The sequence below is a fragment of the Burkholderia sp. Tr-862 genome, assembly GCF_011753085.1.
In the GTDB taxonomy this organism is placed as follows: Bacteria; Pseudomonadota; Gammaproteobacteria; order Burkholderiales; family Burkholderiaceae; genus Burkholderia; species Burkholderia ambifaria.
Genome location: NZ_VWWG01000040.1, coordinates 1 through 50300, shown reverse-complemented (window position 1 = coordinate 50300; position 50300 = coordinate 1). Strand labels below are relative to the sequence as shown.

The window sequence follows — 50300 nt, the reverse complement described above, 5'->3', positions numbered from 1 at the left end:
GATCGCCAGCGGCGCCGCGATGCGCACGCGCTCGACGCGCTGGCGCGGCTCGCCGCCGACGGGTTGCCGTCGAGCGCGTTCGATGCGGCGCTCGCCGTCTATGCGCGTGGCGCATTCGAGCAGATGGGACGCATGGAAGGCGTGATTTTCCCGGCCGCGCGGCGCTATCTGGTCGACGCCGACTGGAACGAACTGGATGCACCCCCGGCGAGCGGCGCAAGCGCGACGCCGCCGGGCGCGGACGAACCTGACGATGCGTGACACGCATCCGACTGAATACCTACGGAGAACAAGATGGCACATGCAGTGCGATTCCACGAAACCGGCGGCCCCGACGTGCTGCGCTGGGAAGAAGTCGACGTCGGCGATCCGGGCCCCGGCCAGGTGCGCCTGCGGCACGAGGCGGTCGGCCTGAACTTCGCCGACACGTATTTTCGCAGCGGCCTGTATCCGGTTGCGCTGCCGGCCGGCATCGGCGTCGAGGCGGCCGGCGTGGTCGAGGCCCTCGGTCCCGGCGTGACGAACGTCGCCGTGGGCGACCGCGTGACCTACACCGGCTTCCTGAACACGCTCGGCGCGTACAGCACCGAGCGGCTGATCGCGGCCGCGCCCCTCGTCAGGCTGCCGGCCGGCATCGCATGCGAAACGGCCGCGGCGATGACGATGCGCGGGCTCACGTCGGCCTACCTGCTGCGCCGCATTCATGCGTTCGCGCCGGGCGACACGATCCTGCTGCATGCGGCAGCGGGCGGCGTCGGGCTGATCGTGTCGCAGTGGGCGAAGCTGCTCGGGCTCACGGTGATCGGCACCGTGTCGAGCGAACACAAGGCGGCGGTCGCCCGGGCGCACGGCTGCGACCACACGATCGACTACAGCCGCGAGGATGTCGCGAAACGCGTGCGCGAACTGACCGGCGGCGCCGGCGTCGACGTCGTGTTCGACAGCGTCGGCAAGGACACCTTCGAAGGTTCGCTCGATTCGCTGAAGCGGCGCGGGCTGATGGTCTGCGTCGGCACCGCATCGGGCCCGATCCCGCCGTTCGATCCGCAGCGCCTCGCGATGAAGGGCTCGCTGTACCTGACGCGCCCGGCGCTGGCCGACTACATCGCCGATCCGGCCGAGAAGAACGACCTGGCCGGCGAACTGTTCGCGCACGTCGCGGCCGGCCGCATCCGGATCGGGATCAACCAGCGCTATGCGCTGCAGGACGCGGCGCAGGCGCACCGCGACCTCGAGTCGCGCAAGACGACCGGCTCGTCGGTATTCATCGTCTGAGGAGACGCGCATGCGAGTCGAACCCCTGACCTGTGCGATCGGCGCGGAACTGCTGGACGTGAGCCTCGCCGACGCCGTGCACGACGACGGCCTGTTCGCCGAAATCCGCACGCAGTTGCTGCGCCATCGCGTGCTGTTCCTGCGCAACCAGGACATCACGCGTGCCGAGCACGTCGCGTTCGCGCGCCGCTTCGGCGAACTCGAGGATCACCCGGTCGCTGGCAGCGATCCGGAGCATCCGGGACTCGTGCGGATCTACAAGTCGCCCGACCAGCCGAACGACCGCTACGAGAATGCGTGGCACAGCGATGCGAGCTGGCGCGTGGCGCCGCCGTTCGGCTGTGTGCTGCGCTGCATCGACGGTCCGCCGGTTGGCGGCGACACGATGTGGGCGAACATGGTGCTCGCGTACGAGAACCTGCCGGACCACGTGAAGCAGCAGATCGCGGACTTGCGCGCACGCCACAGCATCGAGGCGAGCTTCGGCGCGGCGATGCCGATCGACAAGCGCCTCGCGTTGAAGGCGCAGTATCCGGATGCCGAGCATCCGGTCGTGCGCACGCATCCCGAAACGGGCGAGAAGGTGCTGTACGTGAATGCGTTCACGACGCATTTCACCAACTTCCACACACCGGGGCGCGTGCGCGTCGGGCAGGACGCAAACCCCGGCGCCGGCCAGCTGCTGCACTACCTGATCAGCCAGGCGATGATCCCCGAATACCAGGTGCGCTGGCGCTGGAAGAAGAACAGCGTCGCGATCTGGGACAACCGCGCCACCCAGCATTACGCGGTGATGGACTACCCGCCGTGCGTGCGGCGGATGGAGCGCGCGGGCATCGTCGGCGACGTGCCGTTCTGAGCACGAGCGCACCGTAACCGATCCGCAACCGATACAACGCGCCGGGCTCGCCGCCCGGCACGGCGGGATACGCACGCCCGTACGCCCGAAACACAACGATTTCCACTGGAGGACGACATGCAATTTTTCGACGATTCGCTGCACCCGGAAAACCAGGACAAGGTTGTCATCACGGTCGCGCCGTACGGCCCCGAATGGATGCCCGCCGATTTTCCGGAAGACATTCCGGTGACGATGGACGAGCACGTGCAGAAGGCCGTCGACTGCTACAACGCGGGCGCGACGGTGCTGCACATGCATGTGCGCGAACTCGACGGCAAGGGCAGCAAGCGGCTGTCGAAGTTCAACGAGCTGCTCGGCCGGCTGCGCGAGGCCGTGCCCGACATGATCCTGCAGGTCGGCGGCTCGATTTCGTTCGCGCCGGAAGGCGAGGGCGCCGACGCGAAATGGCTGTCCGACGACACGCGCCACATGCTCGCCGAGCTGACGCCGAAGCCTGACCAGGTGACGGTCGCGATCAACACCGTGCAGATGAACATCACCGAGCTGATGAACCGCCAGGACATCGCCGGCACGTCGCTGAACGAACCCGCGCTGTGGGATGCGTACCGCGAGATGACGGTGCCGGCCGGCCCCGGCTGGGTCGACGAACACCTGCGCCGCCTGCAGGCGGCCGGCATCCAGCCGCATTTCCAGCTCACTGGCATGCATGCGCTCGAAACGCTCGAACGGATCATCCGCCGCGGCGTCTATCGCGGCCCGCTGAACGTCACGTGGGTCGGCATCGGCGGCGGCTTCGACGGCCCGAATCCGTATAACTTCATGGAATTCGTGCGGCGCTGCCCGGACGGCGCGTGCATCACGTTCGAATCGCTGATGAAGAACGTACTGCCGATCAACACGATCGCGATGGCGCTGGGCCTGCATCCGCGCTGCGGGATCGAGGACACGATCATCGATCAGAAGGGCAACCGGATGACGTCGGTGCAGCAGGTCGAGCAGTGCGTGCGGATTGCGCGCGAACTCGGCCGCGACATCGCGACCGGCAAGGAGGCGAAGGCGATCTACAAGATCGGCGTGCAGTACGACGGCGTCGACGAGACGCTCGCGCGGCTCGGGATGGCGCCGAACCGCCGGCCGGGCCAGGCGAGCGTGCCGCTGCGCGCGGCCTGACGCGCCGCGCATCCGGGTAGCGGCCTTGGTGGCCGCCGCCCGCCGATCGTTGTGGCGTGGCACCCACCCCTGCGCACGGCGCGGGGGCTGACTCCGGTCAACGGAGCGGGGCCACGCAAGCCGCGCCGGAGCACGACCCCACCGGTGCCGGAGGAGACACGCATGCTGATTCATCACGTCGAGCCGTCGCTGCAGGAGGCGGCCGCCACCGGCCGGCGCGCGCCGGCCTATGCCTGGCTCGTGTTCGGGCTGACCGTCGGCCTGCTGCTGTCGGACTACATGTCGCGGCAGGTGCTCAACGCCGTGTTTCCGCTGCTCAAGCACGCGTGGGGGCTGTCGGACACGCAGCTCGGCTCGCTGTCCGGCGTCGTCGCGCTGCTGGTCGGGCTGCTGACGTTTCCGTTGTCGGTGCTCGCCGACCGCTTCGGCCGCGTGCGCAGCATCGTGCTGATGGCCGCGCTGTGGAGCGTCGCGACGCTCGGCTGCGCGCTGTCCACCAATTACGCCGAAATGCTCGTGGCGCGCGGCCTCGTCGGGCTCGGCGAAGCCGCGTACGGCAGCGTCGGCGTTGCCCTGATCCTCAGCATCTTTCCGGCCCGCCTGCGCGCGACGCTGACCGGCGCGTTCATGGCCGGCGGCGCCTTCGGCTCGGTGTTCGGGATGGCGCTCGGCGGATTGGTCGGCGCGCATCTCGGCTGGCGCTGGTCGTTCGGCGTGATGGCCGCGCTCGGCATCGTGCTCCTCGTCGCGTACCGCGGCGTCGTCACCGAACGGCGGCTCGCGGCGTGCCGCGTGGAACCGTGCCGGCCCCATCCCGATGCGCCGCGCGACCTGCGCGGCAGCGTGCGCGTGCTGATGTCGGGGCTGTTCGCGTCGCGTTCGGTGATCTGCGCATATGTCGGCAGCGGGCTGCATCTGTTCGTGCCCGGCGCGCTGTTCGCGTGGCTGCCGAGCTACCTGAACCGCTATTACGCGATGGCGCCCGACCGCGCCGCCGTGCTCGCGGCCGGCTTCGTGCTGCTGTCGGGCGTCGGGATGGTTGGCTGCGGGATCGTCACCGATCGCGTCGGGCGTGCCGACGGCGCGCACAAATGGCTGACCGCGATCGCGTATTGCGTGCTGACGGGCGTGTGCCTCGCGATCGCGTTCCGGCTGCCGCCCGGTCCGCTGCAGCTTGCGCTGATCTGCGCGGGCATGCTGGTCGGCGCGGGGGCGTCCGGTGCCTCGGGCGCGATGGTCGCGAACCTGACGCCCGCCGCGATCCATGCGTCGGCGTTCGCGACGCTCACGCTCGCCAACAACCTGCTCGGCATGGCGCCGGGCCCGCTGCTGACGGGGTGGGTCGCCGATCGCGCCGGTCTCGTCGGCGCACTGCAATGGATTCCCGCCGTGCCGCTCGCGGCCGCCGTGCTGTTCGCGATCGGACGCGCGAGCTACTCGGCCGATATCGCGCGCGTCGAACGCGAACGACGCGCATCCCGTCTTTCCTGAACCTTTGAACCGAACCCTCCCGGAGGCTGCATGACCCTCGCGACCGCACCCACCATCCTGATCGTGCCCGGCTTGCGCGATCACGTCGAAGACCACTGGCAGACGCATCTGCAACGACGCCTGCCGAACGCGCGCGCCGTCGCGCCGCTCGAAGCCGACAAGCTGAGCCGCGCGGCGCGCGTCGCGGCGCTCGATGCGGCGCTGGCCGCGATCGACGGCCCCGTGATTCTCGTCGCGCACAGCGCGGGCGTGATGATCGTCGTGCATTGGGCGCTGCAGGCCACGCGTGCGATCCAGGGCGCGCTGCTCGCCGCGCCGGCCGATCTCGATACGCCGATGCCCGCAGGCTATCCGGCGCCCGATGCGATTGACTCGCATGGCTGGACGCCGGTGCCGACCCGGCCGCTGCCGTTTCCGAGCATCGTGGCCGCGAGCCGCAACGATCCGCTTGCGCGCTTCGAACGCGCCGAGGCGTTCGCGGCGGGGTGGGGCAGCAAGCTCGTCGATCTCGGCGACGTCGGGCACCTGAACCCGGCGTCGGGATATGGCGAGTGGCATGACGCGGAGCGGCTGATCGGGGAGGTGATCGCGCTCCGTGCGGCCTGAGCGGCCTGAGCGCGCTCAACGCATCGCAACACGGCGCGCAGGATTTCATGCCTGCGCGTCCGCGTGAACAGATTCCATGTCAGCGTCGATTGATATACGACGTCCTAACACGCCGCTTGTCCGTTGCACTGTCGCGCCGCGAAATCGGTCAATCAGCCAATCGTTGGTGAACGGAAGGTTTTTGTCAGGGAAAGTCCCGCCCCGCGCCGCTCGGTTTTTTGTTGACCGACATCGTATAACGCCGTCATGATTCCCCGAAAGAAAGGTCCCATCCACCGACCGAAGCGAGGAGACATGAACACCACCACGATCGCGCGCCGTGTCCGCCGGATCACCCTGGCGCTGGGCCTGACGCTGTCGGCCGCGGCCGCCGTCGCGGCCCCCGTGTCGCTGAATGTCGTCGACGTCGCGGGCAACCTGCAGCTCACGCGGGGTGCCATCGAGGCGTTCAGGGAGAAGAACCCGAATCTCGTGTCGAGCGTTACGTTCACGAACGCGCCCGCGCCGCAACTGCCGGGCAAGATCAAGGCCATGCAGGCGGCGGGGCGTTCCGACATCGACCTCGTGCTGACGGGCACCGATGCACTGGCCGCCGGCATCGAGCAGAACCTGTGGATGAAGCTGCTGCCCGACAACGCGGGCGCCTTCCCCGGCGTGCTCGACAAGTACGCGCCCGGTCCGCGCAAGATGCAGGATGTCGCGCAGGGCTTCGGCCTCGAAGTCACCTACATGCCGGCCGGCCCGCTGCTCGAATACAACCCGGCGAAAGTCAGCGATCCACCTAAGACGCCCGCCCAACTGCTCGCATGGTGCAAGGCGCATCCGAACAAGCTGATCTACGCGCGCCCGGCGAACTCGGGCCCCGGCCGCACGTTCCTGATGGGGCTGCCGTACGTGCTGGGCGACAAGAACCCGCAGGATCCGATCAACGGCTGGGACAAGACCTGGGCGTTCCTGAAGCAGCTCAACGACTGCGTCCCGTATTACCCGGGCGGCACGTCGGCCGTGATGAAGGAGCTCGGCGAGGGCACGCGCGACATGACCGTGACCGTCACCGGCTGGGACCTCAACCCGCGCGCGCTCGGCATCGTGCCGGCCGACTTCCGGATCCAGGCGTTCGACGACATGACGTGGGTCAACGACGCGCACTACATGGTGATCCCCAAGGGCGTGCCGAAGGAGAAGCTCGACGTGCTGTTCAAGCTGATGAACTTCCTGCTCGAACCGGCACAGCAGGCGATGACCTACGACGACGGCTACTTCTATCCGGGCCCGGCGGTGAAGGGCGTGACGCTCGAGATGGCGCCCGCGCACAGCCAGGAGGTGGTCAGGAAATTCGGCCGCCCCGAGTACGCGAAGCTGCTCGCGGATCGTCCGCACGTGCAGCCGCTCAACGCGCAGGCGATGGTCGCCGCGTTCCAGAAGTGGGACCGCGAGATCGGTTCGCAGAAGTCGAAATGACGCATGAACCCGCGGGCGCTGCGGCGCCCGCGCCGACGGAGTTCGCGTAATGAAGCACAGTTTCGAACGGTTGCGGCTCGACGGCGTGTGCCGCAGCTTCACGAATGCGCAGGGGGCGCAGGTCGCCGCACTGGACGGGCTCGATCTCGACATCCGGCGCGGCGAGTTCATCGCGCTGCTCGGCCCGTCGGGCTGCGGCAAGTCGACCGCGCTGAACTGCATCGCCGGGCTGCAGCCGCTCACGCGCGGCGGCATCTGGCTCGACGACACGCGCATCGACGTGCTGCCGCCCGAGCGCCGCGGCTTCGGGATGGTGTTCCAGAACTACGCGCTGTTTCCGCACATGTCGGTGCTCGACAACGTCGGCTTCGGACTGAAGATGCGCGGCGTGCCGAAGCAGGAAACGCGGCGGCGCGCGCAGCAGGCGCTCGAACTCGTGCAGCTCGTCGGCCACGAGGGCAAGCTGCCGGGGCAGCTGTCGGGCGGGCAGCAGCAGCGCGTCGCGATCGCGCGCGCGATCGTCATCGAGCCGCCGCTGGTACTGATGGACGAGCCGCTGTCGAACCTCGACACGAAGCTGCGCATCGAGATGCGCGCCGAGATCCGCCGCATCCATACGCAGCTCGAACGCGCGACGATCTACGTGACGCACGACCAGGACGAGGCGCTGTCGATGGCCGACCGGATCGTCGTGATGAAGGAGGGCGTCGTGCAGCAGGTCGCGTCGCCGAAGGACGTGTACACGCGCCCGCACAACCTGCACGTCGCGCGCTTCATGGGCTATCGCAACGTGCTGCCATGTACGCTCGAAGGGATGGCCGGCGACTACGTGAACGTCGCCGCCGCCGGCGTGCGCATCACCGGCGTGCCGATGGCCGGCTTCGACGACAAGGACGTCGTGGTCGCGCTGCGTCCCGACGACATCGAGCGTGCGGAAGCCGGCGCCGACAACGCGTTCGACGCGACCGTCGAAACGGTCGAGTACGGCGGCCGCGATTCGCTGATCCGTGCGATCACGCCGTTCGGCTCGATCTGGGCGCGGGTCGCCGGCGAATTCGTGGAAGGCGAGCGGCTGCGGCTGCGGGTGGCGCCGGCGCGCACGCTCGTCTATGCAGGAGACGCGCAATGAACGGCCGCCGCGCCGCATGCGCGGCAGCGCGCCGGCGGGAGGCCGCATGAGCACGCTCGCGACCGGCGGCACGCCGCGCGACGCGAAGGCGTGGCTCGTCACGCCCGCGCTCGCGTTCATCGTCGCGCTGTTCATCTATCCGTTCGCCTATGGCCTCGTGCTGTCGTTCCAGCCGATGAACGGCGGCGGCGCGCTCGCGAACTACGTGCAGTTCTTCACCGACACCGCGATGTGGCCGACCGTGCTCGTCACGCTGAAGCTCGCGGTGCCGGCCACGCTGATCAACGTCGGTATCTCGGTGCCGGTCGCGTTCGCGCTGCGCCGCAGCTCGCCGTACCAGAAGTTCGTCACCACGCTGCTCGTGATTCCGATCACGCTCGGCACGGTGCTCGTCGCCGACGGGATGCTCACGTACTTCGGCCCGAACGGCTGGTTCCCGCAGGCGCTGCAGGGGCTGCACCTGTACACCGACGAAGTGCGCCTCACGCACAACTACTGGGGCGTGCTGCTGTCGCTGATCGTGTCGGGCTTTCCGTTCGCGTTCCTGCTGATGCTGTCGTACATCAGCGGCATCGACCCGACGCTCGCGCGCGCCGCGGCCACGCTCGGCGCGAACCCGTGGCAGCAGTTCCGGCGGATCTACCTGCCGCTGCTCGTGCCGGGGCTCACGATGGCCGCGTGCCTGTCGTTCGTGCAGGCGTTTTCCGTGTTCCCGTCGGCCGTGCTGCTCGGCGCGCCGGCCGGGCCGACGCGCGTGATCTCGATCGCGGCCGCCGAAGCCGCGTTCGAGAGCTACGACTATTCGCTCGCGTCGGCGATCGCGATCGTGATGGGCTTCGTGCAGTTGCTGGTGGTCGCGTCGATGCTCGGCGCGCGCCGCTTCTTCTATGCGGGGCCGGTGACAGGGGGCAAGGGCTGATGGCGACCGACAATCATGCCGCGCCGGCCTGGCCGCCGAAGCAGGACGCGCCCGATGCCCGCCCCGTCAACGCGAGGACACCGCAGAAGATGAGAAGCAACCTCGCCGGCCGGGCATGGAAAGCCCTCGTGTGGGGGCTGATGGCGTTCTTCCTGCTGAACGTGATGCTGCTGATCGCGACCGTCGCGGTGAACTCGGTCGCGACGCGCTGGTTCGGCACGCCGCTGCCGCAGGGCTTCACGCTGCACTGGTACGCGAAGGCGTGGGAAGACTTCCAGCTCGCGAGCGTGCTGTGGGTGACGATCGAAGTGGTGGGCGCGGTCGTGCTGCTGTCGGTCGCGCTCGGCGTGCCGGCCGCCTATGCGCTCGCGCGCGTGCAGTTCCGCGGCAAGCGCTTCGCGCTGCTGGTGTTCCTGCTGCCGCTGATGGTGCCGCCCGTCACCTACGGGATCCCGATGGCGACCGTGATGTACAAGGTCGGGCTCGCCGGCACGCTGCCGGGCGTGATCCTCGCGAACCTCGTGCCGGCGCTGCCGTTCGTGATCCTCGTGATGACGCCGTTCATCGAGCAGATCGACCCGAATCTCGAGGCCGCCGCGCGCATCTTTGGCGCGAACACGTGGCGCTATTTCCGCTACGTGCTGCTGCCGCTGCTGGTGCCCGGCATGCTCGCGGCCGCGCTGCTCGTGCTCGTGCGCACGATCGGGATGTTCGAGCTGACCTTCTTCACCGCCGGCCCGAGCACGCAGACGCTCGTCGTCGCGCTGTATTACGCGGTGTTCTCGACCGGCGTGCGCGCGCCGCAGTCGATCGACGCGATGGCGATGATCTACATGGCCATCACGCTGGTGTGGGTCGTGATCGCGCTGCAGTTCGTGAGCCCGACGCAGCTCGTCAGCCGCGTGAAGCAGGAGCGGCAGTAAGCGCGAAGGAAAGCGGCGGGGGAGTGACGCGGGCGCGCCGTGCCGTGCGGGCCGTCCGTGCTTGCGCCAGCTTGCGTGCAATTCGTTACAAATGGATACCGCGAACGACGCGCCGACGTTGCAGACTACGCAGCGTACCGGCCCGGCGATGCGTTCACTGGCATCGCCGCATGCCGCCCGACGCTCACCCGACCCACGGAGTTCCATGAAGTTTCCCACGCTGCTGACGCTCGGCTGTGCCGCCACGCTGCTGGCCGCCTGCAACCTGCTCCACGACGGTCCCGGATCGAGCGACGTCGACGCCGCGGTGCGCCGCGCGCTCGAAGCGGAAAACCACGGCGGCCTGAACGCGCTGTTCGGCCAGCCGCTGCCCGTGTCGGCCGACGTGATTTCCGCGAAGCCCGACGGCGACTGCAGGAAGGTCCGCGAGCGCACCTACACGTGCGATGTCGTGGTCACGTGGCGCAACAACGATTACGCGCCGTCGCGAGCGAACCTGACCTTCGTGCAGGCCGCCGATGGGTCGTGGCAGACCTCGGGCGTCGACGCCGCCATCGCGACCGGCGCCGCCAAATCGCTGATCGACAAGATCGGCAAGGCATGGCCCGGCAACGCGGCCAGCGGCGCATCAGCGCCGCAGTAAGTCGTCCATCGCGCCTTCTGGCCTTCTGGCCTTCTATCGAATTTTCCGATTCTCCAGCACGACGGCCGCCGGCCCTCGTTCCAGCGGTTCGCGCACAGCTCGCTGCCCGGCCGGGCGGGCCTCGGCGCGGACCATCTCGGCATTCACCCGTCTCCGCTCAGAGCCGTCGACGCGGCGCAATCGCGCGGTCGGACTTGAACGGCGGCGGGAATCGACGAAGAAAAGAGGGTACGACCTGAGTGATGGACGGTATGCCGACATGAATATAGGGAAAACCCTTATTCTTCGTTATAATGTCGGCCTAGAAGAAAGGTCGAACCATGCCAGAACGTTTCCAACCCCTTGAAAAATTTGTGTTTTCCCTGGTCGTGATGTCCGCGGTCGTCTGCTCCGCCTTCCTGGCGTACGAGCGTCATCCCGAGATCAAGATCGCGCTGCACGAAGGCGAAGCGCTGATGCGCGAAAGCGCCAAGTATTCGGTCATCTGCTCGCCGTCCAAGGTCGATCCTTGCGTCGAGATGTCCGCTTACTGAAGCCTGCCCGTCCGCTGACGGCTCCCCGCTGATTCCCGCCGACGCGCGGCCGATGGCCGACACGCGCCGGCGGCGCGCATCGCGCACACGCGCGCACCGGTTCGGGCCGCGCGTCGTCTGAACACCGTCTCCCCGATTGTTCTATCCCGCTGCGGCGAGTTGTCTGCAACGCGTCGTCACGTTTTCCTGTCTTCATGTCCCCCGGAGTCGGGGCGTCGCCGCCGAGGTCAGGCGCGGCACACTGCCGCCTTCGTGCCTGCCGCGCTCAACCCGCCATCACCACATGCCGCGGCTCGCCGCGCGCAAACGCCGTGACGTTGTCGACGAGCTGGTCGGCCAGCGCCTGCATCGCCTCGTCGCTCGCCCACGCGACATGCGGCGTCAGGATGAACGCCGGATGCGACAGGATCGCGTGGAACGGATGCGCGTCCGGCAGCGGCTCCTGCGTGAGCACGTCGAAGCCCGCGCCCGCGATTTGCCCCGACTGCAGCGCGTCGACGAGCGCGCTTTCGTCCACGAGGCCGCCGCGCGCGGTATTGATCAGCAGCGGCCGGCGTGCCATCCGCGCGAAGGCGGCCGCGTCGATCAGGTTCCGCGTCGCCGGCGAGAGCGGGCAGTGCAGCGTGATCACGTCACTGTCGCGCAGCAGCGTGTCGAGCGGCACATGGTCGCCGCCCCGGGCGTCGTCGTGTGCGGCGAACAGCACGCGCATGCCGAGCGCGCGTGCGATGGCGGCCACCGCGCGGCCGAGCTCGCCGGCGCCGACGATGCCGAGCGTCGCGCCGGCCAGGTCGCGGATCGGATGATCGAAGAAGCAGAACTGTCCGCTGTCGAGCCAGCGTCCCGCGCGCACCGCGTCGCGATACGCGACGAGGCTGCGCCGCAGCGCGAAGATCAGCGCGAACGTATGCTCGGGCACCGTGCGCGCCGCATACCCGCGAATGTTGCTGACGACGATGCCGCGCGTCGCGCAGGCATCGAGATCGACGATGTCGGTGCCCGTCGCGGCGATCGCGATCATCCGCAACTGCGACGCATCGTCGAGCACCGCCGCGTCGAGCCGGACCTTGTTGGTCACGACGACGTCCGCGTCGGCGATACGCGCGGCCACTTCGTGCGCGGCCGTCCGTTCGAAGGTCTGGAGGTCGTGCGGAAACGGGAACGGCTTCAGCACGGTCCGCGGCGACAGCGTCGCGCGGTCCAGAAACACGATCTTCGCGGGAGAGGAGCTGGAAAACATGGTGGATCTCGCTGACGGGCGCCCGGCGGGCGCGCAACGGTAACGATTCTGCCCACGGCGCGCGTGATCGGGCTTGAGCATTGCGCGAGCGCGCTTTCCCGCGCGGAAAGGCAGCGCGGCGTTTTTCCGTTCTCCGCCGTGCATGCCTTTCCGTTCAGGAAAGGCTGGTTGAGCATCGATCGATTTTCGCCGGGCGCGAACGCCGTCATGATCGCCGTCATCGACAACACGATTTCATCGGAGACAGTCATGACGCGACCCCTGGACGGTATCCGCGTGCTGGAACTCGGCCAACTGATCGCCGGGCCGTTCGCGGGCCGGATGCTCGCCGAATTCGGCGCGGACGTGATCAAGGTCGAGCCGCCCGGCGTCGGCGACCCGCTGCGCAAATGGCGGCTGCTGCACGACGGCACGTCGGTCTGGTGGGCCGCGCAGTCGCGCAACAAGACGTCGCTCACGCTCGACCTGCGCACGCCCGAGGGGCAGGACGTCGTGCGCCGACTCGTCGCCGAGACCGACGTGCTGATCGAGAACTTCCGGCCCGGCACGCTCGAAGGCTGGGGGCTCGGCTGGGAGACGCTGTCCGCGATCAACCCGGGGCTCGTGATGCTGCGCGTGTCGGGCTTCGGGCAGACCGGCCCGTATCGCGACCGGCCCGGCTTCGGCGTAATCGCCGAGGCAATGGGCGGCCTGCGCCACCTGACCGGCGAACCGGGCCGCACGCCGGTGCGCGTCGGCGTATCGCTCGGCGATTCGCTGTCGGCGCTGCACGGCGTGATCGGCATCCTGCTCGCGCTGCGGCATCGCGAGCAGCAGGGCGGCAAAGGGCAGGTCGTCGACGTCGCGCTGTACGAATCCGTCTTCAACATGATGGAGAGCCTGCTGCCCGAATACTCGGCATTCGGCGCGGTACGCGAGGCGGCCGGCAGCAGCCTGCCCGGCATCGCGCCCACCAACGCGTACCGTTGCCGCGACGGCAAGTACGCACTGATCGCCGGCAACGGCGACAGCATCTTCCGGCGCCTGATGGAGCTGATCGGGCGTCCCGACCTCGGCCGCGACCCGGCGCTCGCGCACAACGACGGGCGCGTCGCGCAGGTCGCGCGCATCGACGCGGCGATCGGCGAATGGAGCGCGCTGCACGACCTCGACGACGTGCTCGCCGCGCTGAACGACGCACGCATCCCGTCCGGGCGCATCTACGACGTCGCGGACATCGCGGCCGATCCGCATTACCGCGCGCGCGACATGATCGTCGACGCCGCGCTGCCCGACGGCACGCCCGTGCTCGTGCCGGGCATCGTGCCGAAACTCGGCGCGACGCCGGGGCGCATCGAGCGTCCCGCACCCGCGCTCGGCGCCGATACCGACGCGGTACTCGAATCGATCGGCATCGATGCCACGACGCGCGACGCATGGCGCACGCGCGGCGTGATCTGAACCGGCCAGCGGAGCGACGACATGAACAAGCACCCCCAGCGACTCTATATCCACGAAGTCGCGACACGCGACGGTTTCCAGAATGAAGCGGCGTTCGTCGACACCGACGACAAGATCGCGCTCGTCGACGCATTGAGCGCGTGCGGTTACGCGAAGATCGAGGTCACGTCGTTCACGTCGCCGAAGGCGATCCCCGCGCTGCGCGACGCGGAGGCCGTGATGCACGGCATCGTGCGCGCGCCGGGCGTCGTCTATACGGTGCTCGTGCCGAACGTGCGCGGCGCGCAGCGCGCGCTGTCGTGCGGCGTCGACGAGGTGAACCTCGTGATGTCGATGAGCGAGAGCCACAACCGCGCGAACCTGCGGATGACCCGCGAGCAGTCGTTCGCCCAGCTGCGCGACGTGATCGACGCGGTGCGCGGCACTGGCGTCGCGATCAACGTGTCGCTGTCGACCGCGATGGGGTGTCCGATGGAAGGCGACGTGCGCGACGAAACCGTGCTCGCGTGGATGCAGCGCTTCGCGGATCTCGGCGTGCACGGCTTCACGCTGTGCGACACGACCGGCATGGCGTATCCGTCGCAGGTGCGCGAGCTGGCCGAACGCGCGCGCGAACGCTTCGGCGCGCTACAGCTCACGCTGCACTTTCACAACACGCGCGGGATGGCGCTCGCGAACACACTCGCCGCGCTCGACGCCGGCATCGACCGCTTCGACGCGTCGCTCGGCGGGCTCGGCGGCTGTCCGTACGCGCCGGGCGCGACCGGCAACGCATGCACCGAGGAGCTCGTGCACATGCTCGCGCTCGACGGCTACGATACCGGCATCGACCTCGCGGCCGTGCTCGCCGCCGCCGCACGGCTGCCTGCGCTGATCGGACATGACGTGCCGAGCCAGATCCTGAAGGCAGGCCGCCGCTCGGACCTGCATCCGCCGCCGCGCGCCGAAGCCGGTGACATGCCCGCGCAGCGGGCTTTCTCATGAACAGTCGTCAACAGGAGCGAATCACATGGCGCTGATTGACCACCTCGACCATCTCGTCCTGACTTGCGTCGATCCGGAGCGGACGAAGCATTTCTATACGGAAGTGCTGCAGATGCAGCTCGAAACCTTCGGCGCGGGGCGGCTCGCGTTCCGCTTCGGCAACCAGAAGATCAACCTGCACGTGCGCGGCGCGGAGTTCGAGCCGAAGGCGCACGTGCCGGTGCCCGGCGCGCTCGATCTGTGCTTCATCGCGTCGGTGCCGCTCGACGACGTGATCGCGCATCTGCAACGCGTCGAATGGCCGATCGTCGAAGGGCCCGTCGAACGCACCGGGGCGACGCAGAAAATCCGGTCGGTGTACGTGCGCGACCCGGACCTCAACCTGATCGAGATCTCCGAATTGATCTGAGCGGTGCTCGTCGTGCGCTTTGTCGTGCCGCTTTGTCGTACTGCTTGGTCGCGCCGGTCCGCCCGCTTGTTCGCGGGCCGGCAAGACGTGCCAGCCGCGCGGCAGTCCTCCGCCGAAAGTGGACACGTGCACGCCGCTGCCGCCGATTCCGGATAGCGGGCCCCCGTCACGCTGCGGATAATGGTGCAACGGCGCCGGCCCGTCCGGCGCCTTCGCCGCGGGCCCCGCGAATGTCCCGCGTCATCCGCCTATCCGCGTATTCGCCTATCCGACCGGACGCTTTCCGAATGACGATCCTCTATCGTGGCATGGACCGCGCGGCGCTCGACGCCGCCTACCTCAACACGAGAGCCATTGCCGATTTCCCGGCCGTGCTCGCATCGTGCCAGGCACGCAGCAGGGCGCTTTACGACGCGACGCCCGGGCAGCGCGACCTGCGTTACGGCGCGCGCCCCGCGCAGTGCTTCGACTGGCTGCGCTGCGGCCGGCCCGACGCGCCGCTGTTCGTGTTCATTCACGGCGGCTACTGGCAGCACTGCGCGAAAGAGGATTTCGCGTACGCGGCCGCCGGGCCGCTCGCGCGCGGCTTCGACGTCGTGCTCGCGGAATACACGCTTGCCCCGGCCGCATCGATGACCGACATCGTCGGCGAGATCGGCGCGTTGCTCGACTACCTCTCGACCGATCCCGACGGCATCGGCACCGCACGGCGGCCGATGCACCTGAGCGGTCATTCGGCGGGCGGCCACCTGACGGCCGTGCATCGCGCGCATCCGGCCGTCGTGTCGGCGCTCGCGATCAGCCCGCTCGTCGATCTCGAACCGATCTCGCTGTGCGTGCTCGACGACAGGCTGCAGCTCACCGCGCACGAAATCGCCGCGTACAGCCCGCTGCGTCATATCGGGCCCGGCGCGCCGACCGTCGTCGCGGTCGGCGTGGCCGAGTTGCCGGAGCTCGTGCGCCAGGCCCACGAATACGCGCACGCATGCGAGGCGGCCGGCGAGCGGATCGCGCGCGCCTGGCTGCCCGGCATGCAGCACTTCACGGTGCTCGACGATCTCGCGACACCCGACGGCGCGATGCTCGCCGCGTTGCAGGCGATCGCGCCGCGCTGAGCGCGCCGTATTGCACCGCATCGCACCAATTTGCACCGATTCGCGCCGCGCGCGGCCGGGCGTATGATCGGCATCGGGCCGGGCCGGCGTCGTTAATCCGCGCCGCATGGCTTTCCCCAGGACCCTCATCATGGTGAACCCGCTTCATTTCGATCTGCAGTCGCTGCGCGTGTTCGCGCTCGTCGCCGAGCACGGCAGCCTGACCAAGGCCGCCGAACATGGCCAGCTCACGCTGTCCGCGGTCAGCAAGCGGATCGCCGAGCTCGAGAGCGTGACCGGCAGCGCGCTGTTCGTGCGGCATGCGCGCGGCGTCGAGCTGACGCCGGCGGGCCGCGCGCTGCTCGACCATGCGGCGAAGGTCATCGAGCAGGTCAACCGGATGGCGCACGAGATGAGCGACTACGTCGCCGGCGTGCGCGGCCACATTCACGTGTGGACCAACACGTCGGCCATCGTCCAGTTCCTGCCGGCCGATCTCGCCGCCTTCCTCACCGACAACCCGGGCATCAAGGTCAGTCTCGAGGAGCGGCTGAGCCACGAGATCGTCGACGCGCTCGGGTCCGGCAAGGCCGATCTCGGCGTGTTCGCGGACAACGTGCCCGCACCCGGCATCGAACGGCGGCTGTACCGGCGCGATGAGCTCGTGCTGCTCGTGCCGCGCGGGCATCGCTTCGCCGCGCACGACAGCATCCGCTTCGCGGATACGCTCGATGAAGACTATGTCGGCCTGAGCGACGGCAGCTCGCTGCTCGCGCGGATGACCGACGCCGCGTTCGCGGCCGAGCGCTCGCTGAAGCTGCGCATCCAGGTATCGAATTTCGACGGCGTGAGCCGGATGATCGAGGCCGGGCTCGGGATCGGCGTGCTGCCGCGCGACGCGGTGACCGGCGAGCGCGCGGCGCGGCTCGGAGTCGTGAAGCTCGACGACGCGTGGGCGACGCGCACGCTCTGGGTCGGTGTGAAGGCCGGCACCGTGCTGACCACCGACATCGCGAAGCTGTTCGATTTCATGTCGGCACGCTGAATGAGCGGAACGCGCCGCACGCGCGCTGCCCGGGGCACGCATGCGCACGCCCCGGGCAGCGCGTCGCGTCATACCGGGTTGATGTCGTCCTGGCTGCGCCGCGTGGTCAGCGGCCCGAGCACGCGCAACGTGACAGCGACAATGCCGAGCGCGACCGAGATCACGCCGAACATCGCACCCGCGCCGTGTGCGACCAGCACCGGTAGCAGCACGAACGGCAGCGCGCCGCTGACGATGCGCGACAGTGCGTACGTGCTGCCGATTGCGGTCGAGCGTACGCGCGCCGGGAAAATCTCCGCCTGGTACACGTGATAGGCGTTGCTGAACACGTTCGACGCGCAGGTCGTCAGGAAACCGAAGCAGACGATCAACGCCGTATTGCCCGAATACGCGAAGCACAGCCCGAACGCGGCGATCGACAGGATCGATACGATCACGAGCGTGCGCCGCTCGATCCAGTTCAGCAGCGGGATCGACAGCAGCGAGCCAATCGGATAACCGATGAACGACAGCGCAATGAACAGCGTGCTGTCCGTCACGTCGAAACCGCGGCTCTTGACGACCGTGCCCGCGAGCGTGCCGAAGCCGTAATAGCCGAAGCCCTGGAACAGGTGGAACACCGCGAGCATCAGGTAGCGTGCGCCGTAGGGCCGGCGGCGCAGCAACGCGATGCGCTCGCCGAGACTCAGCGGCCGCTGCGGTTCGGCCGACGCCGCGAACTGCTCGGGCGCGCGCACGCCGGCGCTGTCCGCGAAGCGCCGCGCCGCGGCATGCGCCTCCGCCGTGCGGCCCTGCGCGAGCAGCCAGCGCGGGCTCTCCGGCAGCCGGTGCTGGATCAGCAGCACGTATACGGCACCGAGGCTGCCGATCGCGAGGATGATGCGCCAGCCGGCCACGCCCGCGACATGAAGCGGGTTCAGCCATAGCGCGAGGAAACCGACCAGCGGCACCGCGACATATGAAGTCGTATAGGCCCACGCGGCGAGCCGCCCGCGCTTTTCCTTCGGCAGGATTTCGGACAGGAAGCTGTCGGCGACCGGGTAGATCGCGCCGACACCGATGCCCGTCAGGAACCGGCATGCCACCAGCATGTCGGCATTCACCGAGAACGCGCCGATCAGCGAAAACGCGCTGTACCAGACGAGCGTCATCAGGAACGCCTTGCGCCGGCCGATGCGATCCGCGAGACTGCCGAGACACATCGCGCCGACGAACATCCCGATGAATGCCGATGCCAGCAGCAGCTTGAAATCGGCGCTTTGCCGGCTCAGCCCGTATTCGTTCTGCAACGCGGAACCGATCGTGCTGACGAGGAAGATCTCGTACATGTCGAAGAACAGCCCGATGCCAATCACCCAGACGACGAACCGGTGCAGCGCACCGACCGGCAAGTCGTCCATGAATTCGCCGAGCGTGATGCCGCGGGCGGGAAGGGCCGTCGCATCGGCGCCGGCCCGGGCCGCGGGCGGTACGGCGGACGCGGGTCCATCCGCGGTGCCGCCAAGGTCGAGGGATTGGCTGTTCATCGTGTCTCCTGATTATCGATTTGCCGTGGCGCGACGCCCGGCCGTTCGCGGCGGGCCCTGTGGGCCCGGTCGCACGACGCGACGCACGTGCCTGCAAGGCCCGTGAAAGGCCGGATGCGCGGGTGACGCCGATCGTCCGAAACATGGTGGGCGAATTTGCGCGGCGCGATAATTGCGGATGCCTCAAGCATCCTTTCCTGCGCAGAAAGGCTGCGGAACGCCCGCGGGACGGGCGTCGGACGGTGCGGCGGCCGCTGCGGGAACACGAGGGCAGGGAAAACCATGGGTGATGTGGCGCGTGTCTGGCGTTTCGTGATGCCGTAGCGCGCGGTTCGGTATTGGTCAGGTCGGTTGGCGTCGCACAACGCAGCCGCGGGCTGGGCTCCCCCCGCGTTCGCCATCGTCCGTCGATCGATGGAACGCATCGGGCGCGCACGTTGCCACTCATGGCGACGCGCAGGGATCGGAACGCCCGGCCGTCGCGGTCGCACCGGCATCGGCATCGGCATCGGCATGGACCTCGGCGTCGCCCCGTTCATCCCGGACCGTATCGAACGCAACAGCCTGCAACCTTGCCGCCAGGTCGGGCGCGATGCCGAGCTGCGCGGCCGCTTGCTCGCGCGGGCCGAAGGTGCGGACGTCGACGCCGGCAATCTGCTGGAACAACACGAGCGCGCTCAGGTAAGCGCCCGGCATGCCCGGATGCAGATAATCGGGCCGCGAGATCGGCGGGTCGTTCTGTGCATGCATGCCGTACCACAGCAGCGGCGCGCCGGACGGCTCATACGGGTCGGGATCGGCAACACCGGTCGCCCATGCGCGCTGCCATGCGCGGCCGACCGGCGCGACCGCGACGATCGACGGATCGGTGCGGCGCGCGCCATCAAAAGCATCGCGATACGCGGCGACGATCTCGGCGAGACGCTCGACGTAGCGGGCGTGAAAACCGTCGCTGCCCGGCTCGCCCGCGAGCGCTTTCGCGAGATCGGCGCGCGGCCAGGTTTCATACAGATAGACACTCGCTTGCGGCGCCGCCGCACGAATGCCGCGCGCCAGCTTCGCGACGCTCGCGCAGAAACCGGCCGGATCGCTCGCGCGGCTGTGCGTAAGCGCGACCGGCAGTGGCTTGGCGCTCAGTTCCTGCAGGACGACCGCATCCCACGCGGGCCGATCGATCACGTCCGATGCAACGCGGTCATGTTTCGCGAGACTCGTCGCCGACATCGCCTCGAGGTGCACGTCGTAGTCGAGCCCGGCTTCGACGGCAAGGCGCGCGAAGATACCCGGAATTCCGCCCCACGGGCCCGGCTCGCGTTCCGCGCGGGCATCGGTCCGCCCGAAGTTTTCGTCGACGACCTGCGCGGTACCGGCGACGCCCGGGCTGCCGGTGCGCATTGCGCCGTACGAACGCACGGGCGCGTAACGGCCGTGTGTGAGGCTGTCGCCGACGAACAGGATGCGCTGCGGGACGTGGGCCGCCGGCACGTCCGCGGCAAACGCGGCCGCCACCGGCCCGGCGACCAGCAACGCGGCGATGCACGTCAGCGCGCAACGCGTGACCAGGCAATGGAATGAGGGTACGGCAGGCATGTCGGTCATCTCGGGGTTCCGGAAGGACGCGTGGCCGCAGTATTTCACGAAGCGGCGCGACGGGGCATCTGCCGTTCGGCAGACTTGGAGGCGGTTTCCCGGTCCGCTATCCTGAGCGCTGGATTTCTGAAACGCCGGCCCGCCGGCCGCCCCGCGTGCCACCCGCGGCATGCTTCCCGTTTGCGTTCGCGCCGCCCACAGGAGACGCACGACATGATTCCCTCGACCGACAACCGGACGCTGTTGCGCACGCTCGGCATCCGCATCCCGATCATCCAGGCGCCGATGGCCGGCGTCAGCACGCCCGCGCTGGCGGCAGCCGTGTCGAACGCGGGCGGGCTCGGCTCGCTCGGCGTCGGTGCGACGAACGCCGACGGCGCGCGCAAGATGATCCGCGACACGCGCGCACTCACCGACCGGCCGTTCAACATCAACCTGTTCTGCCACCAGCCGGCCCGTGCCGACGCAGCCGTCGAGCGCGCGTGGCTCGACTGGCTCGCGCCCGCATTCCGCGCACACGGCGCGACGCCGCCGGCGTCGCTGTCGGAGATCTATACGAGCTTCGTCGCGGACGATGCGATGCTCGCGATGCTGGTCGAGGAAAAACCGGCCATCGTGAGCTTTCATTTCGGATTGCCGTCCGACGAGGCAATCGCGATGTTGAAGCGCGCGGGCGTCACGCTGTTCGCGACCGCGACGAATCCCGACGAAGCTCGGCAGATCGCCGCGGCCGGCGTCGATGCGATCGTCGCACAGGGCATCGAGGCCGGCGGGCACCGTGGCGTGTTCGACTCGACGGTGCACGACGATCGGCTCGGCACGTTCGCGCTCACGCGCCTGATCGTGCGCGAATGTGCGCTGCCGGTGATCGCCGCAGGCGGCATCATGGACGGCGACGGCATCGCCGCGGCGCTCGCGCTCGGCGCGCAGGCCGCGCAGCTCGGCACCGCCTTCGTCGCGTGCCCGGAAACATCGATCGACGACGGCTATCGCCGCGCGATCCTCGGCGATGCGGCGCGCCGCACGACGTTCACGAGCGCGATCTCCGGGCGGATCGCGCGCGGCCTCGCGAACCGGCTGACCGCGCTCGGCGACGATCCGCACGCACCGGCCACGCCGGCCTATCCGATCGCGTACGACGCCGGCAAGGCACTGCATGCGGCCGCGAAGGCAAAAGGCGAGTTCGGCTACGGCGCGCAGTGGGCGGGGCAGGCGGCGCCCCTCGTCCGGTCGCTGCCGGCGGCCGAGCTGTTCGCGACGCTCGAGCGCGAGACGCGAGCGGCCATCGCGCGGTTGCAGCACGTACTGGACTGATTCCCCGCGCCCGCGCCGCGCGCACCGGCGCTGGGCGAATGTGCCCCAATGCCACCGCAACGCGCGGTGCCGGGCACAAAATTGCAATGTTCTGTATCCGCACGCCGCGCGGATACAGCGCGATACAAAGCATGGGCCCGGGCCCGCTATAAAGCAGACATGACCTCCTGAGGAGCACGACATGTCTGCTACATGGTTCAACGGATCCTGCCATTGCGGCGCCGTGAAATTCGAAGTCCGGACGGCGCTTGCGCCGGCGGTCCGCTGCAACTGCAGCCTCTGCCGCCGCCGCGGCGCGCTGATGAGCCCGATGTTCGACGCAAGCGAACTGAAGATCGTCGCAGGCGAGGGCGCGCTGACGAGCTACCGGTTCAACACGCGCACGGCCCACCACTTTTTCTGCAGCCGGTGCGGCATCTATCCGTTCCACCAGACTCGCAAGGATCCCGCGTGCTGGCGCGTCAATCTCGGCTGCCTCGAGGGCGTCGATCCGTACGCGCTCGAAGCCACGGTCGCCAACGGTGCGAGCCTTTCCGTCGTGGAGGACGCATGAAACGCTGGCTGATGATCCTGCTGTTCGCCGCGGGCGGCCTCGCGACCGAAATCGCCCATCCGGTGCAGTGTTCACTGCTGTCGATCAGCCGGCAGCGGGTCGGCACCCGCCGGGGCCGGAACGACAGCCAGTACTGAACATACAAGCGCGGGCGGGCGCCGCGCGTATCGCATCCTGTTGATCGGAAACGATAATCATGCTTCCGATAAGATCGCACGCGATATATAATCGGTTCATCTGCGACACGATCCCGTGTCGAGGGAGGACGCTCATGAAACCGACCGAAGCACTATCGCCCGCTACGCCGAAACTGTCCGAGTTCCTGTGTTTTGCGATCTACTCGACGAACCTCGCGTTCGGCAAGGCATACAAGCCGATCCTCGAAGAGCTCGGCCTCACGTACACGCAATACATCACGATCATTGCGCTATGGGAGGAGGGCAACCAGACGGTCGGCCAACTCGGCGAAAAGCTGTTCCTCGAATCGAACACGCTGACGCCGATCCTGAAGAAACTCGAGGCGATGGGTTATCTGGAGCGGCACCGCGATCCGTCGGACGAGCGCCAGGTGCTCGTGAGCCTGACGAAAAGTGGCCGCCGCGTGCGCGAGAAGGGGCTCGACATGGACCTCGTCGAAGCCACCGGGTTGAAGCCCGACGAATTCGCGAAGATGCAGAAGGCGATCGTCACGCTGCGCGGCAACCTGATCGATTCGATCGACGAATAGACACGCGCCGGCGGCGCACCTGCCGCCGGCCATTGCCGCAATTTCCGCAATTTCCACACACATCCGGCGATCGCGGCCAACGCACCGCCGCGACCCGGCCGTTACGGACGGCTCTCCTCACGCTCCAGCACCAGCAAATGCATGTCGCGGCGCGTCACGAAGCCGAGTGCCCGATAGCGCTCGATCGCGACGTGATTCGACGTGAGCACGTGCAGGAATGGCGTCTCCGCCCGCGCGCGGATGGTCGCGATCAATGACCGGATCAGTCGGCCCGCGAGGCCCTGGCCCCGAAACGCGGCACCCACGCACACGGCGCTGATCTCCGCATGGCCGGCCGCTCTCAGCCGCTGACCGGTCATCGCGACGAGCCGGCCCTGCCTGCGCACACCGATATAGCCGCCGAATTCGATCGTGCGTGGGCCGAACGGGCCGGGTTCCGTCGCCGCGATCAGCGCGAGCATCTCAGGCACGTCGGCTTCGGTCAGCGGCACATGCTCCGAAGGATCGGCGTCGTCGAGCGTTCCCTGCCAGATCATCTGATGCAGCGTCGCGCGCCGGACCACCGAAAGACCGGCCGGCGTCGGGATCTCGTCCGGCGAGAACAGTGCCGCCGGCCCGTAGGCGTCGATCAGTCCGCGCAACGCGTCGAACGCGGCCGGGCTGCGGTCGGCCATGCCGGCAAATGGCGCGAGCGCCGGCGGAAACCGCCGCGCACGCGCGTCGCCGAGCGCAAAACGGTGCTGCTCGCCGGCGAGCGCATGCCACACGGCGTTGTCGAGCGGATGCGATCCGCCTTCTTCGTGTCCCGCCGTTGCTTCCCGCATCGCATGCTCCTTGATTGAACGCCGTCCGTCGCACAGCATAGACGCGATCGGTCACGCAGGTTGCAGACAAACAAAAAGCGCATGCGATTACATCGCATGCGCTTTATTTGACGGACGGTATCGCCGATTTCGTCGTGACGTTCAATGACCGAAATAGATCGATCGATCGGCCATGCGAATCGCGCTGCGACCGCCGGATTGCGTCGCGCCTTCGGCGTTGCTGCCATAACCGGCTGCCTGCGTGTCGGCCGCCGTCGCGCCGTTGTCGCGAACCCGCTTCAGCGCTGCCTGCAGGTTGTCCGGATAGTTCGGATCGTTCGGGCGATTCGGCAGATAGCCGGCCTGCTGGAGTGCGGCCAGCTCCGCCCGCACCTGCGCGCGCGTCACGGTGGTTTCGGTTGCGAAGGCCGGTGCGGCAACGGAAGCCGACACGGCGACGAGCAGGGCTGCAATCAGTTGAGTCTTCATCATTCACCTCGATAGAAAAGAGCGTATTCAGGGTTGTCCGGGCACGCCGGCAATCAATGTCGGTCGCGGTTTCGTTCAATGGCCGAAGTAGATCGAACGCTCGGCGACACGTGTGACGGCACGGCTGCCCGACTGCGTGACGGCGGCGGCGTCGCTGCCATAACCGGACGTCGCCGTATCGGCCGCGACGGTGTCGTTGGCGTGGATACGCGTCAGCGCGGCCTGCAGGTCGTCCGGATAGTGCGGATCGTTCGCGCGGCCCGGCACATAGCCGGCTTGCTGCAGCTGGACGAGCTCGGCACGCACTTGTGCACGCGTCACGACGGCTTCACTGGCAAAGGCCGGGGCGGCAACGGCGGCGGACACGGCAACGAGAAGGGCAGCAATCAGTTGGGTTTTCATCATTTACCTCGACAAGAATAGGGTGGGAGATTCGTGAAGGCGGCGCCCGGCCGCCCGATGCAATGCTCAGACGATGCGGATCTCGACATCGATGTTGCCGCGCGTCGCCTTCGAATACGGGCAGGTCTGATGCGCGGTATCGACGATGTGCTGCACGACGTCACGATCGAGCCCCGGCACGCTCACGTTCAGGCGAGCCTGCAGAAAGTACGCGTTGCCGCCCATGCCCAGGTCCACTTCGGTGTCCACCGCGAGATCGGCCGGCAGCGTCACCTTCGCCGCGCGCGCCGCAAGCTGCATCGCGCCGATGAAGCAGGCCGACCAGCCGGCCGCGAACAGTTGTTCCGGGTTGGTGCCGGTGCCGGCGCTGCCCGGCGACGACAGCTGGATGTCCAGGCGGCCGTCGGAACTGCGCGCCGCGCCGTCGCGGCCGCCGGAAGTCGTGTGCGTCTTGCCCGTGTACAGCACTTTTTCGATCTTGCTCATCATTCACTCCGTCAGGTTTGAAGGTTTTTTCAGATGCGATTCGATCGCATGCGATGCAGTTTCGTTGAGACGCCGCCTCACGTCAAGCGGATTCGATTAAATCGCGTGCGATATTTTGTATTTCAATGTATCTGGATCGTGTCGAGCCTTGCGGGACAAGGCCCTTCAGCGATCCACCCCTTATATTTAAAAGGCGATGAGGAAGGGAAATCTCACGGCGGGCAGGGCAGACGCCGGTCGGAATGGCCGTTGTCTCGGCGGCGGCGACGCGGTTACGCCGGACGGATTTCGGCGATCACGACCAGGATCACGGCCGCGTCGGCAGGCAACTGGCGCTGGGAAAAGGCCGAGCGAGCGTGTCCGGCCTTGTCGCGCAGCACCGCGGCGAACAGGTCGGAGGCACCGTCGATCACGGCCGGCTGCCCCCAGAAGCCGTCGGCCGACGCCACGTGCCCCTCGACCCGCACGATGTGATGCAGTCGATCGAACCCGCCCAGGTGCTTGCCGATCTGCGCGAGCACGTTCAGCGCCGCGAGCTGCGCCGCGTGCCGACCGTCATCGACGCTCAATTGTTCGCCGACGCGGCCCGTATAGGCCACCTTGCCGTCGGCGAGCGGCAGTTGCCCGGACACGAACAACAGGTTGCCGGCTTCGCTGACGGCCGTATAGCTGCCGAGCGGATGGGGCGGTTCGGGTAGCGTGAAGCCGAGTTCGGCCAGTTTCTGTTCGATCGTCATCGCGTTCTCCTTCGGGGATGATTGACGGGTCTGTCAGTCACTCTAGTGAGGCGGTCGGCGCCGGTAAATATCGTTCACGCAATTGATTTGGCACACGATGTAACGAATCGCGCGCGGCATCGAACGACGAGAACGCGTGCCGGCGAAGCTGGCCGGTGCCGCCCGCCGCGTTCGCCGGTTCGCTGGTTTGCCGCCGGGGATTCATGCACACTCGTTGCTTCGACGTCCCGCGACGCAAGCACCGGACACCGCTGGAGCCGCTTCATGCAACGAAAATTCGACGACCTCCTGCTCGGCAGCATCGAGCTGTTCTGCCTGGCAGCCGAACTCGGCAGCTTCACGCTCGCCGCGACGGCCGCGAGCGTCACGCCGGCCGCCGTCAGCCGGTCGGTCGCGCGGCTCGAGGAGCGTCTCGGCGTACGCCTGTTCGTCCGGACGACGCGACAAATCCGCCTGACCGATTCCGGACGGCGCTACTTCGAGCAATGCCGTGACGCGCTGTCTCAGCTCGTCGACGCCGAGCGCGAGGCAACGGGCCAGCAGGCCACGCCGGCGGGCGTGCTGCGCATCAGCATGCCGACGCCGTACGGACACTATCGGGTGCTGCCGCTGCTGCCCGCGTTTCGCGAGCGCTACCCGGACGTATGCGTCGAAACGCACCTGAGCAACCGCAACATCGACTTCGCCGAGGAGGGTTTCGATCTTGCGATCCGCGGCCGTGCACCGGCGGATTCGAGCCTGGTCGCGCGCAAGCTCGAGGACGCCGAACTCGTCGTCGTCGCGACGCCCGGCTACCTGAAGCGCGCCGGCGTGCCGCGAGCCGTCGACGATTTGCACGCGCACGAATGCATCCAGTTCGAGCTCCCGAGCAGCGGCCGGCCGATTCCGTGGCTGTTCAACGACGGCGCGGCAGAACTCGAAATCGCGACGACCGGCGGTTACGGCACGTCGGGCGACGTCCTCGCAGGCGTCACGCTCGCGCGCAGCGGTGCAGGCCTGTTCCAGACCTACCGCTTCATCGTCGAACGGGATCTGCGGGAGGGCACGCTCGCGGAGGTGCTGCACGGCCAGGGCGGGCGGTCGCGGCCGTTCATGCTGCTGTATCCGCATGCACGCTATCTGTCGTCGCGCGTGCGCGTCTTCGTCGACTTTCTCGTCGAACATCTGGAGCAGGCGCCCGGCAAGCGGGCGCGCTAGCCGCGTGCGGCCGGTGCGCAAACGGCGCGGCTGGGCGGGTAGCAGGCCGGCGCGTGTGACGCCTGCAAGGTCGCCCGACGTGCCGTCGCGGCCGGTCGTCGCGCCATCCGCGCCGGCCGTTCTCACTACTTTGCCGCTCAGTGCCCGGCGCTCTGGCCGCCGTCCACGTGCAGGATCTCGCCGGTGACGAACGGCGCGGAATCGAGATACAGGATCGCGCCGACGATGTCGCTCATCTCGCCCATCCGGCCGACCGGATGCAGCGCTGCGAGCGTTGCATGCGTGTCGGGCGCATGCATCGGCGAGTTGATGATGCCGGGCGACACCGCGTTCACGCGGATACCGGCCTTCGCATACTCGATCGCGAGCGACTTCGTCGCCGCATTGAGACCGCCTTTCGTCAGCGATGCGAGTACCGACGGCACGTTGCTGTTCGCGTGGTCGACGAGGCTCGTCGTGATGCTGACCACATGTCCGCCGCCGTGCCGCTGCATCGCCGCGATCGCGCGCTGCGTGACGTGGAAGAAGCCGTCCAGGTTCACGCGGGTGATGGCCGCATAGTCGTCCGCGGTGTATTGCGTGAACGGCTTCGCGATGAACACGCCGGCGTTGTTGACGAGCGTGTCGAGCCGACCGAAGCGCTCGATTGCGGTGTCGACCACGCGCCGCGCGACCGCCGGATCGCCGATGTCGCCCGCGACGGTGACGAGATCGGGATCGTTCGACGGCCCGATCGAACGGGACGTCGCGACCACCCGATGGCCTTGGGCGCGGAATGCGTTGACCGTTTCAGCACCGATGCCTTGCGATGCGCCGGTGACGATGATGACTTTGGACGTGCTCATGATATGCCTCGACAGGTGACTGGTTTTCGGCTTCAGTGCCGACCGGATCGATGAATCCGATGGACCAGACTCTAGGCGTGTCGGGCCGGAGTTCGAACACCCACCATGGAGCAACAGTCTTGCGTCGCGGGAACAAATGCGGGGAGGGTGTGGGGGCAGCAACGGCGATCGGTGCGGCGGCGGTGTTGGCGCAGGTGGATCGATGTGATGGTCAACGAGCCGGCAATCGGACGAGGACGCGCGTCGAATCGTCGTGAATGCGGGGGTTTGCGCGGTCAAATGCTGCGAACGCCGGGCGCCGGTTTGTTCGTAACACGGCAGGCACTTCGCCAATTTATCGATGCTATCCGGATAACTTTTCTTATCACAATAGCTCGATTAAAAAGACGAACTCACTCAATCCAGAATGCGTCTGACGTGGGGCTCCGGCCGCCGGGTGCGCCGACGGACAGCCGCGGCGACCGCGACGATCCGGGCTGACGCGGTCAGCCAGGCTTACGCAGTTCGCGAACCTCGGGGCAGCGCCAGTGACAAACCACCGCCCGGATCGGAATGCCGGCCATTCGGTAGTGACAGGGCAGCAGGGGGGATGACGATCACCGGCCCGGGTTCGCACGCATCGCCCGTCCCGGAACGCCACGATGGATATCACGCGCGCTCGTCCGTTCGTCCCCGATCGTAGAACATGGCAAACAGCTCGGATTGCGATCCGACGCCGAGCTTCGCGTAGATGTGCTTTTTGTGCGCACGCACGGTCTCGAACGAGATCGACAGCTTCTCCCCGATCGCGCGTGACGAGAATCCGCTCAACGACAGCATTGCGACTTCGATTTCGCGCGTCGTCAATGCGCCGCGCCCGTTCTTTCCGGTCAGCATGCCGAAGCGCGCATGCGGATCGGGCGCATCGATTTCCGCTGTGTGCGACGCGCCTTTGACCGCGAATGTTTCGAACCGCAAGCGCTGCTGCATCAGCGACAGCACCCATGGCGTGTACAGCGTGAGCAGTGCCATCTCGCGCTCGTCGTACTTGCTCGTCTTGCCGAGCGAGAAGCCGAGCGTGTGATCGCGATCGATCACGACGTTGAAATGCACTTCGTCGCCGACGATGTTCTTCTTGAAGTACCGCTCGTAGTACTCGGTCATCCGGAAGTTGTCCGGCGCGACGTCGGCAAGCGTGTAGAAGCCGGGCGCCTGCGTTTCGAACGCGGCGAGATAGAACGGATCGAGCTGATAGAGCGCGGCCAGATAGTCCTGAAACATCAGGTCGAGCTTGCCGTCCGGCATCGCCTGTTCGGCGAGCACGAGCGGGGCGGCGTCGCGCGCGAAACGCAGCGCGACCCAGTTGCCGACAGCGACGTGCCGTTCGAGCACCCGCGTGAGGCGCGCCCAGAAATGCGGGCCATCGAGGGCATCGATGGCCGAACCAATCTCCCGATGAAAAGCGAGATCTCGCCATTCGAAGTCCATCGTGTCCTCCGGTGAGGTAACCCTGGCGGGGAATTTCAGGTCAAAAATAATAACCCGATAATTTGCCTCACTTCGTCACGCAGCAGACCATGCAGCGCTTTGCTCGGCGCGTGTGGCTGAGACGTGCAACTGAAAGGCGATTGGAAGGAGATGACTTCATGCAGGTAGAACTCGCGCAACTGACGCTCGTCGACGGCGACGTCGTGCACAACACGCGCAAGGTGATCGATACGATCGAACACGTCGACAGCGCAGGCGGTACCCGGCTGATCGTGTTCCCCGAAACGACGCTGTCCGGCTTCCCGACGCGGGACACGGTCGCCGACGTCGCGCAGCCGCTCGATGGCCCCGCATTGTCCGCGGTACGCGACGCGGCACGGCAAAAAGGTGTTGCCGTGGCCGTGGGCCTCGCCGAGCGCGACGGCGGCCGGTTCTACAACACCACGGTGCTCGTCGACGAGCAGGGCGATATCGTGCTGCGCTATCGCAAGACGCATCTTTGGGCGTCGGATGTCGGCGTCTTCACACCGGGCGACCGCTTCGCGACCTGCAGCTGGAACGGTCTGACGGTCGGCCTGCTGATCTGCTACGACATCGAATTCCCCGAGACGGCACGCGCCGTCGGTGCGCTCGATGCCGATCTGGTGATCGTCACGAACGGCAACATGGACCCGTTCGGTCCGGTGCATCGCCGTGCGATCGCCGCGCGAGCGATGGAGAACCAGATGTTCGCGGTCATGGTGAACCGCTGCGGTTCCGGCGACGGCAACCTGACGTTCGCCGGCCTTTCCACGCTCGTCGATCCATTTGGCGACACGGTGATCGAGCTGGGCCGAGACGAGGCGGTCGTGCACGCGAGCGTCGATCCGACGCTTCTCGAAGCGAGTCGTGAGCACTACAGCTATCTGCACGATGCCCGTGTGGCGCTCGGTCTGTCGCCCGTCGAACAGGCTGGCGGGAACCGCGCGGTCACGATCGACCCGCGCCGTCACCGCGCCGAATAGCCGGAATCCACGGCCCATTGAACGCATGGGGCAGGGCGCAATGCCCTGCACTTGCTCGCCCGTCCCATTGAAATGCCGACCAGACGGCACACAGGCTTTCGTATTGGCCGCCGAGGCCCAGGAGACAACATGCAAGCGTCATCATCCCATGAACCCGCACGCCTGAAGCGCACACTCGGCCTGCCGTCCGTGCTGCTGTTCGGGCTCGCCTACATGGCACCGCTGATCGTCTACGGTACTTACGGCGTGCTGGCCAAGGCCAGCGACGACACGGCCGCGCTTGCCTATCTGCTCGCGCTGATCGCCATCGCCTTCACCGCGCTCAGCTACGGCAAGCTCGCGCGGCTCCATCCGACCGCGGGCTCGGCTTATACGTACACGCGCAAGACGTTCAACCCGCATCTGGGGTTCATGATCGGCTGGGCAACGCTGCTCGATTACTTCTTCCTGCCGATGGTGATCTGGCTGATCGGCGCGGCGTATCTGAACGCGGCATTTCCGCACGTGCCGACCTGGATCTGGATCGTGGCGTTCATCGTGTCGACGAGCGGCCTGAACATCGTCGGCATCGATCTGGCCGCGCGGTTCAACATCGTGCTGATGGTCGTGCAACTGGCGGTCGTCGCGATGTTCGTCGTGCTGTGCGTGCACTATGCGTCGGCTGCGGCGGGCGCGGGCGGTATTGCAATGGCGCAGCCGCTCTTCAAGCCGCACGTGCCGTTCGGCGCGACGATGGCAGGCGCCGCGATTGCCGCATATTCGTACCTCGGCTTCGACGCGGTCTCGACGCTGACTGAGGAGACGATCGATCCGAAAAAGAACATGCCGCGCGCGATTCTGCTGATTGCACTGATCGGTGGAGCGATCTTCGTGATCGCGGCGTACACGATGCAGCTCGCGCACCCGGGGGTCGAATTCAAGGATACGGATTCGGCCGCGTTCGAAGTGGCGAAGATGATCGGCGGCGATCTGTTCGTCACCGTCTTCCTCGCAGGCCTGATCCTCGCTCAGTTCGCGTCGGGCATCTCCGCGCAAGCGAGTGTCGGCCGGTTGCTCTATGCGATGGGCCGCGACGAAATCCTTCCGAAGCGCATCTTCGGTTTCATCCATCCGCGTTTCAAGACGCCCGCGATCAACATCGTGCTGGCCGGCAGCGTCGGATTGATTGCGCTGAAGCTGGATGTCGCCACCTCCACGTCGTTCATCAACTTCGGCGCGTTTCTTGCCTTTACAGCCGTCAATCTGTGCGTCATCCGCCTGTACCTCCGGGGGCATCAGGGCGAACACCGGATCGGCGTGGTCGGCGGACTCGTTTTTCCCGCGATCGGCGCGGTATCCGATATCTGGCTGCTCGTGAGCCTCGAGAAGGCTGCACTCGTGCTCGGCGTCGCGTGGTTCGTGCTCGGGCTGGTGTATCTGTGCTGGATTACGCGCCTGTTCCGCCAGGCACCGCCGGAAGTTGCGATTTGACCGGGCAGCGGAAGGATGGGCAGCGAGCATTCAAATCCGGCTAGGGACATCACACAAACCTTCGACGGTCGGTGCGGGCGCGGGAATCCACAATCCAGCGTTCGGTCCGTTGCAGCGATCGCAGCGTCCGGCGCCGGACACCCGGTGGCCGGTCAGCTTACGCGGCGCAAAAAAAATCCCGGATATCCATCCGGGCTGGGCATGTGTGACATGGGCCTTGGAACCATTTCTAGGGCCTGATCATGAACCCCGATTTAACTTCGATAATTCACCTTATGTCAAATTACAAATTCACCCGAAAACACCCCTGAAATCCCGGCCAGCCGCCGCCGCAATCCCGCCTCATCGGCCGCCCCCAGCCCCGTTTTCCAAGCACAAACCGATCTGGACAAAATCAATCGCCCACGATTCCCCGACGGCCGCCCACCAGACGCCGTCTCCAACCACCGCAAACCGCCCGCATCACGACGCTCAGGAAACCCACATCCCCTGCATCTTGTGCGAGAAATGCGCGCGCTCGGCCGTCTCCATCAGCGACAGGAATTCGTCCTGCGTCATGTGGATCAGCGCTTCGTGGTCGCCGGCCTCGAAATACACTTCCGGCTGCTGCGCGAGATGTTCCTCGAGGAACGTCTTCATCCCGTACGCCATGCATACCGGCGGCAACGCGCCCAGGTCGCAATCCTTGAACAGTTCGCGCAGTTCGATTTCCCTGGCGAGCACGAGATGGCGGCCGGTCTGGACCCAGAGGTCCGACAATCGCACCGCGTGCGATGTCGGCAGCACGGCGGCGACGTAGCCTTCGTCGTCCTCGAGCAGCACGGTTTTCGCGAGGCGATCGCCGGGGATATGCGCGGCGGCGGCCGTCTCCATGCTGGTATGGCTATACGGGTGGTACACGACTTCGTACCGCGATGACTTCTGGCGCAGGCAATCCTGCAGGGTGGCTGATACAGGCATGGCACACCTCGTCTGGGCGAATCGGGCGAACGAAGTTCGCTCCGGATTTGTTCAGCATAGGTCGCATTGCGGCCAATGGAAACGCCCTCGCGCGGCACCCCGTACGGACGGCCCGCACCCGGCTTCGGCCCCTTTTCCGATCACGCGACCGCCCTCGCCGGCATGTGAAATTTGGGCCCGGAATGCGCGTCCAGACGCTTGCCGAACCCACCTTGCCTGAAGACCAAACTTGCGATGCGCCGTGCGGCGCGATGACGCAAACTCATGCGACGGCGGATCGGCATTAGACCGTTAGTTGCATTTAAGAGACGGGTATCGAGATGCCAAAATCATCCCCGCCAGCCGCCAAGGTTCAGCCAGCCACGGGCCGGCAAGCCGCCGCAAACCGCCCCGACAAAGACCGGCTCGCGCCCTATACTGAGCCCAAGCGCCCGCCATCCCGCGGCGGCCGATTCCGGGAGCGACCATGCATTACCAGCTGATCTACGAACTCGTCGACGATTACCTGTCCCGGCGCGAGCAATACCGCGCCGAGCACCTCGCGCTCGCGAAGGCTGCAACCGAACGCGGCGAGCTCGTGCTCGCCGGCGCGTTGCAGGATCCGGCCGACCAGGCCGTGCTCGTGTTCGAAGGCGATTCGCCCGAAGCCGCCGAATCGTTCGCGCGCGCCGATCCGTATGTGCAGAACGGCCTCGTCAAGTCGTGGCGCGTGCGGCCGTGGCGCGTCGTGGTCGGCAAGCACGCACCGCACTAGGCATCGCGGCTACAGCCACCCCGCCCGCTTGAAGCGCCACCACAGCGCGAGATCGGCCGCGACCATCACCGCGATGCAGCCGTAGAAGCCGTACTTGAGGTGCAGTTCGGGCATGTTCGCGAAGTTCATCCCATAGATGCCGGCGATCATCGTCGGGATCGCGAACAGCGCGGCGAACGAGCCGAGCCGCTTGGTCACCTCGTTCTCGGCGAGCGAGATCATCCCGAGATTGACCTGGACCGCGGTCACGACCATCTCGCGGCGCCCTTCGATCGTCTTCACGATCCGCTGCAGGTGGTCGTACACGTCGCGGAAGTAATGCTCCATGCCGCTGCAGACCTGCGGAATGCGGCCGCCGGTGAGCTTCGCGAGCGGCTCGATCAGCGGCGCCGTGTGCTGGTGCAGCATCACGAGCCGGCGTTTCAGCGAATAGAGATCCTCGATGATCGCCCGCGACGACGCGAGCGTGGCCTTCGCGAAGATGCGATCCTCGAGTTCCTCGAGCTCGTTACCGAGCGTCTCGAGGATCGGGAAATAGCGGTCGACGACCTGGTCCATCAACGCATAGAACACGAACGCCGACCCCTCCTGCAGCAGATGCGGCTCGTGCTCGCAGCGCTTGCGCACCGCGCGGAAGTCCTGCTCGGTATGGTTGCGGATCGACAGCACGTAGTTCGGGCCGACGAACACGTTCAGCTCGCCGACATTGAATTCGCCGTCTCCATCGAGCTCGACCGTATGCAGCACCGCGAACAGCGAATCGCCGTACTCCTCGATTTTCGGGCGCTGATGCCCCTTGCGGGCATCCTCGAGTGCGAGTTCGTGCAGCGCGAACTCCTCGCCCATCAGGTCGATCTCTTCCGGTGTCGGATCCTTCAGGGCGACCCACACGAAACACTCGGGCTTCGACACGTAGTCGCTGATGGCATCGATATCGATGTCAGCCAGCTTGCGGCCGTCCTGGTATGCAGCACAATTGATCAGCATGGTGTCTCTAATATTGCGGTTTTCGCACCAGTTTACCGGTTTGGCGCGCGGGCGGCCCGCCTTGCGCGGTGCGCCGATATTGGTCATGATCGGACTGCCTGCGCCGCAGCACGCGCGGCACCGCTTCGGCAAACGCACGGCACGGCCGTGCGGCCCAACCATCAAGGAGACAGGCCCATGTGGTATTTCTCGTGGATACTCGGCATCGGCGTGGCGCTCGGCTTCGGCATCATCAACGCGATGTGGCTGGAAGCGGAAGTGTTCTCGCGCGACGACAAGCGCACCGGCGCGGCGCGCTCGGGCTCCGGGAGCCGGTATTCGTGACGCATCTGGTGTTCTTCTGCGGTCATGCCGGCACCGGCAAGACCACGCTCGCGAAGCGGCTGATCGGGCCGCTGATGCGCGCGACCGGCGAAGCCTTCTGCCTGCTCGACAAGGACACGCTCTACGGCCGCTACAGCTCGGCCGCGATGGGCGCCCTCACCTCCGATCCGAACGATCGCGACAGCCCGCTCTACCTGAAGCATCTGCGCGATCCCGAATATCAGGGCCTGCTCGACACGGCCCGCGAGAATCTCGCGCTCGGCATCGGCGCGCTCGTGGTCGGCCCGCTGTCGCGCGAAGTGCGTGACCGGCGCATCCTCGACCGCGCCTGGCTCGGCATCGGGCCCAACATCGCGCTGACGGTCGTCTGGGTGCATACGGCGGAAGACGTGGCGCACCAGCGGATCGTCGCGCGCGGCAACCCGAACGACGCGTACAAGCTCGCGCATTGGGACGAATACCGGCAACGCCGCTTCGTGCCGACCGGCCATGAATGCGACGGCATCGTGATGTTCGACAACACCGCGCCGTCCGACGCGGACATCGATGCGCTGCTGTACCGCATCGTGCCGCCCGCGCCGCAGGCAACGATGGTCCCGCCGCTGCCCGCCTGAGCGGCACGCACCCACCCCGTTCCTTCCCGCTCCATCCCGCTTCGGCCCGCCAAAAAAACAACGCCGGAAGCGCTGTTGCGCTCCCGGCGTTGCACGGCCCTCGTGCCGGAGATCCGTCAGGCGACTTCGTGCACGCGCTCCATCGTGCCGCCGTCGTACAGCTTGCCGAAGCGGTTCGACAGGAACGCCTTCAGCGACACCTTTTCCTGCGGAATGAAACCGCTCTGCGGCAGCTTCTTCTCGCGGAACAGATCCAGCACCGCGCACATCGCGCCGGCCGTCGTGATCTGGATCGCGCTCATGTGCATGCCGCACACGTCCTTCGCGAAAATCTTGCGCGTGAACACATCCTGCACGAGCTGGCCGTCCTTCACGCCCGTTACCGTCACGAACACGAGCACGACGTCCTGCTTGGTCGACGGCACTGCGCGGCGCATGATCGACTTCAGCGTGTCGCGGTCGCTCGCGAGGCGCAGGTCCTCGAGCAGGAACTGCACGAGTTCGCGGTGGCCCGGATAGCGCACCGACTTGTAATCGAGCGTCTCGACCTTGCCCGACAGCGTCTCGCACAGCGTGCCCAGGCCGCCCGACGTGTTGAACGCCTCGTATTCGGTGCCGTCGAGCGAGAAGTGCTCGAGGCCTTCGAGCGGCTGCACCCACTGCTTGCGGCCGTCGCGGATCGCTTCGCACGGCTGGCAGTATTCGTTGATCAGGCCGTCGACGCTCCACGTCAGGTTGTACTTCAGCGCGTTGGTCGGATACTCGGGCAGCGCGCCGACGCGCATCTTCACGTCGCGCACTTCACTGAAGCCGTTCACGAGCTCGTGTGCGGCGATGCCGATGAAGCCCGGTGCCAGGCCGCACTGCGGCATGAACGCACGGTCCGAACCGTCGGCCAGTTCGCGAATCGCGTGGGTGGCGCGCACGTCCTCGGTCAGGTCGAAGTAATGGACGCCGGCCGCCTTGGCCGCCGCGGCGACGTTGACCGCGAGGTAGTACGGCAGCGCATTGACGAGCGCATCGAAGCCCTTCACGGCTTCACGGATCGCATTGGCGTCGGCCGAATCGACGCGTTGCGTCGCGATGCCTTCACGCGACAGCTTGGCGAGCGCATCCGCATCACGGTCGAACGCGACGACCTCGTAGTCGCCCGTTTCACGCAGCATGTGAGCAATGGTGTGGCCGATCAGACCTGCGCCGACGATGGCGATTTTCATGCGCTTATCTCCTGAGGATGGGTTTGGTGTTGGTGTACGGCGTCGAGCCATGAACACAGTTTAGGGACGCGCAAAATCAGTTCCAAGACGAAGAATGATGCGAAACGACCTATAAATTCGACGAAATGACGATGCATTTCGTCACAACGACCAAATCGTCTAAAAATCGCATATATGACGTGCCGCAAACGGGCCGCCATCGATGCGTCTGGACGGACAGGAAGAAACGAGCAAAGCGGGACAGGCGCCAAGCGAAGAAATCGTTACGCGTGTGCGGGCCGGCATTCGACCCGGCGACGCTCGCGTGACGACGCGCGAGGCAACGCCCCGCCCTGCGGCGAACGCAAACGGCGGGGGTTCAACGGAAGGTAAAGGAGGAACAACCTGCGCGACGAATCGCGCCGCGGCGTCACGCGCGACGCCGCATGCGGCGCATCATCCGCCGATCGTGCCGCGATCGATCTTGCGCGACAGAATGATCGACGTCGTCGTGCGCTCGACGCCCTCGAGCGTGCCGATCTGGTCGAGCAGGTCGTTGAGCCGTTCCGGCGAATCGGCACGCAGCCACGCGACGTAGTCGTACTCGCCGCTCACCGCGCACAGCAGCTGCACTTCGGGCATCCGGTCGAGCTTGCGCAATACGTCCTTGCCGAACTTCGGCGTGAGGATGATGCCGACATACGCATAAATGCTCGCATCGAGCACGTCCTGCCCGAGCCGCACGCTGTACCCGGCGATCACGTTCGTGCGCTCGAGCCGCGCGATGCGCGCGACGACCGTCGTGCGGGCGACGTCGAGCTGCCGCGCGAGATCGGCAACGCTTGCGCGCGCATCCGCTTGCAGCAGTGCAACGAGCTGCCGGTCGAGGTCGTCGAGTTGGTCGAGGCGAGGTGGACGCATGAGGCTGGGCCGGCGGGCAGCGCGCCGGCGAAATGGAACGTGACGCGATGATAGCGCCGAACGCCGGTGCGCCCAAACGGCGTCGCACGCCTTCACGGACTCACGCGTTCGCACCGCTCTCGTCGCTCGCGTGCGACGCGCGGGGTGCCGACACAAACACAACCTAACGCCATCGACCGCCGCCCGTCCGCGATGTCCGTTTCCTTTCAATTTCGATTCGTTTCGGATGTAAGCAAGTGTCGCTTTCACTGCCGCGTGACACGCAACGTGCTACTAATAGCAGGCGACGCGAGATGCGTGCTCGCGGCACAGGCCGCGGCGCCCGCTCGCACGACACCACCCCGGAGAGCCAACCATGAAGAAAATCTCGCTCACCCTCGCGATGCTCGCCGTTGCAGCAGGCGCGTTCGCGCAAACGCCGCCGCAACCGCAGACGCCCGCCCCGGCGACGGCAGCGGCCGCGTCCGCGCCGAGCGCCGAACAGCGCGCGGCACGCCGCGAAGCGCGCATCGAGCAGCGCATCAAATACCTGCACGATCAGCTGAAGATCACGTCGGCGCAGGAGCCGCAATGGAAGACGTTCGCCGACACGATGCGCGAGAACGGTGAAACGATGGGTCACCTGTATCGCGCACGGATGGAAAGCCACAACGTGTCCGCGGTCGACGACATGAAGCAGTACGCGGAACTCGCGCAGGCGAACGCGGACGGCGCGAAGAAGCTCGCCGACGCATTCGCGCCGCTCTACCAGAGCTTCCCGGCCGAACAGAAGGCACTGGCCGACACGACGTTCCGCAGCTGGCTGCACCATGGCGGCGAACACCGCGGCACGGGCAAGGCCAAAAACAAGGAAGGCAAGGCAGCCGCCGCGCCGGCCGCAAGCGCGCCCGCGCAACCCTGACGTCCGCCTCGCCGGCGCCGCGTTGCCCGGACGGGTGAACGGCGTCGCGCATCTCGCGGGAATTCGGCGCGTCACACGGCGCGCCGAATTCGGGATAAGCTCCCGGCTTTTCCCGCACTTCCCCCCGCCATGCTCGAACTCAAGCACATCGATCTGCGTACCGACCCGCAGGCCCGTCACGTCGTCAAGGACGAAACCGTCACGGTCGCCTTCGCGGCTGCCGACGGCGAACTGATGAGCCTGGAAGGCCCGAACCGCTATGTCGCGGGCGACGCACTGATCACCGGCTCGACCGGCGACCGCTGGGTCGTGTCGCGCGCACGCTTCGACGCGAAGTACCTGCCCGCCGACCCGGCGCTCGCGCACGGCACGCCGGGCGCGTATCGGAACCGGCCGGCCGTCGTGCTCGCCCGCCGCATGGACGAGCCGTTCACGATCGCCCGCTCGGAAAACGGCGACACGCTGCGCGGCGTCGCCGGCGACTGGGTGATGCAGTATGCGCCCGGCGACTACGGTGTCGTGCAAGCGCAGCGTTTCGCGCAGGTCTACCGCGACGCATAACGCACCGCAGCAGCGCGACGCCGGCCTCGCGCCGGCGCGCGCTCACGTTCACGCGAAGTCTTCGTCGAGTTCGAGTTCCGCGTCACGCTCGACGGCCTCGCCGGCCGCGTGGCGCTCCTCGAGCGAGCCCAGCATCGCTTCCGTGTACGCATGCAGCACCGCATGGCTGCGGGCACGCTGCATCGGCTTAAGCGCCAGATAGCGCGCCAGCGCGGCCGGCACGATGCGGATATCGAGCGTCATCCGTTTCGGCGCGGAGCCGAAACGCATCGCAAGCCAGTGCACGGACAGGAACCGCCCGCGCTCGTCGCTGCTTTCGGCAAAGCGCGTCTGCTCCGGAAAGAGATCGCAGATCACGCGCGCGAGCGCGTCGAATTCCGCGCTCTGGCATTCGATCAGATAGTCGTCCATCTCGTCTCTCCCGTCAGGCAACCGTGCGCGACGGCCGGCACGCCTTCACCAGCACGACGACCAGGATCGCGGCCAGCACGAAATACCCGGCCTCGACCCAGGCGGGCGGCAGCACGCGCACCTGGTACAGCAGCGCCGGCGCCGCCGCGAGCGCATGCAGCACGATCGCGAGCGGCAACACGCCCGCGCGGCCGGCGCGCACGCCGCGCCAGACCAGCACCGACAGCGCGAGCTGCAGCACGAACGCCGCGCAGCGCTCGAGCAGCAACAGCAGGATCGACTGTGCCGACAGCGTTGCCAGCATCACGTGCAGCCGCACGACGGTATCGCCGGGCAAGTCCGCGAGCTGCGTCTCGAGCTGCCCGCGGCTCGCGAGCCACGCGAGATACGACCACTGGCCCCATACGAGCACACCGACGAACCAGGCTTCGGCACCGGCATGGCCGATCCCGTAGCCGATGCCGCGCCCGTCGCCCGCCGACGTGCCGTAGCGGCGGTTCAGGATCCGCATCCCGAGATAGCGGCCGACTTCCTCGAACACGGCGGTGGCGAGCGCGCTGTACGCGACGAACGCGAGCGGCTGCGTGAGCCAGCCGCCGGCGGGCGTCTGGCTCAGCACGAGGCCATGGAACGCGCGTTCGACGATCATCGCGAACAGCGTGAAGACGGCGACGCCGACGATCGTGTCGCGGCGGTTGAGCGCAAGCGGCTTGCGCAGGATACGGAAGAGAACGAACGGCAGTAGCGCGATGATCAGCGTGGCGGCGATCAGCACCGCCAGCGTGACGGGAGCGACAGTCATGAATTTCCTTGTTCGGGGCAGCGCACCTGGCGCGCTGCGTGCCCCGAATGATACTCAGCTTGCGGTCGACGCGCGCGCAATCAGCTCGCCGGGCAGCATCGCGACGCGCACGTCGCCGGCCGCGCCGTCGATACGCTCGTGCACGAATTCGACGGCCTTGTACCCGATCTCGTAGGTCGGCTGGCGGATCGTCGTGATGCCGATCAGTTCGGCCCACTCCGGATCGTCGATCGACAGCAGCGCGGCCTTTTCCTGCCACGCGGCGCCGAAACGCGCGCGCAGATGGCGCGCGATTGCGAGCGCGACCGGCGCGTTCGCCAGCAGCGCGAACGCGCGCCCGGGCGTGGCGCTGCCGTGCGCGGCGTGCATGCGCGGCAGGCTCGCGAGCTTCCAGCCGAACGCGATCGCGGCGACCGGCACGACGCAGAAGAACGCCCATCGCCAGCCGACCATGCCGCCGAGCAAACTGCCCAGCGGCGCGGCGACGACGGTGGCCAGCGCGTTGCCGCCGTTGACGATCGCCAGCGCGCGCGGAACCTGCCGGTCCGGCACGAGGCGCATCGCGGTGGCCGCCGACATCGACCAGAACCCGCCGATGGCGACGCCGATCAGCGCGCGCCCCGCGATGAACGCCAGATAGTTCGGCGCGAATGCGACGACCGTGCCGGACACGATCATCAGCAGCGTCAGCGACAGCAGGACCCGCTTGCGGTCGCGCCGCCCGGCCAGCGACGAGATGAACAGGCTCGTCAGCAGCGCGAACGCGCCCGACACGGAGATGGCCTGGCCGGCCTGCCCTTCGCTGATCCGCAGATCGTGCGCGATCGGCGTCAGCAGGCTGACCGGCATGAATTCGGACGCGACGAGCGCGAACGCGCCGAGCGCCATCGCGAGGACGGCGCCCCACGCGGCGGTGTGAACGGGCGCGGGCCCGCGATCGGAAGGGGAAACGGCTTGCATCGTTGAATCGGGAGGGGTGCGGATCGGTGGCGTCGGGGATGGGCGCGTCAGTCGCAATGCGCGACGGCCGTGCCGCGATCGGCCAACGACGTGCGGCCGTCGGCATCGCGCGCCGCCATCACGCGGGTGGACGCGGCCCGCGCATCGTCGACCCACGTGCGCGGATTGGCGTGCGCCGGATTGAAGCCGGCGGCTTGGTAGCGAATCATGTCCTCGCGCACCTGCTCGCGCGTCAGGCCCTGCGCATGGACGAGCAACGGACTGGAAACGGCAAGCGAGGCGACAAAAAGGCGAAGTAGGGATTTCACGAGACGGACTCCGGGATAAATGCGTGGACGGTTCCCGAGGCCGGCAGCGGCCGCGCGGGAGCCTGAACGCTTCGCAGTCTATCGGCCCGCGATCGATCGATTAAGTAGCGCGACGCGCTTGGACTTATAAGCTACACCGATGAATCGGCCGAGCGGGCGGCGGGCGGCGCGGGGCGGTGTCGGTGCTAGGATGGGCGTCCGTTTCGACAGGAGCCGCCCGACATGCCGCGCGAAAACCTCAACGATCTGCTCGTGTTTCTGGCGGTGGCGCGCGACCGGAGCTTCACGCGCGCGGCGGCGCGGCTCGGCGTGTCGCAATCGGCGCTGAGCCAGACGGTCCGCGATCTCGAGACGCGCCTCGGCGTGCGGCTGCTGACGCGCACGACGCGCAGCGTGTCGACGACCGAAGCGGGCGAGGAACTGTTTCAGGCCGTCGCGCCGCGCATCGACGAGATCGAGATGAAGCTCGCCGCGGTGGCCGATTTCCGGGACAAGCCGGCCGGCGTCGTGCGGATCACGGCCACCGAGCATCCGATCGACACGATCATCTGGCCGAAGCTCAGGCGGGTGCTGCCTGATTACCCCGACATTCGCATCGAGCTGTCGGTCGACTACGGGCTGTCGAACATCGTCGAGGAGCGCTACGACATCGGCGTGCGTTACGGCGACCAGGTCGCGAAGGACATGATCGCGGTGCGCATCAGCCCGGACATCCGGATGGTGATGGTCGCGTCGCCGGCCTATCTCGACGGCCGCAAGCCGCCCAAGACGCCGCAGGACCTGCTCGATCACGACTGCGTGACGCTGCGGCTCGCGACCGCGAAGGGCATCTATGCGTGGGAGCTGAAGAAGGGCAGGAACGAGATCCAGGCACGCGTGAGCGGCCGGATCACCTGCAATACGCAACCGCATCTGGTGCAGGCGGCGCTCGACGGATTCGGCATTGCGTTCGTCACCGAGGACATCGTGCTCGACCACGTGCGCAGCGGGCAACTGCGGATCGTGATGCCGGACTGGTGCCCGGTGTTTCCCGGCTATCACGCGTACTATCCGAGCCGCCGCCAGGCATCGCGCGCGTTCTCGATCGTGATCGACGCGTTGCGGCATCGGGCATAGCGGGATGGCAGGACGGCGGAGCCGGGCATCCCCCGGCTGGGTGGGCTTGCCCGGATCATGCACAATACGCGGCATCTGAGATGGGGAGACTGGCCCGTGGGAATCAACTTCGATTTGACCGACTTGCAGGCGTTTCGCGCGGTGGTGGAGCTGGGTAGCTTCCGGAAGGCCGCCGACGCGATCAGCATTTCGCAACCCGCGTTGAGTCGCCGGATCGACAAACTGGAGGAAGCGCTCGGCGTGCGCCTGTTCGAGCGCACCACGCGCAGCGTCACGCTGACCACCGTCGGGCGCGTATTCGCGCCGAGTGCCGAGCAACTGCTGGACGATCTCGACGTCGCGCTGCTCGGCATCCGCGACGTGTCATCGAGCCGCCTCGGCCATGTGACGATCGCGTGCGTGCCGTCGGTGGCCTACTACTTCTTGCCCAACGTGATCGCGAGCTATCATCGCCGCTTTCCGCGCATCCGGGTCAAGCTGCTGGATGCCGGCGCGAACGAGGTGCTGAGCGCAGTGATCAGCGGCGAGGCCGATTTCGGCGTGAGCTTCATGGGCAGCCAGGAACCCGAGATCGACTTCAAGCTGCTGCTGCAGGAGCGGTTCGTTGCCGCATGCCGGCGCGACCATCCGCTCGCGCGCAAGAAGCGCGTGACCTGGAACGAGCTTTACGAATACGAATATGTGTCGGTGGACAAGACTTCCGGCAACCGCCTGTTGCTCGACCAGGCGCTGACGACCGTCGCGCCGCGTGCGCCGAGCGTGTGCGAGACGCGCCACGTGACGACCCTGCTCGGGTTGATCGAAGCCGGGCTCGGCGTCGCCGCGGTGCCGTCGATGGCGATGCCCGGACACGACCATCCACTGCTCACGAGCGTGCCGCTCGTCGAACCGGTGGTCAAGCGCCGGGTAGGCATCGTGAAACGGCGCGGGCGCCCGCTGACGCCGGCCGCGGAGGAGTTTCACCGCGCCATCGTCGACGCCAAACGTGCCGGCGCCGGCGCCGCACGCAGCGACGGATCGACGTGACCAATACAAAATATCCGATGAATACGACCGGAACATCGAGGAAGACAGCATCGTGAGGTTGGCAAGACCGCTTCGTTCGCTCTACGTGCAGGTTCTGCTGGCGATGGTGCTCGGCGTGAGCGTCGGGCACTTCTGGCCGTCGGTGGGCGCGATGCTCAAGCCGCTCAGCGATGCGTTCGTCGGTCTCGTGCGGATGATGATCGCGCCGATCGTGTTCTGCACGATCGTCTCCGGCATCACGTCGCTGGCGAACGGCAAGGCCATCGGGCGCACGATCGTCCGCGCGCTGCTGCTGTTCTATCTGCTGACCGCCGTCGCGCTCGCCTTCGGGCTCGTCACCGCGTTCGTGCTGCGGCCCGGCGCCGGCATGCACGTCGACGTGCACCATCTCGACCCGCGCATCCTGGCGCAATATGCACCGCACGCGCAACCGAACGGGCTCGTCGAGTTCGCGTTGAGCGTGATCCCCGATACGATGCTCGGCGCATTCCAGAAGGGCGAGGTGCTGCCCGTGCTGCTGCTGTCGCTGCTGTTCGGCTTTTCGCTGAATGCGTATCCGCAGGCCGGTCGGCCCGTGCTGGCGCTGATCGACGGCGTCGCGCTGGTTGTCTTTCGCGTGCTCGCGATGGTCATGCGGCTCGCCCCGCTCGGCGCATTCGGCGCGATGGCGTTCACGGTGGGACGCTTCGGCATCGGCTCGGTGGGCTCGCTCGCGTGGCTGATGGTGTCGTTCTACGTGGCCTGCGTGCTGTTCGTCGCGCTGGTGCTGGCGCCGCTCGCACGGCTGCACGGCTTCGCGTTGTGGCGGCTGTTGCGCTACCTGCGCGAGGAACTGCTGATCGTCCTCGCGACGTCGTCCACGGAGCCGGTCTTGCCGCGACTGATCGTCAAGCTGGAGTCGCTGGGTTGCGACAAGGGCGTGGTCGGCCTCGTGCTGCCGGCCGGCTACTCGTTCAACCTGGACGGCACGGCGATCTACCTGACGCTCGCGGCCTTGTTCATCGCGCAGGCGTGCGACGTGCCGCTGTCCGCGCCGCAAATTGCCGCGATGCTGGCCGTGATGCTGTTGACGTCGAAGGGCGCGGCAGGCGTGTCCGGCAGCGGACTCGTCGCGCTCGTCGCGACGCTCGCCGTGATGCCCGATCTGCCCGTGGCCGGCGTCGCGCTTCTGGTGGGCATCGATCGCTTCATGTCGGAGGCGCGTGCGCTGACGAGCGTGATCAGCAACGCGTGTGCGGTGATCTTCGTCTCGTCGTGGGAAGGGGCGTGCGATCGCGCGCGTCTCGCACGGATGCTGAACGGGCCCGGGCCCGCGAGCCCGAATGGCGCCGATGATGCCGACGCCGATGCCGCGCGCGACGGGAAGACGGTCTGACGCACGCCTTCCCGTGGTGCGTGCTCAGTGTGCGGAGACGGGATCCAGTCCGGTCGATTTCACTTCCGACTGCACGTCGGGCGACGCGAGATAGTCGAGCAGCGCCTTCGCTTCCTTCGGATGTTGCGCGCCGACCGGGATGCCGGCGGCGAAACGCGTGACCGACTGCAGCGATTCGGGAATCTTGCCGACGAAGGTCGCGCCCTTGACGGGCAGCAGTTCGCTGACCTGCTGGAAGCCGATTTCGTAGTCGCCATTCGCGACCACGGACGCGACCGGGATCCGCGGGACCATCTTCGCCTTCGATTTCACCTGGTCCTCGATGCCGAGCTTCTTGAACAATTCCCGCTCGATGTAGACGCCGCTCGCGCTGTCCGAGTAGGCGATCGACTTCGCGTGCAGCAGAACCTGCTTCAGGCCGTCGGCCGAGCTGATGTCGGGTTTCGCCGCGCCGTCGCGCACGACCATGCCGATGCGCGAATCGGCCAGCTCGACGCGCGATCCGGGGATCACCTTGCCTTGCTTGATCAGATCGTCGAGCGCGTAGCCGACCATGATCACCGCGTCGGCAGGCTCGCCGCGCGCGAGCCGGTTCGGAATCGCTTCGGGCGACTTGCCCATCGACGGGCCGAGCGCGGTGGCGAGCGTGTTGCCCGTGCTGGACGCAAACTGCGGGCCGAGCAGCTTGTAGGCGGCGGTGAAGCCGCCCGAGCTCATCACGTGCAGGTCGGCGGCCTGCACGTGCGCGCTGACCGCGGTGGTGGAGACGAACGCGGTCGCGCACAGTTTCAGAAGCAGGTTTTTCATCGTCATGGTCATGGTCTGGATCGTACGGAGTCGGGGCAGGTCGTTCGGCACGAGGCGTCAGTGCGCCGGCGTGAGCGTCGCCGGGTGGCGGCGATAGAGCGCGAACGTTGCAAGCAGCGCGCACACCGCGGCGAGGCTCATCCAGTAGCCGGGCGCGGCCTTGTCGCCGGTCATGTGAATGAGCGCGGTCGAGACGGCGGGCGTGAAGCCGCCGAACACGGCCGTCGCGAGGCTGTAGGCGAGCGAGAAGCCTGCAACGCGCACCTCCACCGGCATCACTTCCGTGAGCGCGACGACCATCGCGCCGTTGTAGATCCCGTACATGAACGACAGCCACAGCAGCACGAGCAGCATGTTGACGAACGACGGCGCATGGGCGAGCAGCGACAGCGCGGGATAGGCGGTCGCGATCGCGAGCACCGTCATGCCGACGAGCAGCGGCCGGCGGCCGATGCGATCGGACAGCGCGCCGCCGATCGGCAGCCAGACGAAGTTCGACAGGCCGACGCACAGCGTCACGAGCAGGCTGTCGGCGGTGCTCAGGTGCAGGACGGTCTTGCCGAAGGTCGGCGCATAGACGGTGATCAGGTAGAAGCTCGTCGTGGTCATCGCGACCAGCATCATGCCGGCGAGCACGACGCGCCAGTTATGCATCAGCGTGGTGAAGACTTCCTTCATGCTCGGACGATGCCGGCGTGCCTTGAACTCCTGCGTTTCCTCCAGGTTGCGGCGCAGCATGAAGATGAACGGCACGATCATGCAGCCGACGAAGAACGGCACGCGCCAGCCCCACGCGGCGATCGCCGATGCGCTGAGCCACTGATTGAGCGCGAAGCCGAGGGCCGCCGCGACGACGATCGCGACCTGCTGGCTGGCGGACTGCCAGCTCGTGAAGAAGCCCTTGCGGCCAGGCGTGGCCATTTCGGCCAGATAGACCGACACGCCGCCCAGCTCGGCACCCGCCGAAAAGCCCTGCAGCAGGCGCCCGAGCAGCACGAGCGCGGGCGCGAGCAGGCCGATCGTCGCGTAGCCGGGCACGAACGCGATCAGGATGGTGCCGCTCGCCATGATCGCCAGCGTGACGATGAGGCCCTTGCGGCGGCCGACGTCGTCGATGTACGCGCCCAGCACGATCGCACCCAGCGGCCGCATCAGGAAGCCGGCGCCGAACACGGCGAACGTCATCATCAGGGACGCGAACTCGCTCGCGGCGGGAAAGAACACGGCCGCGATCTGGGTGGCGTAGAAGCCGAACAGGAAGAAGTCGAACTGCTCGAGGAAGTTGCCGGCCGTCACGCGGAATACCGCGGCGGCCTTCGAACGTCCGGTCGGAAGGCTGGGCGAGGGGTGCATCTGGGTGTCTCCAGGAAATCGGGAAAATGCGCGGGAGCGGTTGATTGTCGTTTTCGCCATGTTCGCTCGGAGACGGGGAAACGATAAGTGCGATTTTTGGAAGGATTGATGTTGTTTGGTTATCAATGGGAGACGGGGTCGGGCGGGCCGGGCCGGCAGCGGAATCCAGCGAAACAACCGAAAAATGCCGAAAAAAAGCCCCGCATTGCGCGGGGCCCGTCGGCTAATTCACCGGCAAATCGTGAACGGTTTCAATGCGTGCCGCGGGTGCGCGGATCGTTGAGGTCCTCGGTCGGATCGGTCAGCCCGAGCTCGTCGCCCGCGCTCCAGTACGGCGTGCTGCCGTAGTACTCGTGCAGCGGCTCGGCCCATTGCGGGTCGGCCATCGCCGGCCAGTGATCCTTGTCGAAGCCGGGTGCGTTCTTGATCCGCTCGGACGATACCGACAGCAAGAAGCACTTGCGTTCGGTATCGAGGGTGAGCGCGCTCCATGGAATCGCGAGCAGCTTGTCGCCGATGCCGAGCAGGCCGCCGCTCGAGAGCACCGCATACGCGATGCGGCCCGAGCGCACGTCGAGCATGATGTCCTTGATCTTGCCGACGTCGTCGCCATCGGTCGTATAGACCTTGTCGCCTTCCAGCGTGTCGGCCGCCATCACGTCGGGGCCGGGGCCCGCCGCCGTCGCGGCGCCCTTGCCGATGATGCGGGTCCGTCCTTGATCGGGAGTCTGCATGGTTGTCCTCCTGGCTGCATGGGGCGCGACCGTGCCCGGGATGGGCCCTGGGGGTCGCGCGGGTAGTCGGGCGAGGCGAGGATCGCCCCGTCACGTCCGCTTCGGTTGCGACACGCCTTCCAGCGTGTTCGCGACTTCGTCGCGCGCCGCGCCGGCCGTGCGCGTCGCGATGTCCGCGAGCGACAGCATGCCGACGAGGCGCTGGTCGTGATCGACGACCGGCAGGCGGCGCAACTGCGCGTCCGCCATGTAATGCTGGATCTCGTCCAGCGGATCGTCCTCGAAACACCATTCGATCGGGCCCGACGCCACTTCCTGAATCCGCGTTTCCGGCGGCTTGCCGGCCGAGATCGCGCGCACCGTGAGGTCGCGGTCCGTGACCATGCCGATCAGCCGGTTGTTGTCGCACACGGGCAGCGCGCCGATGTCGTAGCGCTCCATCAGTTGCGCGGCATGACGGATCGAGTCGGTCGGCGCGATATGCACGACGTCCTGCGACATGATTTCGTTCACGCGATGCATCAGGTCCTCCTTCCGGGTTGAAGCGGGGCCATTCGATTCAGCAAGCGGCGTGCCGCGACGCACGCGGCGGCCGCACCGTGTCGGCCGTCATTTGTCTCGACGTTTGGCCGGATCCTGCCATGGGCCGTCGTCGTGCGTGCCCGGCGGCGTGTCGGGTTCGATGCGCGTGACGCCGCCGGTCGCGGGCGGATCGCTCGCGGGGAACGTGTCCTCGAGCTGCTTGTCGATATGCCGCTCCGAGTGGCGCGTCTTCGTCTGATCCTGGTGCTTCAGCGGCGGCGACGTATCGGGTTGCTCGTGCGCCGGCGCGTCGCGGCCGGACCGGGTCGAATCCTTCATGGCAAGCCTCCGTGTCGGTGACGATGGTGCGCTGATCGCGCAACGGCTGTGCCCGCTGCATACACGCGGCACGCGACTTGCCGCTCCTATGGCCGACGACGACGCGCGGCGCAATACGCCGCACACACACGCACATCAAGCAGGAGGCACGATGACGAATCCCAAACAGCGGCCAGGGGTGCGCTATGAAGTCAACGTATGCGGCGGCGGGTTCGATTCGCTGAAGAGCCATTTCAGCACGTGGAAACACGAGACGCTGATCTACCGGCCCGATCGCCGGATGTTCGAAGGCAAGGCTGACGTGCGGCCGCTCGGCGACGAGACGTTCGGCTCGACCGAGCCGGCGCGCTTGGCGCTGCAGCGCGCGTGCGAGCCGGCCGATCCGTATGCGCTCGCCGCGCGGGTGCGCGACGACGGCCGCGAGCTGTGGCTCGTGATGGCCGCATACGAAGCGTAGCGACTCGCTTGAAAGAATTGCAGCGCGCGGTGTAGCGAAGGCACGACGCGCTGTCTGGCGGCATGCGCGGCGGCGCGGACGGCGCCGCACACGGACGGCCCGCGGACGGCCCGCGGACGGCAAGCGGACGGCAACCGGACGGCAACCGGACGGCAACCGGACGGCAACCGGACGGCACGCGGCTTGCGGCGTGCGTAGACCCTCGAGCGGCGCGCGCACGCGCGCCACCGGTCCGATCCCTTGAGGAGCGACACGATCGAATGCCCATGAACCGAAACCCCGCCCAGTCGTTGCACCGGCCCGAGCCGCCGCCGCCCGGCATCACGCCGGAGCCCGAGCCGCCCGAGCCGGACATCGTCCCGCCCGGCACGCCGCAACCATTTCAGGATCCGGAGGGCGACCCGCCTGTGCACCCGCCGCCGGAACGCGAGCCGCCCACCCGGGAGCCGCCGATTCACGCGCTGCCGACGGGCATACCGCCGGCGGCGTTCATTCCATCCACGGAGGGCCCACGATGAGCATCAGCGTGAAACCCGGCATGCTGCGCGACGTGGCCGAGACGCTCGGCCGCCATTTCGAGGCGCGCGCGATGCCGTTCCATGTCGAGGAGCAGCCGGCCGGCGCGCTGCATTTCGGCTTTCGCGTCGACGGCCACCAGGCGTCGCTGACCGTCACCTTCGACGCCGACGCGTTCGCGGCGCTCGAACAGGCCGGCACCGAGCGGCAACGCGGCGCACTGACGCGCGTCGCGGCCGAATTCGACACGATGATGGCGCGCCGCGCGCCGACCGCGTATGCGGGCGATTTCCATTTCAACCGGCTTTGAGCCGGGCCGCGATGGCCGGCCAGCGCCGCCCATTCCACGGAGGATTCCGATGAAGCCGATCCAGACGATACGCGTGGGCGCCTGTGCGTTCGCCGCCGCGTGCGTGCTGGGCGCCTGCACGCAACCGCAGGGCACCTATGGCACGCGCGGCGCACCGCCGGCGCCGCCGGGCGCTCGGGGCGCGTCGCCGACCACGACCATGCCCGACGCGA

At 67.3% G+C, this 50300-nt stretch carries 57 protein-coding genes and 1 pseudogene; 35 read left to right on the top strand and 23 right to left on the bottom strand.

Going from position 1 to position 50300, the window contains the following annotated elements:
* From F3J14_RS14580 to F3J14_RS14525, 12 genes and pseudogenes are all read left to right on the top strand, one after another.
* Positions 1-261 (top strand): annotated as a pseudogene (locus F3J14_RS14580) (universal stress protein); the annotation flags it as partial.
* Between the two features lie 33 nt (positions 262-294).
* Positions 295-1275: a quinone oxidoreductase gene (locus tag F3J14_RS14575; protein WP_166723592.1), complete on the top strand. Its 981-nt coding sequence runs from the start codon at positions 295-297 to the stop codon at positions 1273-1275.
* Between the two features lie 10 nt (positions 1276-1285).
* Positions 1286-2134 carry a TauD/TfdA family dioxygenase gene (locus F3J14_RS14570; protein WP_166723591.1) on the top strand — a complete coding sequence of 283 codons (849 nt, stop codon included), beginning with the start codon at positions 1286-1288 and terminating at the stop codon, positions 2132-2134.
* A 117-nt stretch (positions 2135-2251) separates the two neighbouring features.
* Positions 2252-3307 (top strand): 3-keto-5-aminohexanoate cleavage protein, encoded by a 1056-nt coding sequence (locus tag F3J14_RS14565; protein WP_166723590.1) that lies wholly within the window; start codon positions 2252-2254, stop codon positions 3305-3307.
* A 162-nt stretch (positions 3308-3469) separates the two neighbouring features.
* Positions 3470-4798 carry an MFS transporter gene (locus tag F3J14_RS14560; RefSeq protein ID WP_166723589.1) on the top strand — a complete coding sequence of 443 codons (1329 nt, stop codon included), beginning with the start codon at positions 3470-3472 and terminating at the stop codon, positions 4796-4798.
* 30 nt (positions 4799-4828) lie between these two features.
* The gene (locus tag F3J14_RS14555) at positions 4829-5404 is read left to right on the top strand and encodes an alpha/beta hydrolase (protein WP_166723588.1); all 576 of its coding nucleotides are present in this window, start codon (positions 4829-4831) and stop codon (positions 5402-5404) included.
* A gap of 294 nt (positions 5405-5698) precedes the next feature.
* Entirely contained in the window at positions 5699-6865 is a 1167-nt protein-coding gene (locus F3J14_RS14550) for an extracellular solute-binding protein (protein WP_166723587.1), read from the top strand.
* Between the two features lie 49 nt (positions 6866-6914).
* A complete protein-coding gene (locus F3J14_RS14545) occupies positions 6915-7994 on the top strand; it encodes an ABC transporter ATP-binding protein (protein ID WP_166723586.1) in 1080 nt (359 codons plus the stop codon).
* A 46-nt stretch (positions 7995-8040) separates the two neighbouring features.
* Positions 8041-8913 (top strand): sugar ABC transporter permease, encoded by an 873-nt coding sequence (locus tag F3J14_RS14540; RefSeq protein ID WP_166723585.1) that lies wholly within the window; start codon positions 8041-8043, stop codon positions 8911-8913.
* Positions 8913-9836 (top strand): ABC transporter permease, encoded by a 924-nt coding sequence (locus tag F3J14_RS14535; RefSeq protein ID WP_166723584.1) that lies wholly within the window; start codon positions 8913-8915, stop codon positions 9834-9836. The genes F3J14_RS14540 and F3J14_RS14535 overlap by 1 nt, the downstream gene beginning before the upstream one ends.
* Before the next feature lie 205 nt (positions 9837-10041).
* Positions 10042-10479, top strand: coding sequence for a hypothetical protein (locus F3J14_RS14530; protein ID WP_166723583.1), 438 nt, complete (start codon positions 10042-10044; stop codon positions 10477-10479).
* A gap of 320 nt (positions 10480-10799) precedes the next feature.
* The gene (locus F3J14_RS14525; protein ID WP_006753449.1) at positions 10800-11012 is read left to right on the top strand and encodes a hypothetical protein; all 213 of its coding nucleotides are present in this window, start codon (positions 10800-10802) and stop codon (positions 11010-11012) included.
* A 265-nt stretch (positions 11013-11277) separates the two neighbouring features.
* Here F3J14_RS14525 and F3J14_RS14520 read toward each other — a convergent pair whose 3' ends face one another.
* Entirely contained in the window at positions 11278-12252 is a 975-nt protein-coding gene (locus F3J14_RS14520) for a D-2-hydroxyacid dehydrogenase (RefSeq protein WP_166723582.1), read from the bottom strand.
* Positions 12253-12501: 249 nt separating this feature from the next.
* Between F3J14_RS14520 and F3J14_RS14515 the strand changes: the two genes are divergently transcribed.
* From F3J14_RS14515 to F3J14_RS14495, 5 genes are all read left to right on the top strand, one after another.
* On the top strand, positions 12502-13692 hold the full coding sequence (locus F3J14_RS14515; protein ID WP_166723581.1) for a CoA transferase: 1191 nt from the start codon (positions 12502-12504) through the stop codon (positions 13690-13692).
* 21 nt (positions 13693-13713) lie between these two features.
* Positions 13714-14676, top strand: a complete 963-nt coding sequence (locus tag F3J14_RS14510) for a hydroxymethylglutaryl-CoA lyase (protein ID WP_166723580.1) — start codon at positions 13714-13716, stop codon at positions 14674-14676.
* Between the two features lie 25 nt (positions 14677-14701).
* Positions 14702-15085 carry a VOC family protein gene (locus F3J14_RS14505; RefSeq protein WP_166723579.1) on the top strand — a complete coding sequence of 128 codons (384 nt, stop codon included), beginning with the start codon at positions 14702-14704 and terminating at the stop codon, positions 15083-15085.
* A 287-nt stretch (positions 15086-15372) separates the two neighbouring features.
* Complete coding sequence (locus tag F3J14_RS14500) at positions 15373-16200, top strand: alpha/beta hydrolase (protein ID WP_166723578.1); 828 nt, start codon at positions 15373-15375, stop codon at positions 16198-16200.
* Positions 16201-16330: 130 nt separating this feature from the next.
* Entirely contained in the window at positions 16331-17224 is an 894-nt protein-coding gene (locus tag F3J14_RS14495) for a LysR family transcriptional regulator (RefSeq protein WP_166723577.1), read from the top strand.
* 68 nt (positions 17225-17292) lie between these two features.
* On the opposite strand, the gene F3J14_RS14490 is transcribed toward F3J14_RS14495, so the two are convergent.
* Positions 17293-18750 carry an MFS transporter gene (locus F3J14_RS14490; protein ID WP_166723576.1) on the bottom strand — a complete coding sequence of 486 codons (1458 nt, stop codon included), beginning with the start codon at positions 18748-18750 and terminating at the stop codon, positions 17293-17295.
* Positions 18751-19194: 444 nt separating this feature from the next.
* Positions 19195-20349 carry a hypothetical protein gene (locus F3J14_RS14485; RefSeq protein WP_166723575.1) on the bottom strand — a complete coding sequence of 385 codons (1155 nt, stop codon included), beginning with the start codon at positions 20347-20349 and terminating at the stop codon, positions 19195-19197.
* A 204-nt stretch (positions 20350-20553) separates the two neighbouring features.
* Between F3J14_RS14485 and F3J14_RS14480 the strand changes: the two genes are divergently transcribed.
* The 4 genes from F3J14_RS14480 (at position 20554) to F3J14_RS14465 (ending at position 22934) form a co-directional block, all read left to right on the top strand.
* The gene (locus tag F3J14_RS14480) at positions 20554-21654 is read left to right on the top strand and encodes a nitronate monooxygenase (protein WP_166723574.1); all 1101 of its coding nucleotides are present in this window, start codon (positions 20554-20556) and stop codon (positions 21652-21654) included.
* Between the two features lie 181 nt (positions 21655-21835).
* Positions 21836-22207 carry a GFA family protein gene (locus tag F3J14_RS14475; protein ID WP_166723573.1) on the top strand — a complete coding sequence of 124 codons (372 nt, stop codon included), beginning with the start codon at positions 21836-21838 and terminating at the stop codon, positions 22205-22207.
* A complete protein-coding gene (locus F3J14_RS14470; RefSeq protein WP_166723572.1) occupies positions 22204-22344 on the top strand; it encodes a hypothetical protein in 141 nt (46 codons plus the stop codon). Before F3J14_RS14475 ends, F3J14_RS14470 begins: the two co-directional genes overlap by 4 nt.
* Positions 22345-22478: 134 nt before the next feature.
* Positions 22479-22934 (top strand): MarR family transcriptional regulator, encoded by a 456-nt coding sequence (locus F3J14_RS14465; protein ID WP_166723571.1) that lies wholly within the window; start codon positions 22479-22481, stop codon positions 22932-22934.
* Between the two features lie 101 nt (positions 22935-23035).
* On the opposite strand, the gene F3J14_RS14460 is transcribed toward F3J14_RS14465, so the two are convergent.
* From F3J14_RS14460 to F3J14_RS14440, 5 genes are all read right to left on the bottom strand, one after another.
* Positions 23036-23758, bottom strand: coding sequence for a GNAT family N-acetyltransferase (locus F3J14_RS14460; RefSeq protein ID WP_166723570.1), 723 nt, complete (start codon positions 23756-23758; stop codon positions 23036-23038).
* A 141-nt stretch (positions 23759-23899) separates the two neighbouring features.
* Entirely contained in the window at positions 23900-24229 is a 330-nt protein-coding gene (locus tag F3J14_RS14455) for a DUF4148 domain-containing protein (protein WP_166723569.1), read from the bottom strand.
* Positions 24230-24301: 72 nt separating this feature from the next.
* On the bottom strand, positions 24302-24628 hold the full coding sequence (locus F3J14_RS14450; protein ID WP_166723568.1) for a DUF4148 domain-containing protein: 327 nt from the start codon (positions 24626-24628) through the stop codon (positions 24302-24304).
* 66 nt (positions 24629-24694) lie between these two features.
* On the bottom strand, positions 24695-25114 hold the full coding sequence (locus F3J14_RS14445; RefSeq protein WP_006754192.1) for an organic hydroperoxide resistance protein: 420 nt from the start codon (positions 25112-25114) through the stop codon (positions 24695-24697).
* A gap of 272 nt (positions 25115-25386) precedes the next feature.
* Positions 25387-25851: a RidA family protein gene (locus F3J14_RS14440; protein ID WP_166723567.1), complete on the bottom strand. Its 465-nt coding sequence runs from the start codon at positions 25849-25851 to the stop codon at positions 25387-25389.
* A 264-nt stretch (positions 25852-26115) separates the two neighbouring features.
* Here F3J14_RS14440 and F3J14_RS14435 point away from each other — a divergent pair, with 264 nt between their 5' ends.
* Positions 26116-27048: a LysR family transcriptional regulator gene (locus tag F3J14_RS14435; RefSeq protein WP_166723566.1), complete on the top strand. Its 933-nt coding sequence runs from the start codon at positions 26116-26118 to the stop codon at positions 27046-27048.
* A gap of 137 nt (positions 27049-27185) precedes the next feature.
* On the opposite strand, the gene F3J14_RS14430 is transcribed toward F3J14_RS14435, so the two are convergent.
* Together F3J14_RS14430 and F3J14_RS14425 are read right to left on the bottom strand one after the other, a co-directional pair.
* Complete coding sequence (locus F3J14_RS14430; RefSeq protein WP_166723565.1) at positions 27186-27893, bottom strand: SDR family oxidoreductase; 708 nt, start codon at positions 27891-27893, stop codon at positions 27186-27188.
* A 648-nt stretch (positions 27894-28541) separates the two neighbouring features.
* Positions 28542-29360: a helix-turn-helix transcriptional regulator gene (locus tag F3J14_RS14425; protein ID WP_166723564.1), complete on the bottom strand. Its 819-nt coding sequence runs from the start codon at positions 29358-29360 to the stop codon at positions 28542-28544.
* A gap of 158 nt (positions 29361-29518) precedes the next feature.
* On the opposite strand from F3J14_RS14425, the gene F3J14_RS14420 reads away from it, so the two are divergent.
* Both F3J14_RS14420 and F3J14_RS14415 read left to right on the top strand, forming a co-directional pair.
* Positions 29519-30364 carry a carbon-nitrogen hydrolase family protein gene (locus F3J14_RS14420; protein WP_166723563.1) on the top strand — a complete coding sequence of 282 codons (846 nt, stop codon included), beginning with the start codon at positions 29519-29521 and terminating at the stop codon, positions 30362-30364.
* Between the two features lie 129 nt (positions 30365-30493).
* Positions 30494-31834 carry an APC family permease gene (locus tag F3J14_RS14415; RefSeq protein WP_166723562.1) on the top strand — a complete coding sequence of 447 codons (1341 nt, stop codon included), beginning with the start codon at positions 30494-30496 and terminating at the stop codon, positions 31832-31834.
* Positions 31835-32305: 471 nt separating this feature from the next.
* On the opposite strand, the gene F3J14_RS14410 is transcribed toward F3J14_RS14415, so the two are convergent.
* Entirely contained in the window at positions 32306-32794 is a 489-nt protein-coding gene (locus F3J14_RS14410; RefSeq protein WP_166723561.1) for a YbaK/EbsC family protein, read from the bottom strand.
* Positions 32795-33260: 466 nt separating this feature from the next.
* On the opposite strand from F3J14_RS14410, the gene F3J14_RS14405 reads away from it, so the two are divergent.
* On the top strand, positions 33261-33548 hold the full coding sequence (locus tag F3J14_RS14405; protein ID WP_006759492.1) for a YciI-like protein: 288 nt from the start codon (positions 33261-33263) through the stop codon (positions 33546-33548).
* Positions 33549-33557: 9 nt separating this feature from the next.
* On the opposite strand, the gene corA is transcribed toward F3J14_RS14405, so the two are convergent.
* A complete protein-coding gene (corA, locus tag F3J14_RS14400; protein ID WP_166723560.1) occupies positions 33558-34535 on the bottom strand; it encodes a magnesium/cobalt transporter CorA in 978 nt (325 codons plus the stop codon).
* 177 nt (positions 34536-34712) lie between these two features.
* Between corA and cydX the strand changes: the two genes are divergently transcribed.
* Positions 34713-34859 carry a cytochrome bd-I oxidase subunit CydX gene (cydX, locus tag F3J14_RS14395; RefSeq protein WP_166723559.1) on the top strand — a complete coding sequence of 49 codons (147 nt, stop codon included), beginning with the start codon at positions 34713-34715 and terminating at the stop codon, positions 34857-34859.
* Positions 34856-35473 carry an ATP-binding protein gene (locus tag F3J14_RS14390; protein WP_166723558.1) on the top strand — a complete coding sequence of 206 codons (618 nt, stop codon included), beginning with the start codon at positions 34856-34858 and terminating at the stop codon, positions 35471-35473. The genes cydX and F3J14_RS14390 overlap by 4 nt, the downstream gene beginning before the upstream one ends.
* Before the next feature lie 116 nt (positions 35474-35589).
* Here F3J14_RS14390 and F3J14_RS14385 read toward each other — a convergent pair whose 3' ends face one another.
* Positions 35590-36690: a saccharopine dehydrogenase C-terminal domain-containing protein gene (locus tag F3J14_RS14385; protein ID WP_166723557.1), complete on the bottom strand. Its 1101-nt coding sequence runs from the start codon at positions 36688-36690 to the stop codon at positions 35590-35592.
* Between the two features lie 435 nt (positions 36691-37125).
* Positions 37126-37590, bottom strand: coding sequence for an Lrp/AsnC family transcriptional regulator (locus tag F3J14_RS14380; protein ID WP_006481526.1), 465 nt, complete (start codon positions 37588-37590; stop codon positions 37126-37128).
* 355 nt (positions 37591-37945) lie between these two features.
* Between F3J14_RS14380 and F3J14_RS14375 the strand changes: the two genes are divergently transcribed.
* Complete coding sequence (locus F3J14_RS14375) at positions 37946-38491, top strand: Spy/CpxP family protein refolding chaperone (protein WP_166723556.1); 546 nt, start codon at positions 37946-37948, stop codon at positions 38489-38491.
* Positions 38492-38620: 129 nt separating this feature from the next.
* Positions 38621-39052, top strand: coding sequence for a PGDYG domain-containing protein (locus F3J14_RS14370; RefSeq protein ID WP_011656930.1), 432 nt, complete (start codon positions 38621-38623; stop codon positions 39050-39052).
* Positions 39053-39100: 48 nt separating this feature from the next.
* Here the strand turns inward: F3J14_RS14370 and F3J14_RS14365 are convergent, their stop codons facing one another.
* From F3J14_RS14365 to F3J14_RS14350, 4 genes are read right to left on the bottom strand one after another with little or no spacing between them, the layout of a single operon-like run.
* On the bottom strand, positions 39101-39463 hold the full coding sequence (locus tag F3J14_RS14365; RefSeq protein ID WP_166723555.1) for a DUF3022 domain-containing protein: 363 nt from the start codon (positions 39461-39463) through the stop codon (positions 39101-39103).
* A 13-nt stretch (positions 39464-39476) separates the two neighbouring features.
* On the bottom strand, positions 39477-40265 hold the full coding sequence (locus F3J14_RS14360; protein ID WP_166723554.1) for a YhfC family glutamic-type intramembrane protease: 789 nt from the start codon (positions 40263-40265) through the stop codon (positions 39477-39479).
* Between the two features lie 54 nt (positions 40266-40319).
* A complete protein-coding gene (locus F3J14_RS35425; protein ID WP_247682219.1) occupies positions 40320-41225 on the bottom strand; it encodes an MFS transporter in 906 nt (301 codons plus the stop codon).
* Between the two features lie 47 nt (positions 41226-41272).
* A complete protein-coding gene (locus tag F3J14_RS14350; protein WP_166723553.1) occupies positions 41273-41533 on the bottom strand; it encodes a DUF4148 domain-containing protein in 261 nt (86 codons plus the stop codon).
* 222 nt (positions 41534-41755) lie between these two features.
* On the opposite strand from F3J14_RS14350, the gene F3J14_RS14345 reads away from it, so the two are divergent.
* The 3 genes from F3J14_RS14345 to dctA all read left to right on the top strand — a co-directional run bounded on the left by F3J14_RS14345 (position 41756) and on the right by dctA (position 45050).
* Positions 41756-42649 (top strand): LysR family transcriptional regulator, encoded by an 894-nt coding sequence (locus F3J14_RS14345; protein ID WP_166723552.1) that lies wholly within the window; start codon positions 41756-41758, stop codon positions 42647-42649.
* A gap of 96 nt (positions 42650-42745) precedes the next feature.
* A complete protein-coding gene (locus F3J14_RS14340) occupies positions 42746-43675 on the top strand; it encodes a LysR family transcriptional regulator (RefSeq protein ID WP_166723551.1) in 930 nt (309 codons plus the stop codon).
* Between the two features lie 52 nt (positions 43676-43727).
* Complete coding sequence (gene dctA, locus F3J14_RS14335) at positions 43728-45050, top strand: C4-dicarboxylate transporter DctA (protein WP_166723550.1); 1323 nt, start codon at positions 43728-43730, stop codon at positions 45048-45050.
* A 24-nt stretch (positions 45051-45074) separates the two neighbouring features.
* Here the strand turns inward: dctA and F3J14_RS14330 are convergent, their stop codons facing one another.
* The 5 genes from F3J14_RS14330 to F3J14_RS14310 all read right to left on the bottom strand — a co-directional run bounded on the left by F3J14_RS14330 (position 45075) and on the right by F3J14_RS14310 (position 48805).
* Complete coding sequence (locus F3J14_RS14330) at positions 45075-45857, bottom strand: substrate-binding domain-containing protein (protein WP_166723549.1); 783 nt, start codon at positions 45855-45857, stop codon at positions 45075-45077.
* A gap of 57 nt (positions 45858-45914) precedes the next feature.
* Complete coding sequence (locus tag F3J14_RS14325) at positions 45915-47210, bottom strand: MFS transporter (RefSeq protein WP_166723548.1); 1296 nt, start codon at positions 47208-47210, stop codon at positions 45915-45917.
* Between the two features lie 251 nt (positions 47211-47461).
* Positions 47462-47944, bottom strand: coding sequence for a PRC-barrel domain-containing protein (locus F3J14_RS14320; RefSeq protein ID WP_006753979.1), 483 nt, complete (start codon positions 47942-47944; stop codon positions 47462-47464).
* Positions 47945-48034: 90 nt separating this feature from the next.
* Positions 48035-48466, bottom strand: coding sequence for a CBS domain-containing protein (locus F3J14_RS14315; protein WP_166723547.1), 432 nt, complete (start codon positions 48464-48466; stop codon positions 48035-48037).
* 87 nt (positions 48467-48553) lie between these two features.
* Entirely contained in the window at positions 48554-48805 is a 252-nt protein-coding gene (locus F3J14_RS14310) for a hypothetical protein (RefSeq protein ID WP_006753981.1), read from the bottom strand.
* Positions 48806-48956: 151 nt separating this feature from the next.
* Here F3J14_RS14310 and F3J14_RS14305 point away from each other — a divergent pair, with 151 nt between their 5' ends.
* The 3 genes from F3J14_RS14305 to F3J14_RS14295 all read left to right on the top strand — a co-directional run bounded on the left by F3J14_RS14305 (position 48957) and on the right by F3J14_RS14295 (position 50088).
* The gene (locus F3J14_RS14305) at positions 48957-49262 is read left to right on the top strand and encodes a hypothetical protein (RefSeq protein WP_166723546.1); all 306 of its coding nucleotides are present in this window, start codon (positions 48957-48959) and stop codon (positions 49260-49262) included.
* Positions 49263-49522: 260 nt separating this feature from the next.
* On the top strand, positions 49523-49780 hold the full coding sequence (locus F3J14_RS35685) for a hypothetical protein (protein ID WP_166723545.1): 258 nt from the start codon (positions 49523-49525) through the stop codon (positions 49778-49780).
* Positions 49777-50088 carry a hypothetical protein gene (locus F3J14_RS14295; protein ID WP_166723544.1) on the top strand — a complete coding sequence of 104 codons (312 nt, stop codon included), beginning with the start codon at positions 49777-49779 and terminating at the stop codon, positions 50086-50088. Before F3J14_RS35685 ends, F3J14_RS14295 begins: the two co-directional genes overlap by 4 nt.
* The last annotated feature ends 212 nt before the right edge of the window (positions 50089-50300 follow it).

Excerpts from the sequence above, each read along its gene's own strand:
- F3J14_RS14510 (WP_166723580.1), top strand. The coding sequence starts at position 13,714 with ATGAACAAGCACCCCCAGCGACTCTATATCCACGAAGTCGCGACACGC.
- F3J14_RS14535 (WP_166723584.1), top strand. The coding sequence starts at position 8,913 with ATGGCGACCGACAATCATGCCGCGCCGGCCTGGCCGCCGAAGCAGGAC.
- F3J14_RS14360 (WP_166723554.1), bottom strand. The coding sequence starts at position 40,265 with ATGACTGTCGCTCCCGTCACGCTGGCGGTGCTGATCGCCGCCACGCTG.
- F3J14_RS14370 (WP_011656930.1), top strand. The coding sequence starts at position 38,621 with ATGCTCGAACTCAAGCACATCGATCTGCGTACCGACCCGCAGGCCCGT.
- F3J14_RS14475 (WP_166723573.1), top strand. The coding sequence starts at position 21,836 with ATGTCTGCTACATGGTTCAACGGATCCTGCCATTGCGGCGCCGTGAAA.
- F3J14_RS14320 (WP_006753979.1), bottom strand. The coding sequence starts at position 47,944 with ATGCAGACTCCCGATCAAGGACGGACCCGCATCATCGGCAAGGGCGCC.
- F3J14_RS14385 (WP_166723557.1), bottom strand. The coding sequence starts at position 36,690 with ATGAAAATCGCCATCGTCGGCGCAGGTCTGATCGGCCACACCATTGCT.
- F3J14_RS14490 (WP_166723576.1), bottom strand. The coding sequence starts at position 18,750 with ATGAACAGCCAATCCCTCGACCTTGGCGGCACCGCGGATGGACCCGCG.
- F3J14_RS14545 (WP_166723586.1), top strand. The coding sequence starts at position 6,915 with ATGAAGCACAGTTTCGAACGGTTGCGGCTCGACGGCGTGTGCCGCAGC.
- F3J14_RS14410 (WP_166723561.1), bottom strand. The coding sequence starts at position 32,794 with ATGCCTGTATCAGCCACCCTGCAGGATTGCCTGCGCCAGAAGTCATCG.
- F3J14_RS14330 (WP_166723549.1), bottom strand. The coding sequence starts at position 45,857 with ATGAAAAACCTGCTTCTGAAACTGTGCGCGACCGCGTTCGTCTCCACC.
- F3J14_RS14405 (WP_006759492.1), top strand. The coding sequence starts at position 33,261 with ATGCATTACCAGCTGATCTACGAACTCGTCGACGATTACCTGTCCCGG.
- F3J14_RS14530 (WP_166723583.1), top strand. The coding sequence starts at position 10,042 with ATGAAGTTTCCCACGCTGCTGACGCTCGGCTGTGCCGCCACGCTGCTG.
- F3J14_RS14575 (WP_166723592.1), top strand. The coding sequence starts at position 295 with ATGGCACATGCAGTGCGATTCCACGAAACCGGCGGCCCCGACGTGCTG.
- F3J14_RS14380 (WP_006481526.1), bottom strand. The coding sequence starts at position 37,590 with ATGCGTCCACCTCGCCTCGACCAACTCGACGACCTCGACCGGCAGCTC.
- F3J14_RS14560 (WP_166723589.1), top strand. The coding sequence starts at position 3,470 with ATGCTGATTCATCACGTCGAGCCGTCGCTGCAGGAGGCGGCCGCCACC.
- F3J14_RS14555 (WP_166723588.1), top strand. The coding sequence starts at position 4,829 with ATGACCCTCGCGACCGCACCCACCATCCTGATCGTGCCCGGCTTGCGC.
- F3J14_RS14495 (WP_166723577.1), top strand. The coding sequence starts at position 16,331 with ATGGTGAACCCGCTTCATTTCGATCTGCAGTCGCTGCGCGTGTTCGCG.
- F3J14_RS35425 (WP_247682219.1), bottom strand. The coding sequence starts at position 41,225 with ATGCAAGCCGTTTCCCCTTCCGATCGCGGGCCCGCGCCCGTTCACACC.
- F3J14_RS14295 (WP_166723544.1), top strand. The coding sequence starts at position 49,777 with ATGAGCATCAGCGTGAAACCCGGCATGCTGCGCGACGTGGCCGAGACG.
- F3J14_RS14310 (WP_006753981.1), bottom strand. The coding sequence starts at position 48,805 with ATGAAGGATTCGACCCGGTCCGGCCGCGACGCGCCGGCGCACGAGCAA.
- F3J14_RS14565 (WP_166723590.1), top strand. The coding sequence starts at position 2,252 with ATGCAATTTTTCGACGATTCGCTGCACCCGGAAAACCAGGACAAGGTT.
- F3J14_RS14420 (WP_166723563.1), top strand. The coding sequence starts at position 29,519 with ATGCAGGTAGAACTCGCGCAACTGACGCTCGTCGACGGCGACGTCGTG.
- F3J14_RS14520 (WP_166723582.1), bottom strand. The coding sequence starts at position 12,252 with ATGTTTTCCAGCTCCTCTCCCGCGAAGATCGTGTTTCTGGACCGCGCG.
- corA (WP_166723560.1), bottom strand. The coding sequence starts at position 34,535 with ATGCTGATCAATTGTGCTGCATACCAGGACGGCCGCAAGCTGGCTGAC.
- F3J14_RS14485 (WP_166723575.1), bottom strand. The coding sequence starts at position 20,349 with ATGACCGACATGCCTGCCGTACCCTCATTCCATTGCCTGGTCACGCGT.
- F3J14_RS14430 (WP_166723565.1), bottom strand. The coding sequence starts at position 27,893 with ATGAGCACGTCCAAAGTCATCATCGTCACCGGCGCATCGCAAGGCATC.
- F3J14_RS14465 (WP_166723571.1), top strand. The coding sequence starts at position 22,479 with ATGAAACCGACCGAAGCACTATCGCCCGCTACGCCGAAACTGTCCGAG.
- F3J14_RS14435 (WP_166723566.1), top strand. The coding sequence starts at position 26,116 with ATGCAACGAAAATTCGACGACCTCCTGCTCGGCAGCATCGAGCTGTTC.
- F3J14_RS35685 (WP_166723545.1), top strand. The coding sequence starts at position 49,523 with ATGCCCATGAACCGAAACCCCGCCCAGTCGTTGCACCGGCCCGAGCCG.
- F3J14_RS14480 (WP_166723574.1), top strand. The coding sequence starts at position 20,554 with ATGATTCCCTCGACCGACAACCGGACGCTGTTGCGCACGCTCGGCATC.
- F3J14_RS14455 (WP_166723569.1), bottom strand. The coding sequence starts at position 24,229 with ATGATGAAGACTCAACTGATTGCAGCCCTGCTCGTCGCCGTGTCGGCT.
- F3J14_RS14365 (WP_166723555.1), bottom strand. The coding sequence starts at position 39,463 with ATGGACGACTATCTGATCGAATGCCAGAGCGCGGAATTCGACGCGCTC.
- F3J14_RS14460 (WP_166723570.1), bottom strand. The coding sequence starts at position 23,758 with ATGCGGGAAGCAACGGCGGGACACGAAGAAGGCGGATCGCATCCGCTC.
- F3J14_RS14570 (WP_166723591.1), top strand. The coding sequence starts at position 1,286 with ATGCGAGTCGAACCCCTGACCTGTGCGATCGGCGCGGAACTGCTGGAC.
- F3J14_RS14415 (WP_166723562.1), top strand. The coding sequence starts at position 30,494 with ATGCAAGCGTCATCATCCCATGAACCCGCACGCCTGAAGCGCACACTC.
- F3J14_RS14500 (WP_166723578.1), top strand. The coding sequence starts at position 15,373 with ATGACGATCCTCTATCGTGGCATGGACCGCGCGGCGCTCGACGCCGCC.
- F3J14_RS14425 (WP_166723564.1), bottom strand. The coding sequence starts at position 29,360 with ATGGACTTCGAATGGCGAGATCTCGCTTTTCATCGGGAGATTGGTTCG.
- F3J14_RS14550 (WP_166723587.1), top strand. The coding sequence starts at position 5,699 with ATGAACACCACCACGATCGCGCGCCGTGTCCGCCGGATCACCCTGGCG.
- F3J14_RS14470 (WP_166723572.1), top strand. The coding sequence starts at position 22,204 with ATGAAACGCTGGCTGATGATCCTGCTGTTCGCCGCGGGCGGCCTCGCG.
- F3J14_RS14540 (WP_166723585.1), top strand. The coding sequence starts at position 8,041 with ATGAGCACGCTCGCGACCGGCGGCACGCCGCGCGACGCGAAGGCGTGG.
- F3J14_RS14440 (WP_166723567.1), bottom strand. The coding sequence starts at position 25,851 with ATGACGATCGAACAGAAACTGGCCGAACTCGGCTTCACGCTACCCGAA.
- F3J14_RS14525 (WP_006753449.1), top strand. The coding sequence starts at position 10,800 with ATGCCAGAACGTTTCCAACCCCTTGAAAAATTTGTGTTTTCCCTGGTC.
- F3J14_RS14305 (WP_166723546.1), top strand. The coding sequence starts at position 48,957 with ATGACGAATCCCAAACAGCGGCCAGGGGTGCGCTATGAAGTCAACGTA.
- F3J14_RS14325 (WP_166723548.1), bottom strand. The coding sequence starts at position 47,210 with ATGCACCCCTCGCCCAGCCTTCCGACCGGACGTTCGAAGGCCGCCGCG.
- F3J14_RS14375 (WP_166723556.1), top strand. The coding sequence starts at position 37,946 with ATGAAGAAAATCTCGCTCACCCTCGCGATGCTCGCCGTTGCAGCAGGC.
- F3J14_RS14505 (WP_166723579.1), top strand. The coding sequence starts at position 14,702 with ATGGCGCTGATTGACCACCTCGACCATCTCGTCCTGACTTGCGTCGAT.
- F3J14_RS14450 (WP_166723568.1), bottom strand. The coding sequence starts at position 24,628 with ATGAAAACCCAACTGATTGCTGCCCTTCTCGTTGCCGTGTCCGCCGCC.
- F3J14_RS14515 (WP_166723581.1), top strand. The coding sequence starts at position 12,502 with ATGACGCGACCCCTGGACGGTATCCGCGTGCTGGAACTCGGCCAACTG.
- F3J14_RS14345 (WP_166723552.1), top strand. The coding sequence starts at position 41,756 with ATGCCGCGCGAAAACCTCAACGATCTGCTCGTGTTTCTGGCGGTGGCG.
- F3J14_RS14315 (WP_166723547.1), bottom strand. The coding sequence starts at position 48,466 with ATGCATCGCGTGAACGAAATCATGTCGCAGGACGTCGTGCATATCGCG.
- F3J14_RS14445 (WP_006754192.1), bottom strand. The coding sequence starts at position 25,114 with ATGAGCAAGATCGAAAAAGTGCTGTACACGGGCAAGACGCACACGACT.
- cydX (WP_166723559.1), top strand. The coding sequence starts at position 34,713 with ATGTGGTATTTCTCGTGGATACTCGGCATCGGCGTGGCGCTCGGCTTC.